This window comes from Effusibacillus sp. SKA8, from assembly GCF_058273125.1.
Genome location: NZ_JBZCSF010000008.1, coordinates 57,672 through 112,679, shown reverse-complemented (window position 1 = coordinate 112,679; position 55,008 = coordinate 57,672). Strand labels below are relative to the sequence as shown.

Sequence of the window (55,008 nt, the reverse complement as noted above, 5' to 3'; positions counted from 1 at the left end):
CCAATTCCGGCGTCCGCTCCCGATCCCGACAAACGATCAAAATCGTGTCATCCCCGCTGATGGTTCCGAGAATAGCGTCCCAATCGAGAGCGTCGATCAGCGCGGCAACCGCATTCGCATTGCCAGGTAACGTTTTCATGACGATCAAATTTTCCGCCCGGTCAATCGAGACAAAACTGTCCGCCAGGAATCTCCGCAGTTTGGCTTCCGGGTTGTAAGACGGTTCGGCAGGCAGCGAATACTTGTACCGTCCATCCGGAGTGGGGATCTTCACAAGCTGCAGTTCTTTGATGTCTCTCGAGACGGTCGCCTGGGTCACCTGATAGCCGAGAGCCCTCAGACTCTCCACCAATTCCTCCTGCGTCTCAATATCGCGGGTGGAGATCAATTCCCGAATCTTTAACAATCGTTGACCTTTCATGTTCACTTCATCCCTCTCTGCAGCCCGTCAGTCCGGATCATGCAGTTTCTGGCGCAATACGTCAAAGAATCCCCGCTCTTTCCATTTGATCAAAGTGGTGTAATGCGGGGATTTACGGATCAGGATGGTGTCGTTCACCTCGACTTTGTATCCCACCTGACCGTCAATCGTAACACCGATGTCATTGTGGGTTGCCGACACTTCGACTCGTACCGCTTGGTCTTTCTGGACGATAAACGGGCGCGAATTTAACGTATGAGGGCAAATCGGAGTCACGACAATCACGTTGATGTGCGGACTGACAATCGGCCCGCCGCAGGACAACGAGTAAGCCGTTGAGCCTGTCGGGGTTGAAACGATCAAGCCGTCTCCCGAATATTTGTCGACATACATGTCGTCCACATAGACCGCCAGGGTAACCATTCTTCCAAAAGAACCTTTTGCAATGCCGACGTCGTTTAACGCGATATTTCTATGTATGACTTCCCCGTTTCGGAGAATGGAAGCTTCGATCATCATCCGCTTTTCCAAATGATAGTCGCCGCGCAAAACACGGTCCACGGCGCTCGGAAGATCTTCCGGTTCCGCCTCCGACAAAAATCCCAGATGGCCCAAATTAATCCCCAGAATCGGCAGATCATAAACGGCTAACTGCCGGGCGACTCCCAATAGGGTTCCGTCCCCGCCAAGGACAAAAACCAAATCGACCTTACCGGGAAACTGACTCACATCCGCAGCGATGTCGGTGCGGCCGATTTGTCTGGCGACGCCGCTGTCGACCAGAACGGTTGCCGCTTTCGCCTCGAGCAGATCGATCAATTGCCCGGTCACTTGTACGGCACTTGGTTTGCTCCGGTTGACGGCTATCCCGATCCGTTTCATCAACCCCCGTCCCTCCTGCTTCTTGCGTCATTGAAATGTATTCGCGAAACTGCGGGAAATTCCTCCAATCAAGTGGGCGCACTTGACTTAAGCGATTGATGTGCGGCTTGAACGGTGAGATCGATGGTTTCAACGAGCGGCTCCTCTTGCGGCGGATTCCCAGCCCGCTCCGGTTGGTCCCCTGCGGTCAAATGGACCAAAAATTCGATATTTCCATCGCCGCCGGTGATGGGGGAAAAGGTCAAGCCGCGTACCCGGAATCCTTCCGCCATGGCAGACTTGAGCGTCTGCAGCAGGACTTCCCGGTGAGCTTCCGGATCCCTTACGATCCCGTTTTTTCCCACTTTGTCCCGCCCCGCCTCAAATTGCGGCTTGATCAAGGCGATCAGGGTACCGCCCGGCGCCAGCACATTTTTGATCACGGGAAAGAGCAGCCGGACCGATATGAAAGAAACGTCCATCACTGCAGTATCGGGTCGGCCGGCTGTCAGGTCTTCCGGTTTCAACCGGCGAAAATTCGTCCGTTCCATCACGACAACCCTGGGATCCTGGCGCAGTTGCCAGGCGAGTTGTCCGTATCCCACATCAACCGCATAAACGAGTCTCGCGCCGTACTGCAGTGCGCAATCGGTAAACCCGCCGGTCGAAGCGCCGATGTCGATGACCACCTTTCCTGCAAGCGACACGTTAAAAGTATGCAACGCCTTCTCAAGCTTTAGTCCACCCCTTGATACGTAAGGGTGCGGGTCCCCCTTCACCTCAATGCGGGCGGTTGTTTTGATCTTGGTTCCGGCTTTGTCGACACGCTCCCCGTCCACAAACACCAGCCCGGCCATAATCGCCGCTTTCGCTTTTTCCCTTGACGGATAAAACCCTTTCTCCGTCAGCAAAACGTCCAGTCGCTCTTTTTCGCTCATAACCGCTCCTTCAAACAGAAAGTTTTCTCCCGCCACAATGTTGAACCTCGCCACAAAAATAGAGACCAACAAAAAATCCGGAAAAGCTTGCAACAACCGTCCAAAGCCGGGTTGCCAGCCGATTTCCGGTCGATGAATCTTTACGTTACGCACGCTGACGTTTCTTGGGAGCCAGACGTTTCGCCTGCTCCACAATCCGTTCCGCCGTTATTCCCACCGAATCAAGCAGTTGCTTGACAGTCCCGTGTTCGATAAAACGATCCGGCAATCCGATCGGAAACACTTCAACGCCGGAAATCATGTTCGCGGCATAAAATTCGAGGATCGCCGACCCCATACCGCCGGCAACCGCCGCTTCTTCCACGGTAATCAGCCTGTACCCGCGCAGCGCGAGATCCATCAGGAGTTCGCTGTCAAGCGGTTTGACAAACCGCATGTTGACCACCATCGGATACATGCCTTCCTGTTCAAGCAGGTCGGCCGCTTTATTCGCGAGATCCACCATCGGACCGAGCGCCAGAATTGCCACTTGCGAAGAACCTTCCCGCAGGATCTCCGATTTTCCGATCGGGATTTCGCGAAACCGCTCTTCAAGTTTGACTCCCCGGGCTTCGCCGCGCGGGTAACGGACGGCAACCGGTCCATTTTGCCGGACGGCTGTATATAACATATGCTGCAATTCGTTTTCGTCCTTTGGCATCATGATCGTGATGTTGGGAATCGCCCGCAGGAAAGAAAGATCGAAGGCTCCCTGGTGCGTTTCGCCGTCCGCCCCGACAAGGCCCGCCCGATCGATCGCGATCGTCACGGGCAAATTCTGCAAGCAGATGTCATGAATAACCTGGTCGTACGCACGCTGCAGAAACGTCGAATAAATCGCGAGAACCGGCTTCATGCCGCCGCAAGCGAGGCCCGCCGCCAGCGTCGCCGCATGCTGCTCCGCAATTCCGACATCAAAGAACCGGTTCGGAAATTTTTGTGCAAACTCGAGCAATCCCGAACCCGACGGCATCGCAGGCGTTATCGCCAGAATCTTTTCGTCCTGATCGGCAAGTTTGATCATCGTGTTCCCAAATACCGAACTGTACGTGGGAATGTTCTTGACGACCTTCGGTTCCCCCGTTTCGATCTTGATCGGATTCAGGAAATGTCCGCTGTCGTATGAGCTTTCCGCCGCCGCGTAGCCCTTTCCTTTTTTGGTCACCACATGCACCAGTACGGGGCCTTTGGTCTGCTTCGCCTGCTCGAGAATCTCCAACAGGAGATGGATGCTGTGCCCGTCCACCGGCCCCATATACGTAAAGCCGAATTCCTCAAACAGCATACCGGGAACCATCAGATACTTCAAAGAATCTTTGATCCGTTCCAGCCCTTTGGCGACTTTGCTGCCGAGTGAGGGGATTTTGGACAGGATATGCTGGATTTCCGCCTTCGCGTTTTGGTAATGCGAATCGGTGCGAATCTTGGCCAAGTAATTGGACATCGCTCCGACGTTCGGATCGATCGACATCTCGTTGTCGTTCAGCACGACAATCACGTCGGTTCCCATATGGCCGACGTGATTCATCGCCTCAAACGCCATCCCGCCCGTCATGGCACCGTCGCCGATAATGGCGACCACATGGTGGTTTTCTTTTTTCAGATCCCGGGCGACCGCATACCCTACAGCGGCTGAGATCGACGTCGACGAGTGGCCTACGTCAAACATGTCGTGTTCGCTTTCGGCTCTTTTCGGAAATCCCGACATCCCTTTAAATTTGCGCAACGTCGGAAAAAGAGGCCGCCTGCCGGTAAGGATCTTGTGGACGTACGCCTGATGCCCGACATCCCAGATCAGTTTGTCGCGCGGGCTGTCAAACACTTTGTGCAACGCCAGCGTCAGTTCGACAACGCCGAGATTCGCACCGAAATGGCCGCCGGTGACCGATAAACTTTCAATCAAAAACTGCCGGATTTCCTCCGCGAGTTCTTCCAATTCTATCACATTCAGATTTTTGAGATCAGCGGGGCTGTTGACGTTTTCCAACCGCACGCTTACCGCCTCGCTTTCGCGATTTTTTCTTATCGTTTCCAGTAAACAATCGGATATGAAACCTCCGGTCCAGCCAACTGAAGAATTGCCCGACCCGAAAAATGATCCGGTTGGCGTTCCGGATGGCGTACGCTTTGCCCAACGCCTTGCCGCCGACAGTCAGAGCGGCGACAAGGGCCGTCGCCAGGATAATGATCGCCTCGGCACGAAATCCGGTGATATTGCCTGCCGCTATAATCTGGGAGGTAACGGCCGCCGTCGCGGCACCGCTGAGAACGCCCGCAATATCGCCGACCACGTCATTGCAAAAGTTTGAAAACTTCTCCGCATTGCGCACGATCTGAATCGCCTGTTTCGCGCCATAAACGCGTTCAGCCGCCATCGCGTGGTACGGAGTCTCCCGTGCGGCGGCTGCTGCCAGTCCCATTATATCAAAAACGATTCCGACAAAAACAATGCAGGCGACGACCAGCACGCCCACCCACCACGCCACGCGGTCAAGCACAATTGTGGAAGTGTTAAAAATGCCGGATAGAAAAAAAGTGACGCCAAAGATGAACGTCGCCCACCGAAGCGTGTCACTCCACGCGTTTTTCATTGTATATTCATGCACTCCGTTCGCAATACTACAGTATGTACGGGTGGCAACTTTCCGAGTAAACGCTGTGGCTTAGGTCGAGTAGGTTTTCCCAGACAGGCACCGCCACGTCGCCATGGCGGCGGTTTCCCTTTATGCCCGTCTCGGTGATGTTGCCATGCACCGGACTCGATTACCACTTAGACCACACTATAATCCCCGAAAAGCCACGCATGCTTGCGACAGTCTAGGAGTTTTCCTCAACAATCCCGCACATCTTCCTAGCCTCTTTTGCAACATGGATTTCATGCAGCACCGGCGGATCGTTTTTGGCCGAAACAATTCGCCTGAACCCTGCAATCCCTCCATATCACTCAAGGCAGGCTACGCTGCACACAAGTGTCGTGTTTTCCGGATTCCATTTCACTCGCCATGCAGGTTCATACCCCATGTTGTAATCCTTGCTTCAAAGGCCGAACCCCCAAAGCGTCAAACCACAAACATGGGCCTCCGCGGAAGCAGGGTCAACGCCCGCATGCCATTGCGGATCGCCCTACAACCTTAACTCCCAGTATCAACCCAAAGCTGGGCGCTTCAAGCCAACACCAGGAACTTCATCGATGTGCCCTTTGACGGATTTTTAGGCCCGCCTTCAGAAGAGGGGGATTGACTAGAATACTGCGCCACCCACCGATGTTGCATTTATTATACCACAACTTGCGGCGACAACCAAAGTTGGCGCAAGCGACGGAGAAGAAAAGCCGGATATAGGGCGGTCAAGAAACGGACCCTATCCCGTCCAGCCGATATTTTTAACGCTTTTTACCCGTTTTTTGTCAATTTTTTTGACGGCATTGCCCGGTCGGAAACCTGCACGTTAATGTTCCCGCTTTAGCAGATAATCCGCGATCGCCCGCAAAATCGTCGTATCGTGTGGAAGTCGCTCCAACGATTGCACCGCCTCTACCGTCAATTCCCGGAGCATTTGGCGGGATCCGTCGAGGCCATACACGCCGGGAAACGTCAGCTTGCCCAAATTTGCGTCGGCACCCACCGATTTTCCCAATTTGGATTCGTCTCCCACCACATCGAGTATATCATCCTGAATTTGGAAGGCCAATCCCAGCTTTTCTGCATAAATGGTCAACAGATCGAGTTCCACAGCGGACGCTCCCGCAAAAATCGCCCCGATTCTCACGGACGCGGCCAGCAAGTCACCGGTTTTGCGCTGGTGGATATGAAGCAAGGCGGCTTCGTCCGCAGGTTTTCCCTCCGACTGAATATCGGCGACCTGACCGCCGATCATGCCGCGCACTCCGCTGGCCCGCGCCAATTCCCGGATAATCGCCAACTGTTCTTTTTCCCTTCCCGGCATTTCGGCTTCCGACAGCACCTGAAACGCATAGGTCAAAAGCGCGTCTCCCGCCAGAATCGCGATGGCATCCCCGTAGACTTTATGATTGGTCGGTTTGCCGCGGCGAAAATCGTCATTGTCCATCGCAGGCAAATCGTCGTGAATCAAGGAGTACGTATGGATCATTTCCACCGCGCACGCAATCGGCAGTGCGGCTTCCCGGCTGCCGCCAAGCGTTTCGACCGTCGCCAGGGTCAAAACCGGCCGGATGCGCTTGCCGCCTGCAAACAAACTGTAGCGCATCGCTTCACAAATCGGGGGAGAACATTCGTTAGCCGGAGGAGTCAGACGGTCAAGCGCCGCCTCCACTTCCGCCGCGCAATTTTTCAAATATTGTTGGATTGAAAAAACCATGCGACTATTCCTCCGGTGTAAACGGCTTCTTGCTAAGCCCGGCCGCTTCCGCCACCAGGATTTCGATTTTCTGCTCCGCCTGGTCGAGTTTTTCCCGGCAGATTTTCGCCAGTCTCATGCCTTCCTGGAAACTTGCGATCGCCTGTTCCAGCGGGATTTCACCCGCCTCCAGCTCCCGCACGATCTTTTCCAGTTCGACAAGCGCCTCTTCAAAGGAAAGACCCTCGCCGGACTCCCGCTTTGGTTCCGTATTTAACGCGTTCTTTTTATTCGTCAAGATTCGTTTCCTCCTCCATGCCCCACACCTGGCAGTCCAGCCATCCGTCCTGCAGCCTGACATGCACCCGGTCCCCCGGCTGCACCTGCCTGATGCTCCGGAGCAACCGCTTTCCTTTTTCCAGCGAGTAAGTTAGGGAATACCCCCGTCTCATCACCTGCAGGGGGCTGTAAGCGTCAAGCTTGTCAAGCATCCTGTCCAAACGGTTGCCGTCGGCCGCCAATTTTTGCACCATCGCTGACCGCAGTTTTTGCAAGACAAAACCGAACCGTTCCTCCGTCCGCATGACGCGTTCGACGGGAGATTTTCGGGCAAGCCGCTGCATAAGATCGCCGACCTGTTTATTGCAAAATCCGAGCCGTCTGGTCACGACCAGTTCGAGTTCGCTTTCGACATGGTCAACCTGCTGGCGCAATTGTTGAATCCGACCGGTCGGGCGCAGAAAAAGGGGAGACTGCTCGACGCGCTCAAGGTGCCTCCGCAGATCCCGCACCCGGTTTGCAAGAGCGACCGTCAATCTTTGCTGTGTTGAATCGAGATGGCGGATCAGTTCGGCAAAATGGGGAACCGCCAATTCTGCCGCGGCAGTCGGCGTCGCCGCCCGCACATCCGCCACAAAATCGGCGATGGTAAAATCGGTTTCATGGCCGACGGCCGATATGACCGGAATCCGGGACGCAAAGATCGCCCGCGCCACAATTTCTTCGTTGAACGCCCAGAGTTCCTCCAGCGAACCGCCGCCCCGTCCGACAATTAAAACGTCGATTCCGAGTTCTGCCGACTCGTTCAACCGCTTGATAGCGTCCGCAATTGCTTGCGGAGCCTCGCTTCCCTGCACGAGCACGGGAAACAGGAGCACATCCGCAACCGGGTATCGCCTGCGGATCGTCGTAATGATATCCCTGACGGCCGCACCCGTCGGCGATGTGACAATCCCGATCACTTTCGGAAACTTCGGCAGCGGCTTTTTGCGCTCCTCGGCAAAAAGCCCTTCCTTCTCCAAACGTTCCTTGAGTTGCTGAAACGCGAGATACAGGGAGCCGAGCCCGTCAGGCTGCATTTCTTCCGCATACAACTGGTACTGGCCGTCCCGCTCGTAGACGGACACATACCCGCGCACCAGGACTTTCATTCCCTCTTTCGGGAAAAAATTCAACGTCCGGTTCCTGGAAGCGAACATCACCGTTTTGATCCGGCTGCCGGCGTCTTTCAGCGTAAAATACATATGACCGCTGGAGTGATGGGTAAAATTCGAGATTTCACCTCTCACCCAGCAATCGGACAACAAAGGGTCCCGTTCCAGCAAATATTTGATTGCGTTTGTCAATTCGGTTACGGAAAGAATGACATTTTCCGCTGCGTTTGCGATCGCCATACATCCCTCATGATTCAAAACGACGTTTTGCCGATTCCACTGTATTATACATCAACATGGTGATCGTCATCGGCCCCACGCCGCCGGGGACCGGGGTGATCATGCCGGCGACTTGGCTGACTTCCTCAAACTTGCAGTCTCCGACCAATTTGCCGTTCACGCGGTTGACGCCGACATCGATTACGACCGCGCCCGGTTTTACCATATCGGCGCTTACCGTGCCAGCGCGTCCGACAGCGGCGACCAAAATGTCAGCCTGCTTGGTAAACGCTGCAAGATCGCGGGTACGGGAATGGCAAACGGTCACGGTCGCATTCTCCGCAAGCAGCAGTTGGGCCATCGGCTTGCCCACAATATTGGAGCGGCCGATCACTACCGCATGTTTGCCGGCGATTTCGACATCCGAACGTTTCAGCATTTGAATGACCCCATGCGGCGTACAGGGCAGAAAAGCGGGAAGTCCGATCTGCATACCGCCGACGTTTTGCGGGTGGAACCCGTCGACGTCTTTGCCGGGATCGATGGCCTGGATCACCTTTTTTTCCGAAATATGCCCGGGAAGCGGCAGTTGCACCAAAATCCCGTGAATCTTCGGATCGCGGTTGCATCTGTCGATCAAGGCCAAAACCTGCTGCTCCGACACATTGGCGTCCAGACGGTGGACTTCGGAATAAAAGCCCAATTCGATCGAAGCTTTTTCTTTTCCTTTCACGTAACTGTGAGATGCCGGGTCATCCCCCACCAGGATGACGGCCAGTCCCGGTTGAATCCCTTTTGCGGCAAGTTTTTCAACCTCAGACTTTAATTCGGCGCGAATTTGAGCGGCGATTTCCTTCCCGCTTATTACTTTTGCCGACATGGATCAAATCCCTCCTGAAAATGCGGAAAGTCTACGCCCGCTTCGGACGCAGACTTTTACCCGTATTGGATTGGCGATATCTTAATGTTTCTTGCCGAAGCCGGACGAACTGTGGCCCGGATGCAGCTTGGATTCCGGATCGAGGTAAAGCTTGGCGTTGTTGACCGCTGTCGGCCCTTCCCCGAAGCCGGTGGCGATCAATTTGATCTTACCGGGGTAAGTCACGATGTCGCCTACGGCATACACGCCCGGAATATTGGTTTCTCCCTTGGTGTTGACGACGATTGCGTTGTCCTGAATCTCAAGGCCCCACTCGAGAATCGGTCCGAGCGAAGCGGAGAAACCGAGTGCGCCGATGATCGCGTCAACCTGGATTTCCTCTTCCGTCTTTTCTTTGGTGTTAATCAGGAGAGCCTTTTCGACCTTGTCGCTTCCTTCAACCGCTTTCATTTCGGTGAACACCTTCACCTCGACGGATGAGGCAAACAGTTTCCGGACACTGTCTTCATGAGCGCGGAATCCGTCCCGGCGGTGAATCAAAGTCACTTTGTTGGCAACCGTTTCGAGCATCAGCGCAAAATCGACCGCCGAATCCCCGCCACCGACAACCAAACAGTTCAATCCTTTGAATTTCGACAGATCGTCGATGAAATAATGGATGCCTTTACCCTCAAATTGTTCCGCATTCGCCGCAGGCAAACGGCGGGGGGTGAACGCCCCGATTCCGGCGGCGATCAAAACCGTCCGCGAATAGTGAATCGTGGTGTTGGACGTCAATTTGAAGATGCCGTCCGGCTGCTTTTCGAGACCGACGACGCGTTCGTTCAGGCAAACCGTCGGATTGTAGGGCGCCATTTGCTCCTTCAGGTTGTTGATCAGGTCTTTTGCGTACACCTTCGGAAAACCGGCAACGTCATATATGTACTTCTCCGGATACAACTCGGCCAGCTGCCCGCCCAACTGCGGAAGGCTGTCGATGAGCTTTACGGACATATCACGGATACCGGCATAAAAAGCGGAAAACAGCCCCGCGGGTCCCCCACCGATAATCGTGATGTCGTACACCTTTTCGTCCACTTTTAATCCTTGCGTCTCTGACATGCTTGAGTTCCCCCTCTTAGTTTCACTCTATAAAACACCGATTCACTGTACGCTACCATTATACTATATTTTGCGGAAACTACCAATCAGTTGATTTTGTGACAAATATGTGACAACAGTCCGATGCGTGCCACTCCGAAGGCGTTGTCGGTAGAATAGTGGGGATCGGCAAAAAACAACTTCGCTTTTATTGCCGGATGTTCCAAGCGATGCTGCAGACGATGGCGGATGTGCCGGTTTGCCGCCACTCCTCCGACAAGCAAAATCCGGCGAAGTTGCGTGGTTTCCATCGCTTGCAGCAATACCTTTTCCAACCCTTTCGCGATGCAGTTCTCCACCGCCCGTGCGACGGCAGCCGGGGTTGCGCCGGCTTCAATCAGTTTTCTTGCCGCCGTTTCGGGGCCTGAAAAGGACCAGTTCAGCCCGTTTACCGGAGACGGCAAGCGAATTTGCCGGTCGTTTCCCGTGCCGGAACGGGCCAATTGTTCTAGATGCGGGCCGGCTGGAAAGGGCAGTCCGAGGGCGACTCCCACCCTGTCTACAAATTGTCCGGCGTGCAAATCCCGGGAGCTGCCGAGTGTGTCTATTTTGTAGCCTGCCCCGCTGCGTTTCACATACAGCAGATCTGTCGTGCCTCCCGAGAGGTGAACCGCAAGGAATTCTTCGCCGGGCACCTGCCCGGTCGTGCCTTCCCCCGCCGCAATATGGCCTTCTTGATGGCTTGTCCGGTAGAGTGGAATCTGCAGCGAGGCGGCAAGGCTTCTCGCCAGACCCTCGCCCGCCAAAAAAACCGGCATGTAGGAATTATCGGCGGGACGCGGGCGGACAGACACACAAATCGCCCGCAAATCACGCAGATCCCCGATTTGTTCGACGAGTTCGGGCAAATTTTTGACATGTTGGAACATGGCCACCGATTGCTGCAACCCCCGTTCACCCGCTGCCACTTGCAACAATTTTCGCCGCTCCCGGACGATGTTCCCCTCCGAATCGATGACACACAAGGAAGTGGTGTAATTGCTCGTGTCGATCCCCAGAATCATTCGCTTACGGACCCTCTCAACCGATCCACGTCAAGAATCAGTTTTCCCAGAACACCGTTGACAAATTTGCCGGAGTCTTCAGTCGAAAACCCCTTGGCCAGCTCCACCGCTTCATTGATCACCACTTTTACCGGAATTTCCGGTTCAAACAGAAGTTCGTAAACAGCCATCCGCAAAATTGTGAGATCCACCGCCGGCATCCGGTCCAATTCCCACCCGACGGAATACTCCCTGATCAACCGGTCGATCTGCGGCAAATGATGGTATGTACCCTTTACCAGTTTTTCCAAATATGCTTTATTGGAAATTTCCCCGTTCTCTTCCAAAACGTGATCGATTGCCTGCGTTACCGAGACTTGTCCGACATGAATTTGAAAAAGGCTCTGCAAAGCGCTTTCCCGAGCCTGTCTGCGGCCCATGCAAGTTCCTCCTTTTCCGCGTCGTCAAAAACCAAACTTCGCACCGAAAGAAATAGGGCAACCGATGCTCTGCCCTAGTCACGTGATTTATTCGATAGCAAACGGTCGACAACATCCCGCCAGTCTTCCTGGCTGTCCAGCCAACGGCCCACCCAATATCCCGCCAAAATAAACCCGGCAAACACCAGAGATTTCCAAAATCCGACAAACAGGTACAGAAGCCCCAGCAAAACTCCCGCCAACATCCCCAGTATTCGCAAATTTGCGGTTTGCAGGAAAAATAAAATTTTGTTCCACATCGATCATTCAACCCTCGGCCGCGCGGAAACTTTTCCTGTCTGCACTTTGGCCACATCGTTCACGCAGACGACAACGTCCCGGACAGTGACACCGGCAGTGGCTTCCACGTAATCTTTGACTTTTTGCTGGACGGAAGAAGTAATCTGCGGGATGTCCAAATCCGGGTCGACCGCGATGCGAATCGCGATGCGAACGCCAACTTCGGAGGGACGCACTTTCGTTTTCAGATCGCTTACCCCTCTGACCAAACGGGCAGCCCGGTCCGTAAGGCTCTCCAGCGTCTGCAAAGAGATGCGCACATCACCGTATTCGGTCTTATGAATGATCGCCTGCGGTTCTTTGGAAGCGCTGCTCCGAATCAGAAGAAAACGCAATGAAACCAGCAGCAATACGGCAGCACCGACCAACAGCTGGGACGGATACGCATCAAACAGCCGGGCCATCCAATTCATGCCGAGAACCTCGCCACCGATCAGGACCGCCAAGCATAGAACCGCCAGGCTGAACAAGAAGAGAAGAATTCGATCGAAAACGCTCAACAGCTTGTCCCTCCCCTTTCTGTATAAAACCCCCCTGGAATCTAGGCCTAGCTTCAGGGGGGAGCATTTTAGCGGACGCGGGAAGTTTGCACCGCAGTCTCTTCTTCTTTCTCGTCGTGTTTAAATGTCACACCCAGCACATGGACGTTTACTTCCACCACTTCAAGACCCGTCATGTTCTCAATCGCACGCTTCACGTTCGTTTGAACTTCCGCCGCCACTTCCTGGATTTTGAAACCGAACTCCGCGACGACAGACAGATCGACGGCGCACTGTTTTTCGCCAACCTCGACTTTAACGCCTTTTCCAAGGTTTTTTCTGCCGAGCAGTTCGGCAATTCCGCCAACGACACCGCCGCTCATCCCTGCGATTCCCCGCACTTCCGTCGCGGCAAGTCCCGCAATAATTTCAATCACTTCCGGTGCTATGCGAATTTGACCCATTTCCGTCGCGTCAAATTCCAAGTTGTCAATTGCCACTCGAATCCCCCCCTTGTTTGTCCGATTAGTACAAATAGTATACCAAAGGGAGCAAAATATGACAATTTTAGCGAAATCCCCCGCAAAAACCGGTCGGCGCCGCGGCAGGAAGGCGTTTTGCAATCCGGCTGCTGGCTGCAGATGCGTTTTTTACAGCGGATACGTTTCAAGGAACTTGGTGTTGACATCCCCTTCGATGAATTTGGGATGGCGCAACACTTTCAAATGGAAAGGAATCGTGGTCTTGATCCCTTCAATCTGAAACTCCTGCAACGCCCTTTCCATGCGGGCGATCGCTTCCAAACGGGTCGGCGCCCATACGATCAGTTTGGCGATCATCGAATCGTAAAAGGGAGTCACTTTATACCCGGTATATGCGGCCGAGTCGACACGAACACCAAACCCGCCGGGCGGCAGGTACTTCGTGATGGTTCCCGGGCACGGCATAAAGTTCTTGTCCGGATCTTCCGCGTTGATCCGGCACTCGATGGCCCATCCTTTAAGCTCGAGATCTTCCTGCCGGAACGACAGTTTTTCGCCGGCGGCCACCCGGATCTGTTCCTTGATCAGGTCGATGCCGAAGATCATCTCGGTGACCGGATGCTCCACCTGAATGCGGGTGTTCATCTCCATGAAATAGTAGTTCCCGTGTTTATCGAGAAGAAATTCGACGGTCCCCGCACCCGAATAATTGACGGCACGCGCGGCCGCCACGGCCGATTCGCCCATCCGCTTTCTCAATTCAGGCGATAAGGCGGGAGACGGAGCTTCTTCGATCAATTTTTGATGCCTGCGTTGAATCGAACAATCCCGTTCTCCCACATAGACGGCGTTGCCGTGCTTGTCCGCCATCACCTGGATTTCGACGTGACGCGGCTCTTCCACGAATTTCTCAAGATAGACGCCGGCATTGCCGAATGCGGTTTCCGCTTCCACCTGCGCCATCTGAATCGCTTTTTCCAGTTCTTCGGCGTTGGTGGCAACCCGCATTCCTTTTCCGCCGCCGCCGGCAGTCGCCTTCACGATCACCGGATATCCGATTTCCGCGGCAACTTTCAACGCTTCTTTCACATCGCCGATCAGCCCGTCCGTACCGGGAACACACGGTACGTTCGCTTTCTTCATCGTATCCTTGGCAACCGCTTTATCGCCCATTTTCTCAATCGCTTCCACACTCGGTCCGATAAAGGTAATGCCGCACGCCTCGCAAATTTCGGCAAAATCGGCATTTTCCGCCAAAAACCCGTATCCGGGATGGATCGCTTCCACTCCGGTCGAGGTTGCGGCCGCCATAATGTTAGGAATATTAAGATAGCTCTGTTTGCTTGCCGTTGGCCCCACACAGTAGGCTTCGTCCGCCAGTTTGACGTGCAGCGACTCCCGGTCCGGTTCCGAGTAAATCGCCACCGTCCGAATCCCCAGTTCTTTGCAGGCTCGAATGACGCGAACCGCAATTTCTCCCCGATTTGCGATCAATATTTTTTTGAACACGTCGGCTGCCCCCCATATTACTCGACTTTTACGAGGAACAGCGGCTGTCCGTACTCTACCAGTTGTCCGTTTTCGACAAGGACGGCGACAATTTCACCGCGTACGTCCGCTTCGATTTCGTTCATCAGCTTCATCGCTTCCACAATGCAGACCACCGTTTTTTCGGTCACCTTTGACCCGACGCGAACGTACGGTTCGGCATCGGGAGCCGGCGCCTGGTAGAACGTACCCACCATCGGAGACACGATCTTGTGAAGCGTCGGATCGTCTTCGGTTGCAACCGCTTTCTTCGGCGTATCTTCAACGACTGGAGCCGCTTGCACCGGTGCAGCAGGCGCGGTAACTGTTTGCGCTGCGGCAGGAGCTTGTACAGGCGCTGGTTGGGCGACAACCGGTGCCGCAACCCCCGGTTCTTTCTTGATAACAAGTTTGGTGCCAGCCGCTTCGACATTCAGTTCGGTCACTGTCGTCTCGTCAATCAGCCGAACAAGTTCACGGATTTCATTCAGTTTAAACATGTCTGGTCCTCCCTTAACCCTGTATGTATCTTTTTTGTAGGCACTATTGGAAAGTATACCATATTTTCGTGCAATCTTTCTATAGCACGCATTGGCATTTGTTGTTGTTCTGTGATATTGTCACGCATTGGCATCATGTGTCAGGGGAAATGCCGTGTGCCGGAGGACAAAAAAAGAAGACGCTCCCGCAAAGGGCGTCCCAAGCGTTTTATTCAACCGTGTCATTGTTTGTAAGACACTACAATCTGGCTGGCGGGGATGTTCAATTCTTTGCTGACGATCATATAGATTTTTGCCGCCTGTTCCTTGGAAAGTTCGTTTGCCTGCACCGTTACGGTGATGCGGCCGTCGTCTTTCGTAATCAGAGCTTCCCCGTATCCTTCCGCCATCACTTTGTTTTCGGCTTTTTCCGCTTTGTCGTAAAACTCGGACAACGCCTTCAATTCTTGTTCCGCTTTCGCTTTTTGGTCGGTAGACGTTTTGCTGTCAGCGATCACTTGTTGCAATTGCTCCACCTTTCTGTGATAGTCGGTCTCATTTTTGATGTATTGTTCCGCAAACCAATCGTCGCCCGGCGTTGCCGCGTGTTTCTGGTCGCTCGTTTTCCCCTGGTCTTTTGTGCCGTTGTCTTTTAAACCGTCCTTCGCCTGGTTGTCTTTGGCTGGGTTGTTGTCCTTGGGCTGTTCCGTTTTCCTGCCGCCATCCGTGGCGGTCGGAACCGGTTTCAGTGTGTCGTCGACCGTATAATAGCCGATCACCATCAGGGACAGGATCATCATTGTCGAAAGCCATACTGTTTGACGTCTTGCCATTGCGGATACCTCCTCAATTTTTTTTGGGTTGGATCGAGATTCTGTGCGGCGGAACCTCCAGCACGCGCTGGACGGATTCCATGATCAACGCCTGGATTCGCGGCTGTTCGGCGCCCCTGGCGACCACCAGAACGCCGCGCACATGCGGTTTGATGGTCCGCAGGACGACGGGTTTGTCGGGAGAACCCTTGGTCATGACCAGTTGTTTGTTTTCGTTAAAAGTGGTGATGGTGCGGTTCCCGCCCTGTTTGTCGTTTTCTGTGGTCGTCTGCCGCTGGTTTTGCACATTTTCGGCAAGGACGATTTCCTCCGTGGACTCCAAATTGACCATGACCGTAACATCGGAGACCCCCTGGATCTGATTCAGGACCTGGGCGAGCTTTTCTTCGTACAAACGTTCGTAACCGCTGATCGTCATGCGCTCGATGTTTGGTTCCTTCGTTTCGACCGCCGGTTCCGGCCGTTTCGTTTCCTGTTTTGAACCGAAAGATCCAAACAGGATCAGCACCAATCCCAACGCACCCATCACATAGGTCCACTTGGGTATGCGGGAGAGAAAACTGAAATCGGCATTCACTGCATCTCACCCCCTTATTCGGCAGCCAGCCGGATCGAGACGGCGGAATCGGGAATTTGAAGAGTGTTGGCCAATTCCTGCCTGACCTGCCGCAACTTGTCCATTTCCGCTAGGGGCGGGTTCTCGTTGCCCGGTTCCTTTTCCCGTTCCCCCCGGATGACAATCGGCTGTACGGGCTGAATTCCGTCTCCCCCGTCTCCTCCTCGCTTCGGACGGACAGTTACGATTAATTCCTCGATGTTTGCAAAACGGACCGGTTCTGTTCCGGGTTGCGGCAAACGAACCTGCACTCCGGTCACTTCCAAAGGATGCCGGCTTTCCACCTGCGTTTTGATCAGCTTTTGCAATTGGTCGCCCGTTTGCCGTTCCGCCAGCCGGTGCTGTTCGGTCCGCAAATCGGCCGCTTTTGCCTTGATCGCGTCAAGGCTTTCAAACTTCGATTCGCTTTCCGGCCAACCTATGCGGCTAATGTCGAACTTGTTGTCATACAAGACGGAAATCGGCTTCAACATCGTCACCATAATGGCAAACCCCATGACCACCTTGACGTAGTTCCGCATGGAGGACGCGGGTACGATCAAGTCCATTACGACTGCAAACAACAGGATCATCACAAGCTGTAACAGCCAGGAGGATAAAAATCCCATCTTTCCTCACCTCACCATCAGCTGAATGTTGCCCGCCAGCAGAATCATGGCGATGGAGAGAAAAAACATGAACCCGACCGTTGCCATTGCGGAAAATAGAATAAACAGCGTTTTGCCGATGGTCGACAGGCACGAGATGACCGGAGACGTGCCTAACGGCTGCATTAGCGCTCCCGACAGGCTGTAGACAATCGCCAGGCTGATGATCTTCAGGGCGGGGAATGTGCAAATCAGGACGATCAGCAAAAGACCGGCGATTCCGACGGAATTTTTCACCAGCATTGAGGCTCCGACCACGGTGTCAATGGAATCGGAAAACATTTTCCCGACAACCGGAATCAAGGTGGCGGTGGCAAATTTGGCGGTTCGCAGCGCGATCCCGTCCGCCACTCCGCCCATCGAGCCTTGCACGGCCATTACGCCGAGAAACACGACGAAAAAAGCTCCCAAAAGCCAATTCCCCGCCGTTCGGAGAAACCCGCCGAGCTGCGACAGTTTGTACCGGCCGGAAAACTCCGACACCAGCAGCAAAACAGCCGAGAAAAAGATCAACGGGAACACCACATGAGTCACAATTTCGGCAAACGTGTTGACTGCGAACACGACTGTCGGATACAACAGGGCGGTCGACGTGACAGCGCCCGAGGAAGCCATCAGCGTCAGCAGGAGTGGAATGCTTCCCACCATAAAACTGCTCATGTTTTCGATGGCTTCTTTCGCATATCCGGTCGCCGCCAGAAAGGAGTTGACCGCAAGAACGACCAACCCGATGTAAATCACCGCAAATCCGACCTGGGAGACGGTGTTCCGCTCAAAAGCGTTTTGCAGGTTTTCCAGGAGCGACGCCAGCACCGCCAGGATCATAATGCTTCCCAATAATCTGGAATTCTGCATGATCTCGTACAACAAAAACTTGACCATTCCAAGCAGGATGCCCTTTAACGAGAACCCTTCGTCCTGCAGAATGTCCCACACGCGGGGCGAAGGCGAAGCCGGCAGGAAATCGCCGTATTGTTCCGCCAACTCCCGCCAGAAACGGTCGATTTCGCTTGTGTCGACCGAAGATTCGACCGCCTTTTCCCGGGCGGCCGGTTGACCTTCTTGCGCCATCGCTTTGGCAGCGGGGCCGATGGTACAAAGGACCAGGGACAGCAGCAGGAGGATCAGCCATTTTTTCACCCGGCCCCACCCCGGATCATCACCTGCATGATCGTGTCGATCACGATCCGGATCACGGGGATCGCCAGCACCAAAATCAGAATCTTGCCGGCGAATTCGATCTTTGCAGCAAGTCCCGACTCCCCGGAATCCCTGACCAGTTGCGCCCCAAACTCGGCAATGTAGGCGATGGCGATAATTTTTAAAATCGTCCCCATCAGTTTGAGGTCGACATTCGCCTGCAGCGCCAGTCTTTGAATTTCGTCAAAAATCATGCGAATGGGCGGGACCAGGATCGCAAACAAAAACACGCCCGTCAACAGCGAGATCAGCAGGGCGGCGGCCGGCGACTGCCACTTGACTGTCATCGCCAAAAAAGCGGCGATCAGGCCAAGACCCACGATTTGGAGTATGTCCATAACCGATTCCTTCCTCCGGTTCGCTCATTGGAACCGGAATACGCTGGTGATTTCCGATAGCAAGATTTCAAGTTTGCTGAGGACCAGCAGTAGCGCGATTGCGATTCCGGTCAAGGTCGTCCAGTTGGCAAACTCTTCTTTTCCGGCCGATTTGAGCACCGTATGCAAAACGGCGACCAGAAACCCGATCCCGGCAATCTGCAAGATTGTACTGACCGCTGCTGAAAACATTCTCCCCATCCCCCCGCTTTAGTACATGATGATGACGGCGGCCAACCCGGCTAAGGCCCCGAGATATCTCCACATTTTGCCCAATCGTTCCCGCTCGTCCCGGGCGGCTGCCTCCTCCGCCGCAAGCCTGGCGGAGGCGAGGCGAATATGTTTGATTTGGTCGGAGCGATCCGAATGCCCAAGGGTATGCGCAAACGCGAACAGGATCTCCCGGTCTTGCGGCCGCAAACGGAGCTGCGGGCTCCAGCACCGGATTTGCTCTTGAAAAATTTGGCCCGCCGTCCGGCCGTCCCCCTGCGACAACCCGAGTCCGGTGTCGTAAAGCAAGGACCCGATTTTTCCGGGGATCCGTTTTCCGAGCCGGCAGAACGCCTCCGGCAACGGCGTGGCGCCGTAGGAAATCTCCGTTTCCAGCATTTGCAACGCCGTCATCAATTGCTGAAGTTCTCTCGCCCGTTCCGCATAAGAACTCGCTTTCCACAGTCCCAATCCGGTTGCCGCCGTGATCACCATCGCCGCTCCCATCAACTTGACCATTCGGACCGACCCTCTCTTTGGTAAAGACGCTGTCCGTTTTTGTCATAAACGCCTTCGAGCGTAACAGGCCCCTTCCGGCGCGACAAGACCAGGTAGCGGGTAAACGCCTTCGCTTCAAACAGGGCACGGAGGGCCGGACGGTTCTTGACTTCGGTCAGACTGAAACCGTGTGCCGACGCGATCACGTGCACCCCCGCATGGACCGCTTCGAGAATCGCGTCACGGTCTTCTTCCCGTCCGATTTCATCGGTGATCAACACCTGCGGCGACATCGAACGGATCAGCATCAGCATCCCTTCCGCTTTCGGACACGCATCCAGCACATCCGTGCGGGCACCGACCGCATGCTGCGGAACGCCGTTTACGCATCCCGCCAGTTCCGATCGCTCGTCGACAATCCCCACTTTCATCCCTCGCAGTTTCGGATGGAGCAGCCCGTCGCTGATCTGGCGCGCCAGATCCCGCAACAAGGTTGTTTTTCCGCACTGTGGGGGCGAAATGATCAAGGCGTTGTGCAGCTTGTATCCCGCCGGGTCCACCAGGCGCTGTTTGATCGGGTCAGCTACGCCGGGCATCTCGCGGGCGATGCGGATGTTCAGATGGGTGATGTGTTTCAGGGTCTGAACCGCTCCCTCCTTGGAGAGAACCGTCCGCCCGGCCAGCCCCACCCGGTGCCCGCCGGCGATGGTCAAATATCCGCGCCGCAATTCTTCCTCCAAAGTGTAGAGGGAAGAGCGGGTAAGCAGCTCGATCGTTTGCGCTATATCCTCTTCGGTAACCGTATAAGCCTTCTGGCCATGGCGGACAGGTTGACCTTGCTCGTTCAAGTAATGATCCCCCTGGTGGGTGTAGACCTGCAGCGGCTTCCTCTGCCGGACCCGAATCTCTTCCAGCAGAGACACATGCGGAAACTGACTGATCATGCCGCGAATCCGGGGAGCCAGAACAGGCAAGATTTGTTGACGGACAATCGTTTCGGCGCGTTCATGGGAAACCGTCGGAAGCAACAGACTCCCTCCTCGTCCACAAGTAGTTATTCCATACATATGGAGGGGCTTGTGGGTTTATACCAGCTTGGACCAAAAAATGCGAGATTCGAAGTAAGCGTCAAATCCTGCACACCTAGGAAACCGAAATTTCCCATGAGAGAATCTTCCTCAGAATGATGTGGGGAGGATCTCAAACAGAGCTTCGAGAATTATGGTCCGCCCGGATCAAAGACTATCGGGCCAGTGGAGAGCGTGTGGCGACTTGGTGTGAACGTCAAGGGGTTACGCCACGCCAGCTCTGGTATTGGATGCGAAAATTGAAAAAGACGGAACAACATCTGGAAACCGCCCAACCGCAGGTATGGAGAAAACAATGGAACAGACACCCCTTACAATCGAAGATTTACAGGAGCGCTGCCTTAAACTGGAGCAGCAAAACGCCGAACTATCCGCCAAATTGAAATGGTACGAAGAGCAGTTTCGCCTTAGCCAACAGAAGAATTTCGGCGCCTCCAGCGAGCGAACGAATTCGGATCAATTGCAGTTGTTTAACGAAGCGGAAGTAGAGGCCAACCCTGGAGACCGTGACCATCCGGCGCAAGAAACAGCGCGGACAGCGGGAAGCCCTGATCGAAGAACTCCCCGTGGAGACGATTGAATATCATCTGCCGGAAGAAGAGCGGGTCTGTCCGTGCTGCAACGGCGCTTTGCATGTGATGAGCACGGAGGTTCGGCAGGAACTAAAGATTATCCCGGCCGAAGTCAAAGTGGTCAAGCATGTCCGCCATGTCTACAGTTGCCGCCAGTGTGAGCGGGAAGCAACCGAAACACCGGTCATCACGGCCCCGATGCCCAAACCGGCCGCTCCGGGAAGTCTGGCTTCTCCATCCATGCTTGCCCACATCATGATTCAGAAGTATGTAGACGCTTTGCCGCTGTATCGCAAGGAGCAGCAGTTTGCGCGTCTTGGAATTATGTTATCCCGGCAGACGCTGGCCAATTGGATGATTCAAAGCGCGAACCGGTGGCTTCAGCCCCTTTACCACCGGATGCATGACCATCTGCGGAGCCAGGATCTTTTGCATGCCGATGAAACCACCTTGCAGGTGCTGAAGGAGCCGGGTCGTTCGGCAGAGACGACCTCGTACCTGTGGTTGTATCGCACAGGGTGGGAAGGTCCGGCAATCGTGCTCTACGATTACCAGGAAACCCGGGGCGGGCATCACCCGCGCAACTTTTTATCCGGTTTCTGCGGCTACCTGCATGTCGATGGGTACTCGGGTTATCATAAGGTAGCCGGTGTCACGCTCGTCGGATGCTGGGCGCACGCCCGGCGCAAGTTCAATGAGGCACTGAAGGCATTGCCGGAAGGACGGCCGGCTGGAATTGGAGAATAACCGGAGTGAACGCTCCATCAAGCCGTTTGTGATCGGCAGAAAGAACTGGCTGTTTAGTAACACACCGCGAGGAGCGAAAGCGAGTGCGACCATCTACAGCATCATCGAAACGGCGAAGGAAAACGGCCTCAACCCGTTTCAATATCTCACCTGATTGTTTGAAGAGTTCCCACAGCTAAACGATTTGAAAGATCCCGAGGCGCTAGACAGGCTACTCCCGTGGTCGAATTCACTGCTGTCAACCTGTCGAATGGTTCAATCCTAGATTAACAAAGTTCCCATCGAATACCAGGTGGGGACTTTTTTACGCTTACGGTGCTATACCATGCTGATTTATCTCAACTCTTTTCCCTTTGTATGACCAGTTTCGGGATAAAAAACAACGGGTAGACCAGCAGGAAGGCGTTCGGAATCCACCAAGCAGAGGCGAAGTCGAGGCGAATCGTCCAAAAAGCAAGCGCCTGCAATCCGGAGCAAAAGGTCAATACAAGGGAAACAAGAGCTGTCGAACGCCATGAAGGATTATTTTTACCGTACTGATACAGACTGATCAGTCCCGTTGCGGAAATAAACAAATCCAACGGCAGAAACGACCAGTTCCAGGCAACCAAGATCGGATTCTCGTAATCTTTAAAGAGCCATTCATGCGGAATCAGATGCAAGGCGGTGATCATCCAATACAGGATAAAAGCAATGTCGACTGCGAGAAAATACCATTTCCAAGTCTTCATGACGGTATGCATCGCTACCCCTCGGTTTTCGTCAAATTCAGGATCACGGTGCCGACCAGAATCAACGCAATCCCGATGACCCGATAAAGGTCCATCTTCTCTCGCCAAACGAAAAGACCGATCATAACCGCTCCCACCGTCCCCAGTCCCGACCAGATCGCGTAGGCGACGCCGAGGGGGATATGTTTCAGACTCAGAGAGAGCAAATAAAAAGCGGCTCCGTAACCGATGACAACCAATAGGCTCGGCCAAAAACGGCTGAAGCCATGCGAAGCTTTCAACGAAGCAGTCGCGACCACTTCGCTGACGATGGCCAAAAGCAAATACAGGAACGGTTTCATTGCTGTCCACCCCCGGCCCATCGCTGAAGCAGCGCAAGCACTCGGGTGCGTTGCTCTCCTTGTGGCGGCGCCAGGCCGAACAGGTCGGCGAACCACAACCCGTCCGCAGCGAGGCGCAGCGCAGTCGCCAGGGCAGGATCCAGTCCGTCGTCTTCGATCCTGCGCTGCCATTCCTGTTGGCGTTCGCGTAGTGGATTCAGCAGTTGCGGGTGGATGACGACCGCTGCCAGCAGAGCGGCACTGATCTCTCCCATCCGTTCCGCGTCCGCAAAGGTGGTGCGAATATACGACCGGACAAACCGTCCTTTCGAGTCCGCATTTCCAGGCTTGTCCGGCATGCCGCCGGATTCCTTCCGCAATTCCTGTTCCAGCCCGGCGTCGAACCGGTCCGCCAGGTATTGGACCATGCCGGCAATCAAGTCCTCTTTCGAGGGGAAATGATAGAGCAGCCCCCCTTTGCTCACACCGGAAGTGCGAGCCACCGCTTCAAGCGTCAAACTGCCAACGCCTTCCTCGCGGGCAAGACGGCAGGCTGTTAGTAATAGTCTTTCGCGTGTTGTTCTCCGCCCGGATTTCTTGTCGTTCATGATAATCCACCCCTTCCCCAATCACTTTACCGTCTGGATGGTAAAGTTGTCAACTGAGTCAGTACCGCTCCTCATATTTGCAAAGGTGGATAACTCCTAACATTCGAATGTGTCGATTTCGTGCACGAAAAACGTATACAATAAAAGCGGATGTTCGTCTTTTATTCCGCCGTAGAAAAAAAGAACCCTCCGCAAGAGAAGGGTATGGATTGGACTTCGTCCGTCACGCTTCAACCGGAACATCGTCGTTTACCAAAATTGTCTCGTGACATTCGGGACACAACACTTCCACCGTTTCATCGCCGTCAAACACGTCCGAGTCGACAAATACCGTCTCCCGGCATTTCGGGCATTCGACTTCCAGGCACTCGATCTCTCCGTCATCCTCCAGGTCGTCTAGAGCGCCGTCCGCGTCCAAATCTTCGTCATCGCTCAACAAATCGAGCATTTCCGCCAAAACCCGCCCCTCGACGGTGGTTTGGGTGACATTCACGCCTGCCGACAAGCCTTTTATATACGCGATGCGCTCTTTTAAATCGTGCATGCTGATCCCCCTTCACTCCGATTCTCGACACTAGTGTGCTCAATACAAATGGGCACTTATTACGAGCGCACTCCAAACAGGATCAGCCCCACGCCGCACATGACGATCAACATTTTGGCAAAGTCCATTTTCTCGGCAAGCCCGATCAGTCCGATCGTCGTCACCAAAATCAGCACGGTCGGACCGACCAGCGAAAGGAAGGCGTTGACCAGAACCGCGCGTTCGATCGTACCGTAATAAAGCATCAGGAGGGCTGCCAAAACTTCAATGCTGCCTGACAGGAAGCGAAGTCCCGCCATCCCCCACACCAATTTGTCCTGCACGTCAAACATTCGCACACCCCGCTTCGGAACAAACTTGTTCAACAGCCGTGAGGAAACCGGATGTTGCCTGCGGCAAACGGCATCCGCCCCGGTTGGCGAATCTCTCTAGGAATGTATGCAACAAAAAGACAAGCCAGAACAGAAAAACCGTACCCTCCAAACGAGAGTACGGTTTCAGACGAGCCTCGCCAAAACGCCTGCCTCCACGGCCGGAATCTGTGCGGTCGCCGCAGCGGTTGGCTCTGCGGAAGCGGCGGATCAAATGTAGCGTATGCCGGGCGCGTTTGGCAGTTATCCGATTTTAAGCACGGGAAACGTATTCGCCGGAACGGGTGTCAATGATCAGCTTGTCTCCGACATTGACGAAAAACGGAACTTGTACGACATACCCGGTTTCCAGTTTGGCCGGTTTGGAACCGCCGGTAGCGGTGTTCCCCCGGATTCCCGGTTCGGTTTCCACGACCTCGAGCTCGACGGTATTCGGAAGTTCCACGCCGATTGCAGCCCCTTCGTGCATGACGACATAACAATTCATGTTCTCTTTCAGGAACTGAATTTCATATTCCAACTGGCTGGCCGGAATCTGAATCTGTTCAAAGGTTTCGGTGTCCATGAACGTATAGGTTTCCCCGTCGTTATAGAGATATTGCATCTCGCGGTTCTCGATGCGGGCCCGCGGCACTTTTTCACCGGCGTTAAAAGTCATCTCTTTTACGGCACCGGTCTTTACGTTTTTTAACTTCGTGCGCACAAATGCCGCACCTTTTCCCGGCTTTACATGGAGAAATTCGAGCACGCGCCAAATCTCACCGTCATACTCGATGGTAACGCCAGGACGAAAATCGTTGCTTGAGATCATTTCGATTGTTCCCTCCTAAAAATTGCAGAAATGCTATGCAAGGACCAACAAATCCTTGGGAGAACGGGTTAAAACCTCAACGCCGGATTCGTTGATCACCACATCGTCCTCAATCCGCACCCCGCCGAAACCCGGAAGGTAAATCCCCGGTTCGACGGTGACCACCATTCCGGGCTGCAGCACAGTGTTGGAAAGCGGGGACAACCGGGGCTCCTCGTGAATGTAAAGTCCCAGCCCGTGGCCCAAACCGTGTCCGAAGTTGTCGCCGTAGCCCTTCGCTTTGATAATGTCCCTGGCTAACGCATCGGCTTCTTTTCCGGTCATCCCGGGTTTGATATTGTCCAGCGCAAAAAGTTGGGCTTCCAGGACGATCCCGTAGATTTCCCGCTGCTTTTCACCGGGCTCCCCGAGCACCACGGTGCGGGTGATATCCGAGCAGTACCCTTTGTAGAAAGCGCCAAAATCCAGTTTCACGAAATCCCCTTTTTCCAACACCTTGTCGGAAGCGACGCCATGCGGCAAACTGGATCGGACTCCGGACGCCACGATAATGTCGAACGACGAACGTTCGGCTCCTTGGCGGCGCATGAAAAACTCCAGCTCGATCGCGACGTCCCGCTCGCTGATCCCTGGCCTGATAAAGCCGAGGATATGGGAAAAAGCGTCATCCGCAATCTTGGCGGCCTGGCGGATCGTCTCGATTTCCTGTTGATCCTTGACAGCCCGGAGCTTTTCGACAATTCCTTCAGCCGGCGCCAGTTCCACCGGTGCGAACGTTTCGCTGAAAGCCGCATACTGTCCGTATGTAACGTAATCTTCTTCAAACCCCAATCGTTTGATGCCGAGAGTGTGCAACTCGGAACGGATGGCATCCGCCGCGGACGAACCGTGTTTCACGATCCGGAACCAGGGGGCTTGCTCCCTGGCTTGTTCCGTGTAACGAAAATCGGTGATCAGCACCGCGTCTTTTTCCGTTACGAGCAAATAACCGGCCGATCCCGTAAACCCGCTCAGATACCGGCGGTTTTCCGGCTTCAGCACCAACATCCCGTCAAACGGCTGCTCCGCCAATTTTTCCCTAAGCTTTTGCAAACGATCGCGCATTGCAAACCCTCTTTTCCAAGAGTCAAGTTCTTGCTTAAGAGTCACGTTCCTGCCGCTTCAAATACTCAACGAGCGCCAGCAATCCCAGTATGTAGCTGTGCGTCCCAAAACCGCTGATCTGGCCTATGGCGACAGGTGCCACCACCGAATGTTTGCGAAATTCTTCGCGGGCGTGAATGTTTGACAGATGAACTTCGACGGCCGGAATCCTGACGGCGCTCAACGCATCCCGGATCGCAAGACTGTAATGGGTAAAAGCTCCGGGATTGATCAGGATCCCCTGCACCGACCCAAAGGCGGCGTGGATGCGGTCGATGATTTCCCCTTCGTGGTTGGATTGGAAAAAGTCCAATTCAACGGAATGCTGTTTGCCAAGCTCCGTCAGTTGGCGATTGATGTCCGCCAGGGTGGTGGTACCGTAAACCTCCGGTTCCCGTCGACCCAGCAGATTCAGGTTCGGACCATGAATCACAAGAATTTGTGCCACGGCAATCCCTCCCAGAATTACTTTGTCATTGTAGCACAATTTTTATTGAATGAGTAGTAAGGGAATAGGCACATGTCGTGCGGCTGTTTGTTATAATGGTAAGGTACTTATCGTGAGAGGTGACCCGATGATAATGACCGAGATCTGCCTGGTACGGCATGGAGAAACACTCTGGAACCGGGAAGCGAGGTTGCAGGGTTCGCAGGACATCCCCTTGTCGGATTTGGGAATCGTGCAGGCCCGGATCGCCGCTGAACACCTGTCAAAAGAACCCTGGGATCTCCTTTATTCCAGCGACCTGTCGCGGGCGAAACGAACGGCTGAATATCTGAACGAGCGGATCAAGGTGCCGCACCATCTGGAACCCGGCCTGAGAGAACGCAACTACGGACTGTTGGAAGGAATGACCCGAGCCGAAATTGAAGCCCGGTACCCGGGAGTCCTCTCACGCCCGCACGAACATAATATCCCCGGGCTCGAAACGTACGAAGCGTTGCGGCAGCGCGTGAAAGAGACCATCGAATCGATCGCCCTGCGGCATCCGGGAAAGCGGATTTTGATCGTTACGCATGGAGGCACGATCAACGCCTTTTTGCATTCCATCACCGGGCAACGTGCGGAGAAGATTGAAAATACGGCGATTACGCGCGTCCGTTACAAACGCCCAGACTGGTACGTAGACTGTATTAATAACTGCTCACACTTGACCCATGCGAACCATTGACTGATGAAGGCATCCCTTTGGCGGGTATGCCGTTTTTTATTTTGGTGATAGTAAATACGGCGATCCATTTTCAAAATTAGGGAGGGATTCTCGTGAGAATTCAACACAAATTATGCGTTTTGACGGCGGCTCTGCTGGCAACGGTCATGGCGGCCGGCTGCATGCCGAACGCCGCCCAGCCCCGGACGCGCCAAGCGCCCGCTCCGGCAGCGCCGACGCAACCGATCCCTGACAACCGGATGGGAGCCCGCGACTCCGCCATCCCGCAGCCTGCTCCAGACGGCCGTGTGCAAGCGCCGAACGCAGCCACTCCGATGCGGGAAGCGCAAAATATCGCCAACGCGCTGGTCGGAAAACAAAACATCAGCCGCGCCAACGTGTTTGTGACAGACCGTACCGCTTATGTGGCCGTTAACATTCCGAACGTCGCGCAAAGCGGGCTGACGGAGCAGATCAAAACCGAAGTGGCAAATGAAGTGCGCCGCCTGGATCCAAGCATCGAACGGGTGTATGTGTCGGCCGACCCCGACGTTCTCGACCGTTTTCAGGGGTTTAGCAACGACATCCAGGCCGGGCGTCCGATTCAGGGGATTTACGAAAGATTCTCCGAAATGGTTCAACGCGTGTTCCCCCAACAGCGCTGATGCAACACTCACAACTTGTTTGAAAAAGCGAAGAGGTCCCGATAAGGAACCTCTTCGCTTTTGTTCGTTTTTGTTCTTTAGGAACGTTTTGGTTGGTTCATTTGCTGACCGCCTTGCTGCATAGCCTGCTGGCCGGCCTGCTGATTCACCTTGTACTGCGGTTCCTGCTGCTCCATCTGGTTCACCCGCGTGCGAAGCGGGGCGAGAATTTGCTGTTCCATGGTATTGGCAAGCTGTTGATACATTTGCTTCGCCTGCTGGTTTTCCGTGTCCAGGGCAAACGTCTTGAAATTGGCAAGCGCGGATTCACAGGATGCCAGCGTTTGGTGGATTTTCGATCCGACTGTCATGCGATCTCCCCCTTATGTGTAATGTGAGTTTGCACCCCCGCTTACTATGGTCCGAATCGGGCCATCTTATAAGGGAAAAATGTTGAAATGATTTTCCAGTGGAATACGGATATTTGTCAAACCCGAACGAACTGGCGAACCTGTTGAACGAGACCGGTTTGGGTCGGAACCTATTTTTGGTAACGCAGAACCGGATTCCGGGCGGCAGTGGTTTCATCCAACCGGTTGACCACCGTGGTGTGCGGCGCGCTCCTAACCGCTTCCGGATTCTCATCCGCTTCTTTCGCGATTTGGATCATCGTATCGACAAATCTGTTAAGCGTATCGATATTTTCCGTCTCTGTCGGCTCGATCATAATCGCTTCTTCCACATTCAACGGGAAATAAATCGTCGGCGGATGGAAGCCGAAATCGAGAATCCGCTTTGCGATGTCGAGGGTTTTGACTCCTTTCGCTTTTTGCCGCTTGCCCGACAGCACGAACTCATGCTTGCAGACCCGGTCGTACGGCAAATCGTAATACAGCTGCAGTTTGCGCATCATGTAGTTGGCGTTCAAAACGGCATCCTCCGTCACCCGCTTCAATCCGTCCGGTCCCATCGTCCGGATATAAGCGTAAGCGCGAACCAAGACACCGAAGTTTCCGTAAAACCCTTTTACCTTTCCGATCGATTGCGGACGATCGTAATCCAGTACATACTTCCCGTCCTTACAGTCGACGACCGGCACCGGCAGGAAAGGAATCAAATCTTTCTTGACGCCGACGGGGCCGGCTCCCGGACCGCCTCCGCCGTGCGGGGTCGAAAACGTCTTGTGCAGGTTCAGATGCACCACGTCAAATCCCATATCTCCCGGGCGAGCATAGCCGAGAATCGCGTTGGCGTTGGCGCCGTCGTAATAAAGCAAACCGCCGGCTCCGTGAACGATCTTGGCGATTTCGACGATCTGCTCTTCAAACAAGCCCAAAGTTGAAGGATTGGTCAGCATCAGTGCGGCTGTATCGGGACCTACCGCCTGCCGCAGCGACTCCAGGTCGACATTTCCCCGTTCATCCGACTTGATGGTGATCGTCTGATAACCGGCTACAGTAGCCGACGCGGGGTTCGTTCCGTGCGCCGTATCCGGCACGATCACTTTCGTCCGCTTTTCGCCGCGCGATTCGTGATAGGCGCGGATCAACATCAATCCGGTCCATTCCCCCTGCGCTCCGGCCGCAGGTTGGAGGGAGACCTTGTCCATACCCGTAATCTCTTCCAGTTCCGTTTGCAGTTTGTACATCAATTCCAGCGCACCTTGCACCGTTTCTTCCGCCTGGTACGGGTGAATCGACGCAAATCCGGTCAAGCGAGCCATATGCTCGTTTCGTTTCGGGTTATATTTCATCGTGCAGGAGCCAAGCGGGTAAAATCCGTTGTCCACGCCGTAATTCCGGCGGGAAAGCGCCGTAAAATGGCGGATCAGATCGACTTCGCTGACTTCCGGCAATTCGGCAGGCGCTTTTCGGACATACCCGGCCGGAATCAGTTCCTCGACCGCCTGCTCCGGTACGTCGCAGGCCGGGAGGCTGTATGCGACCCGCCCGGGACGCGACAGCTCAAAAATCAGCGGCTGATCTTTCGCTTGTCTCATACAATCGCCTCCAATCGCTCAGCCAGCAAATCAATCTCTTCTCTTGTGCGCAATTCCGTAACCGCCAGCAACATGCCGTCCCGATATTCCGGATACGCGCGCCCCAGATCGTAACCGCCGATAATCTTGGAATCCAGCAGCTTCCGATTGATCTCTGCCGGATTGCCACTCAGTTTTACGGCGAATTCGTTGAAGAACGGCGCTTGGAAAAGCGGCTCCACTCCCTTGATGGCGGTCAGCTTCCGATGGGCATAGTGTGCTTTTTGCAAATTCAATTTCGCTACCTCCCGCAGACCCTGTTTCCCCATGCACGTCAGGTAGACAGTGGCCGCCAGAGCGTTCAGCGCCTGGTTCGAGCAAATGTTGGAACTCGCTTTTTCGCGGCGAATGTGCTGTTCGCGGGCTTGCAGAGTCAGCACGTACGCCCGGCGGCCGTCAAGATCTTTCGTCTGGCCGACTACACGGCCCGGTACGCGGCGAATCAAATCCTTGGTCGTCGCCAGCATTCCCAGATACGGCCCGCCAAAAGCCACCGGGTTGCCGAGCGACTGCCCTTCCGCCACGACGATATCCGCACCGAATGTGCCGGGAGCTTCGAGAATCCCCAGCGCAATCGGATTCACCGCCACCACAAAAAGCGCCTTGTGCTTGTGCACAAGCTCGGAAATCGGTTTGATGTCCTCGATCGAACCGAAAAAGTTCGGGTACTGCACAAGCACACCCGCAATGTCAGCGCCGAGTTTCGCTTCCAGATCGGCAAGGCTGGTGAGTCCGTTGTCGACAGCCGCTTCTTCCACTTCGATGTTTTGCCCGTACGCGTAGGTTTGCAGCACTTGCCGGTATTCCGGATGTACCGCACGGGAGACCAGCAGCTTGGAACGGCGGGTGGCGGCGCAAGCCATGATGCCCGCTTCCGCCATGGCGCTCGGGCCATCGTACATCGAAGCGTTCGCCACATCCATCCCGGTCAGCTCGCAGACCATCGTTTGGTATTCAAAAATCGCCTGCAGCACACCTTGCGAGATTTCCGGTTGATACGGAGTATAGGCGGTGTAAAATTCGGACCGGCTGACGATGGCGTCTACGACGGACGGAATGAAATGCTGGTACGCGCCGGCGCCCAGGAAGGAAACATACTCTTCCAAATTTGCGTTTTTACCGGCCATTGCCGCGAAATTGCGGTTTAACTCCAGCTCCGACCAAGCCGACGGCAGGTTTAGATCGCGCTTTAACCTGACCGGTTCGGGGATGTCGGAAAACAACTCTTCCACATCGCGAATCCCCAGCGAATCCAGCATCGCTTTGCGGTCCGCTTCGGTGTTGGGAAGATAGCTGTGCTTTTTCAAATTCCCGCCTCCCTGTCTTTCACTTCTGTCTTTTGTAAAACGGGGTTTTGACGATCACGCCTTTGACCGGTTTGTTCCGGATGATCACGTCAAGCTCCTGGCCGATTTTGGCGTATTCGGATTCGATCAAAGCCAGTCCGATGTTTTTCTTGACCGTCGGTCCCATGGTTCCCGTTGTGACTTCGCCGATTTTGCGGCCCGCCACCTGCACCTCATAGCGGGATCTGGGAATGCCGCGTTCCATCATCTCAAAGCCAACCAGTTTGCGCTTGGGTCCTTCCGCTTTCTGCTTGGCCAATGCGTCTCGCCCGATAAAATCTCCCTTGTCGAATTTGACAAACATGCCCAGTCCCGCTTCGATCGGGGAGATCGACGGACCGATTTCCTGCCCGTACAGGGGCAGTCTCGCTTCAAACCGTAGCGTGTCGCGTGCTCCAAGCCCCGCCGGCACGACCCCGTCCTCTTTTCCGGCGTTGAGAATCTCGCGCCAGAGGCGGATTGCATGTTCCGCGTCGACATAGATCTCAAATCCGTCTTCCCCCGTATACCCGGTGCGGGAGACAAGGGTTTTGACGCCTGCAACTTCGACGTTTTGCGCAAACCGGTAGTACTTAATCGTGGAAAGGTTATAACCGGTCAGCTTTTGCAGGGTTTTCTCCGCAAGCGGACCCTGCAGGGCCAACTGTGCAATTCGCTGCGACACATTCGCGATCTCGACACTTCCCGCCGCGTTTTGCTTTACCCAATCATAGTCTTTCTCGGTATTTGCCGCGTTGACGACCAGCAGATACCGGTCTGTGTCGAGCCGGTACACCAACAGGTCGTCGACACACCCTCCGTCCGGGTAACACATCGGAGAATAAAGCGCTTGCCCGATCTCGATATTGGAAGCGTCGTTGGTAATCCAGCGCTGGATGTTGGAAAGCGCGTCCGGCCCCTCGACTTCGAGCTCCCCCATGTGGGAAACGTCAAACAGCCCCGCCCGGGTGCGAACCGCTTCGTGTTCTTCCAGAATGCTCGAAAATTGGACGGGGAGTTCCCACCCTCCGAAATCGATCGTTTTCCCGCCATATTCCGCATAAACGGGAAACAGCGGCGTCCGTTTCAATTCCGCCATTTACAGACCTCCCTTTAGTCACTCTTCGCACTTATAACAATAATGTTTTCGGGGTCCCCCAAAAGTAATCGGAAAAAAGCTGCGGGAAACAAAGAAATAAAAAAGAGACACAAGAGGAATACTATCCCTGTGTCTCTGTCCTCGCTACCTGAGAGTCCCCTTCCCCGGCGCATCGCGCGGGAAGTTGCCCCTTGGGTGGCCGTTTGGCTCTCTCCAGAGTCGCGTCCTGTTTACGGTACTTCTGCCTGAGAGATTCATGGACATTCGGGCAATCTCCACTTGCTCCTTCGGCGACGCCGCAGCGTTCTCTCCCGTACCAGTCATCCGCAAGTATAAAATCCCATTTTTCACACAATCTATTCTAACATCCTGATTCCGATTATACCATAAGGGGTGAACCCATGAAACCGGATTCTCTGGAGAACCTTTCCTTGCATGGGACACCGGAGTGCACCTTTGACGACACGCTGTTCAAACAGTTTTTGGAGCGGGTGGAAACGGGGGTCTGGGACAACTGGACCTTGTTCCAATTAATCAGAGAAGCGGAAGAGACAAAAGTCGCCCCCACGTTTGACCAGTTGCTCTGTTTGCAGCATATCCCCGCGGTGATCCCTTATCCGCATCAAGTGGCCGCCGCGAAAAGAGTATTGAACGAACTGCAGGGCCGGGCGATTCTCGCCGACGAGGTGGGGCTCGGAAAAACCATCGAGGCCGGCATCATCATGAAAGAATATGTCATGCGGGGACTGGTCAAAAAAGCTCTGGTGCTGGTTCCGGCTTCTCTGGTTTTGCAGTGGACGCGGGAACTCAACGAAAAATTCAACATCAAGGCGTTTGCACAGCGCAACGCTTGGTCGTGGACGGCCTATGACATTGTGGTGTCGTCGATCGACACGACAAAACGGGAGCCGCACCGCACCATCGTACTGGAACAGGACTGGGATCTAGTGATTGTGGACGAAGCGCACAAATTGAAAAACCGCAAAACGAAAAACTGGGAACTGATCAACCGTCTCCGGAAAAAATATTTGCTGTTGCTCACCGCGACCCCGATTCAAAACGACCTGAAAGAATTGTACAACCTGATCACGCTCCTGAAACCGGGGCAACTCGGAAGTGCCCAACAGTTCAGCACCGCCTTCGTTGAAGAAAAACGCAAACCGAAAAATCCGGCGGAACTGAAAGACGCACTGTCGCAAGTGATGATTCGCAACAAACGAAGCGAAGGTGCCGTGTTTTTTACAAAACGCCACGTGACTTCCATTCCGCTTGAACTTTCCCCGCAGGAGCGGGAACTGTACGAGGCGGTGTCGTCTTTCGTAAAAGAAGAGTACTTGAAACGTCGGGCGGCAAAAGCCAACGTGCTGCCCCTCATCACCCTCCAGCGGGAGATTTGTTCCTGTCCTTACGCTGCGCTGCCGACGCTGGAAAAAATGTACAAAGATCCGAAAACGCCCGCTTCGCAAAAAACGCGGATCGAGCAACTGTACCAAATGTGCCAGGCGATTCCCCTGCACGAGTACACAAAAGGCAAAACCGTGATCGATCTGATACGATCCAGCGGCGAAAAATTCATTGTCTTTACGGAATACCGTTCGAGCCAGGAATATTTGATGTATATGCTCGAGCAATCCGGGATCCGCAACATCCCGTTCCGCGGCGGCTTCAAACGGGGAAAAAAGGACTGGATGACGGAGCTGTTTCAGAAACGCACGCAGGTGATGGTTGCGACGGAAGCCGGCGGCGAAGGGATCAATCTGCAGTTTTGCAATCAAGTGATCAATTTCGATCTGCCGTGGAATCCGATGCGCATCGAGCAGCGCATCGGCCGGGTGCACCGTCTCGGCCAGGAACGGGACGTATTTATCTACAACATGGCAACCCGCGGCACGATTGAGGAACACATCGTCAATTTGCTGCAGGAAAAGATTCGAATGTTTGAAATGGTGATCGGGGAACTGGACATCATCATCGGAAAGATGAACAAAAACATCGAAAACGACATTATGGACCTGCTGGTCGAATCCGCATCGGCGGAAGAACTCAGTTCCCGTTTTGACCAACTGGGACAAAAGATTGAAAAAGCCAAACGGGAAATGTTGAAAGACACGTTCCAAGACTTGTCCCCGACGAAGTGATGCGAAGGGAGGTGCAAAAGAAAAGCAAATATGGACAAAGCGCTGATTCAAGACTATTGCAGGCGGTACTTCCAAGCGACCGGAAGCCGGATCTTGCGGGATGAACCGGATTTTTTGCAAGTGGAATTGCCGGTCGAAATCGATAAAGAACTGACGGAACGCCCTTACTACTGGATGTGGGTGGAAGCGACCGGACAAGAAGTGGAGCCTACCGTTCTCAATCTGACATTCGATGCGGCGGCCGAGGTGGACGGTGTAGAAAGAACCGAACTGGTGGCGCTGGGCAGTTTTCGCCTGGAAAAAATTTTTCAATCCGCCGCACGCCGCGGTCAATTCGTCTGCCAATACCAGGACGGCCCGCCGACGGCAAGAGTCCCTTTTTTGACAACCAGCCTGAAAATCTCGTATATCGCGGATAGGCGGAGGGACGAACTGCGTTCTTACGGAGTCAATTTGAAAAGCAACCAGGTGGTTCCCGAGCTTTATGAGCACATTCGCCATCTGCCCATGTCGTCGGAGTTCCCCGATCATTACAAAGATCATTTTGCACAGCCGCAATTCCTTGCCGCATCGCTTGCAACCGGTTGGCAGAAGATAAAAGACACCGTTTTGGAAGAGATCCGCGCAGGCGATCACTCCTGGGCAGTGTCCGCAAGCGAACAGTTGAACCTGGAAATTGAGCAGTTGGAAACCTACTACCAGTCGCTGATGCTTGAAAACCCGGAACAGGCGGCGATGTATGCAGCGGAAAAAGAGCTGCGCGTAGCGGAATTGAAGTGGCGTTGCCAGCCCCGCGTGCAGGTGCAGCCGCTGCATTTTGCGCTGCTTTATCTGGATCCGACCCAATTGACCTGCAGATCATCCCGGATGTAGATCGGATTGCCGGTTCTTGCAAAAACGTCCTGTACCCGCAAGAAGGTGAGGCCGTCTTTCACCGTTTGTTCTCCGGTGATCGCCAATACGGAGTAATAATCCTTGTCAAGGGCTGTGAACACGAGGTAGCCGGCAGATCCCCCATTTTGGGGCAGCAGTTTTTTATCGTACGGCACCGATTTGCCGAGGCCGTGCAGGATCATGACATCCACGCCGCAGTCGGCGCTCGTGTCGGTGGCAAACGTTTGGGTTCGGGGAGTGTCCGTCTCGCTGTTCGCCACAGATGGATCGCCCGTGCCGCTGGCGGAAGCGACCGTTCCGCGCCGGACCGGTTGACCGGGTGGAAGGGTTTCCCCGTTGCCGAGATTGATCCAGTAATCCGGCTTCGCTTCCTCCAGGCGGAAAAGGTGCATGCCGGGTCCCGCGTACATATAGATGCCGGTTCTTTTGCCGGCAAATATCCCCGTTGGAGCGACAGGGCCGAATTCGAGCAGGGTTTGTCCGTCTCCGGTGGTCACGAGATATCCGAGGCTCCGGTTGTCCTTTTCGACATGCCACAAGACCGCTTCGCGGCCGTTCGCCGCAGGTTCCGCCAACACCTGCGACACCGTCGATTCTTTCCAGTCCCGAAACAGCGGATCCGAATCCGCTATGGAATGTTTCCAATCCTCGATTTTCAAGGCTTGTCCGCCGTCCGCCGCCGTGGCGAATCGCATCGGGAAAAGCGCCAAAACAACAAAAGCCAACAGCCACTTCCGCTTCAATGTGCATCCCCCCGGAATTCATTTTACAGACGCGGGAATGCAATTGTTGGCGGAACCTGTCGCCCGTTCGCCAGAATTTTCCTACCAAAATCGACTCGTTTCGCAAATCGGCCGCGTTCGGCGGCAAAACAAATCCCCTGTGCCTGGTTTCGGCGCAGGGAAAAAACGTTGAAGACCGGCAAAGCTTTGAAGATTTTTAAAGATTACGGAAGATTTTTCAGTTTTTGAATTTCGGCGGTCAAAAGCGCATCCGCTTCCTTCATGATCGCCAGCTTATGCTGCATGTGCGCGATTAACGCCGCCGTGATTTTCCTCTCTTTCGCTTCGTCTTGCGCTTGTCCGGCCACTTTTAACTGATCGGCCAACTTTTTGTTGGCCTCCTTCAATTCCCGTTCTTTTTTCCGCAGTTCATGGTATTTGGCAAGATCGAGTTTCACGTGTTTCTGCTCGATAAGGGAACGCAATTCTTCCTGCTTTTGCTTGAGCGTTTCCTCGGCGTGCTCCAGTTCCCGTTTCAGTTCTTGCAGTTCCCGTGGTTCTTTCGGCATCTCTTGCCGCTGGAAGGGCGCGGATTCGAACTGTTCCGCCAAGCATAGCGCGGGAATCGACAGTGCCGCAACCGCCGCTGCCAGACATAAAATCGCTTTTTGCTTGCCTTTCATACGGTTCACCTCTTTGCCGCACCCTTACAAAACCTTTTTTAGGATGCACAAAAGAGGAAAAATTATTTAGGAAATGGAGGTTAAAACCGCAACCCCCTGCTCGGCGGGAGACAGCAGCATGATGCCGGAAGCGATTCCTTCCGACTGGAACCCCGCTCGCAGAGCAGCGCCGATCTCTTCCGCTCCCTGGTTGCAAAACGCGATCAACGCTGGACCGGAACCGGAAAGAACCGCTCCCAACGCCCCCGCTTGCTTGGCGCGTGCGATCGCTTCTTTCATGCCGGGAACCAACGGCATGCGGTAGGGTTCATGCAACCGGTCCTCCATCAGTTCGCAAAACATCTGCAGGTTTCCTTCCACCAACGCCGCCACCATCAGGCTTGCCCGGTTCACGTTGTTGACGGCATCCGCATAGGGAACGGCGGGCGGCAGCGCTTTGCGGCTTGTGCGGGTCGCCAGTTGGAAATCCGGCACCGCAACGACGCATTGCATGCCAGCCGGAGGCGAAAACCGCTTGGCATAGACTTTGTTGTTCAACATGCCGGAGACGACGATGCCACCGAAAATCGCCGGTGTCACATTGTCGGGATGCCCTTCCAGCTCAACGGCCATCTCAATCAGTTCTTGTTCGCAAAGGGGGTGGCCCAACATTTCGTTCGCCGCCCACAGCCCGCCTACGATGGCGGTCGCGGAACTGCCCATTCCGCGCGTGACTGGGACCTCATTGTGAATGCGGATGCGGACCCCTTTCTTTTGCAGGAGGGGCGTTTGGCCCGCTCTTTCAAACACTCGTTCCATCGCCCGGTAAACCGTATTGGTTTCATTCAGAGGGACAAGATGCGCACCGTCACCTGTCACTTCAATTTGCAAATTGCCTGCCGACCATTCCGCTTCGATCGTGTTGTACAGTGACAATGCCATTCCAAACGTGTCGAATCCGGGCCCCAAATTGGCGGTTGTCGCCGGGACTCGTACGCATATTCCCATCTCGCTTCCCTCCTACTTGAAGATCGCTTTTGCAACCGCTTCTTCCGTTGCGGGAACGACCTTCGATTCCATAGTGATGCCGTGTTTCATGGCCGTATCCGGATCTTTCAAGCCGTTGCCGGTCAGCACGCAAACCACGCGGTCGTTGCCGGCAAAATATCCGTTCTTGGCAAGCTTTAATACACCTGCGACGGACGCCGCCGACGCCGGCTCGCAAAATACTCCTTCCGAGGCGACAAGCCGATACGCATGTAAAATTTCCTCGTCTTCGACAAAGTCAATTTTCCCTTTTGAAGCGTTTGCGGCTTCCACCGCCTGCTGCCAGCTCGCCGGATTGCCGATCCGGATCGCGGTGGCGATCGTCTCCGGATTCGCAATCGGTTCCCCTTTTACAATCGCGGCGGCACCCGCGGCTTCAAATCCGAGCATCTTCGGAAGCTTCCCGGAACGCCGGCGCTGGCGGTACTCGTAAAATCCCTTCCAATAAGCCGTGATGTTCCCCGCGTTTCCGACGGGAATCGCCAAATGGGTCGGGGCTTCTCCCAATGCGTCGCAAACTTCGAACGCTCCCGTTTTCTGTCCTTCTATCCGGTACGGGTTCACGGAATTGACCAGTTTCACCGGATGCGTTTCGGCAATCCGGCGCACAATGGCCAACGCTTTGTCAAAATTGCCCTCGATCTCGATGATCTCCGCCCCGTACATAATCGTCTGGGCGAGTTTTCCCAAGGCCACTTTGCCGTGAGGGATCACAACGACCGCTTTCATGCCGGCCCGGGCGGCATATGCCGCGGCGGCTGCGGAAGTGTTCCCCGTCGAAGCGCAGATCAAGACTTCCGCGCCTTCCTCTTTCGCTTTCGTTACCGCCATTGTCATCCCGCGGTCTTTGAAAGAACCGGTCGGATTCAACCCTTCATATTTCAGCCAGACTTCAACCCCCGCCGCGTCCGAAATCTTGGGAGCTTTGTACAACGGGGTATCTCCTTCGTACAGCGTGACGATCGGGGTATTCTCCGTCACCGGCAGAAATTCCCTGTACTCTTCAACGATCCCTCTCCACATCTGGTGTCTCTCCTTTTGATCTGGCACTAGCTGTAGCCCACAATTTCCACTTTTCGCACGCCCTGCAGACTTTGTAAACTCCCTGTCAATTCATCGACTGACACGTTCAACAGCCGAATATCGACAGTGGCGGTCACATGCGCCGCCTGGCTGAGCGGAATGCCCTGCGTAATCGTGATAATGTTGCCGCCGGTTTGCGCTATCGTGTTGAGAACCGTCGACAAAATTCCCGAACGATGCTCCAGAATCAAGGACAACGTGATCAAACGCTCCCGTTTTTCGTCATCAAACAAAAAAACCAGGTCTCTATATTTGTAAAAAGCGGAACGGGACAACCCCACAACGCTGACCGCATCGTTTACGGTGTCAAATTCCCCCCGCGCCAGCATGCCCTTGACCTCAACCGTCTTGACCATCGCTTCCGGCATGATCTCTTCGGCAACCAAATAAAATCTTCTCCGCGATTTCAATGGACTCTCCCTCTCATGCGTTCACATAGCTGGGATCTGTACCTTACAGGGCGTATTGTATTTGTTGTCGAATGTCATTTGGCAGCTTATGCTTCGGCTCATACTTCCTCCCATGCAAGGCTGCGACAGCAAACGCCAAACTCGCCTGCAGGCTCTCTCCCGGCAAGCGGCTGCGTTTGGACAGCATCCGTTTGTTCACTGCGGGAGGAATGAAGTCTTTATATAGTAGACAGTATAACACTCTGTCCCTGGCCGTCTCAATCATTTTTTCGGCATTTTAGCATTTATCGGTTTTGGTTTTGTCGGCGCGGAAGACATTCTAAGGCGTTTGACGCGAAAAAAGAGGTCGCCCCACATCCCATCGCGTTGCGCCTCTCTTTTGTATCGGGTGAATCAATTTTCATCCGGTTCATGCAGAAAAACCGGGCCATAGGATGGAAACAGGTCTGCTGACGGCAGACACTTTATTCGGTTGCACCGACAAACCGCCCGTTCCGCGTTCTTCTCAACCGCACATTGGGGCTCACTTCGCTTGCAATCCGGACCGATTGTTCGACATACACCTGATGCCACAGCATGAAAATCAGAACGGTCCATACCTTGCGGGAGTTGTCCCGGATATTGTTTTTATGGTCGTCGAGCAACTGCGCGACAAACCGCTTGTCGATCAAATGTCCGACGGAACTTGCGTCGATCAGTTCACGGGCCCAGCCGTAGAATTCGTCTTTCAGCCATTTCCGCGTAGGAACCGGGAACCCGAGTTTCGGGCGCTCCGCCACTTCCCGCGGCAGGATGTCCTTCACCGCTTCCCGCAGGACATACTTGGTGGTGCCGTTCATCATCCGGTACCGCATTGGAATCTTGGACGCAAACTCGAACACTTCCTTGTCCAAAAACGGAACGCGCAATTCCAGCGAGTTGGCCATCGTCATCTTGTCGGCTTTCATCAGAATGTCGCCCGTCAGCCAGGTATGGAAATCGACAAACTGCATTTTGGTTACATCATCGTAATCTTTCGCGCGGTCATAGTAGATGCCGGTAATGTCCTGCGGCCGCCGCAGTCCCAGTTCGTCCGGATTGAATTTGACAAATTGCGCCTTCATTTCCTCGTCAAAAATGAACGCGTTCCCGACAAAACGCTCCTGTACGGTCTTGGAACCGCGCAGCAGGAAAGACCGCCCTTTTATTCCCTCCGGCAAATTCTTCGCCATATCCCCCAGCGAGCGGCGCATGGAAGGCGGAAGGTATTCAAACAGGCGAAGCGACAACGGTTCCCGGTAAATCGTATATCCGCCGAACACTTCATCGGCTCCTTCTCCGGAGAGAACCACCGTAATGTAACGGGAAGCGAGCTCGGCGACGAAGTACAGCGCGATGGCGGCCGGATCCGCCACCGGTTCGTCCTGGTAATGCATCAGTTTGGGCAGGACGTCCAGATACTCTTTGGCGCTGATGATCGTGTCCCGATGCTCGGTTCCCAGGATTCTCGCCGTCTCCCGCGCATACGCAATCTCGCTCTGGCCGCCCGCGCCTGCAAAGCCGACCGTAAACGTCTTGACTTGTTCAAGTTCCTTTAGAAGCGCCACAATGGTGCTGGAATCGACACCGCTTGACAAAAACGCGCCCCGCGGCACGTCCGAATTCATGTGCGCCTTCACCGAATTGCGGAGGATTTCGCGCGTTCCTTCCACGTAATAGGAAAGAGGCTGGTCCCCCTCCGCAAACCGCACCTCCCAGTACCGGTGCAAAGACGCTTTTCCGTCCTTGATGATCATATAGTGGGCGGCCGGCAGTTTGTAAATTCCCTCAAACATGGTGAGCGGATCGGGTGCGTATTGGAACGTCAGGTAGTTCCAAAACGATTCCAAATTCACTTCCCGCCGCACGCCGGGCACCGCCAGCAGGCTCTTGATTTCGGAACCGAAAGCGAACGTATCCGCCGTCTCCGTATAGTAAACCGGCTTGATACCGAAATGGTCGCGGGCAACCATCACCTGATTTTGCTTCGAATCCCAAATGGCAAACCCGAACATGCCGCGAAGCTCCTTGACGCAATCCGGGCCTTTTTCCTCATAGAGATGGACGATCACTTCCGTGTCCGATTCCGTCGCGAATTTGTGGCCACGGTCGATCAGCCAGCGGCGAATCTCTTTGTAATTGTAAATTTCGCCATTAAACACGATCCAAATCGAACCGTCCTCGTTCGACAGCGGTTGATGACCTCTCTCCAGGTCAATGATGGACAACCGCCGGAACCCCAATCCCACATTGCTGTCAAAATGGACCCCCGCATCGTCCGGTCCGCGGTGCACAATCAGATCGGTCATCCGTTCCAGAACCGCTTGATCCGCAGGGCGACCGTCTTTGGTCACCATGCCACAAATTCCGCACATGTATGAAAGCCTCTCTTTCTGTCGTACAAACTATTTTCAGTGTATCGGGTTTGTCAAACCGCGTCAACGCGCCGGAAAAGAAGGACAACGGACGATTTCGTCCACAATGGCGGTCACATCCCGGCGGGAAGTGTCGATCCGGATATCCGCCTCGTCGTACAAACCCGTTCGTTCCTCCAAAAGCCGGTCAATGCGCCGGTCCAATTCTCCTTCCGCCAAAAGCGGGCGCCCGGCTTGCCGGGAGACCCTTTCCCTGATCACGTCCCTGTCGGCAAAAAGCGCAATCACATACCCGGTCTTTTTCATCAGTTCCCGGTTGGACGAGCGAAGTACGATTCCGCCGCCGGTCGTGATCAAAAGGCGGTTTTGACGGGAAAGTTCCCGCAAAAGTTCCGTTTCCAGTTCGCGAAAATAAGATTCGCCATCCTCGGCGAAAATCTGCGGGATGGAACGTCCTTCCCGCTTCCCGATCTCCTCGTCCGTATCGAGCCACGGCCAACCGATCCGCTCCGCCAAAGCTTTACCGACGGTAGACTTGCCTGTTCCCATAAAACCGATCAGGTAAATGTTCATTGCCGACACCCCTTTGTCACATCCTATCATACAACGAAAGGATCGGCTATGGACTTTTGGGCGACGGTCAAAGTTCTTCCCAACTTACAATCGCCTTCTCCTTGGTATCCCAGACCGCCTTTACCGTGCTCTTTGCGTGCGGCAACATCCTGCCCTCGGAAAGCAGGAGGACAAACCCACTCTTATTCTCCGGAACGGCTCCCCCGCGTTTGGACTGTCCTTTGGCAGGCTGTGAAGCGACAAAAGCGCCCGCACTGTTCATTTCCGCCGTTTCAACCTTGACCGTATAGTCGCCTCCTGAAAACGGAACCGCCTGAAATCCTTCCCGCCACTCCGGGTTCTCGTGCAACTTGGCGATCGCCCGGTAAATCCCCGCCTCCGCGATGTATCGCACCTGCGTGGATTGCACGCCGGCCAAGGCCGCGCGATAATCGGAAACGGCCAAAGCGAAGATTCCGCCAAGAACGCTGATGCCGATCCACAGCAGCATACAGGTGTAAAACAGGGTGCTGCCGCGTTCACTCATATTTCCACCTTCTTAACGCCAAAAAGGTTTCTCTCTCCCATTTGGAACCCGATTTTTCAACCGCGAGGCAAACCCGTATGCCGCGTTCCCCGACACGTTCCGCATTCCAGTTGGTCACTCCTGATGCGACAACGGATGCTCCGCTGTTGTTTAACGTACGGATCAGATTCCCTTGTCCCGATCTGTAATAACGGATTTGTCTGCCATTTATGTCTTGAAACACCAACTGATCCCCGACAGCCACAATCGCATTGGCGACCCGAAAATCTTCACGCAGAACGCGCAGTGCCGTGTCTCCTTGCATATTTAACTGAACGCCACTCTCCAAGCTCCGGGCGGATTGGTTCCAATGCGCCATCCAACCGACAGTCGTCAGAATGACAAGGGACAACACAAACGTTCCGACCGCCACTTCAAGCAAAGTTATTCCCCGCTCGTCGGTTATGGCGTCAAGGGACCAGCGCTTCGTACGATATCGCACGCTCCTGCCCCCTTTCCCAAAAGGACACGGCAATCCTGATCACAGTGCCGGCCGGGTCCGGACAACCGGTCGCTTCGATCTCATAACGCACACCCGTCTCCTCAACCGTCCGGCTGCCCGGTTGAAAAATGCCGGCGTTTGCTCGTTCCAACTCCTCAACGGCCAACTCGGAAGCGCGGGCGGTTTTGGCGGCAAGCCGATGCTCGCTTTGTACGGTTGACCAGACGGGAACGACAGCGGTAAACACAATCGACAAAACCAAAAGCGCAGTCACCGATTCCAACAGTGAAAACCCCTCCTCGAACCGCAGCGGCCTCGACAAATCCTTCATTTGGGCCCCTCCTTGAGTTGAATTTGCCCGGTGTGCAGATACACGGTCAGCCTGATTTCATGCCCCTGCTCATTCCGCAAAACAACAGTCCCTCCGCCGGATGGATGGCCTTTTTCGCCAAACTCCAGCACGTTTCGGTTAAACGCCAATTTTCGTTCGGAGACGCGAATTCCTTTCGGAAATACAACCGCTTCCCGTCTGCCCGCCGACGTCCAGATCTCATATCCGTTGTCTACCATAAATTTGACGGCAACCGGTTCACGGGATAAAACGGCCAGTGACTGGCACTCTTTCAGATCGGCATACAGTTGGTCGGCAGCCGAGCGGAGTTGCTGGTAGGCTGCAATTCGCCGGTATCCGGGAACCGTAACGCTCAGCAATACCGACAGGCAAAACACCACAATCAACAGTTCAAGCAAACTGAATCCGGATTCATTTGTCTGCAGCGTCCGATGGATGCTTCGAGCAAGTGACAACCGCTTCGCCATTTGAAACGGAAAGCGCATAACTGCCTCCTTTCGGGCAGACTGGCAAGGTTTGCAAGTAATTTTTGCTTTTCAGCACTTCCAGTCCGCTCGGCCATTCATGTTCCGCCAAATAATAGTTCTCCATCTGGGAACGGATCAGCTTCCGGTTTCCTTCACAAGCGGTCGCCTGAGCCTTCTCCCCCGCCGACTTCAGATGGGGGAGCGAAATCGCCATTATGACGGAAATCACAAACAGCGAGATCACCAATTCCACCAAAGTAAACCCTTTGTCATCACCCGGTTTGTCAAAATCCGGCCTGCGAGATAACACTTTCATCCACTCATCCCTTCGTTTTCAAAATTGAAACATTCAGTTTGGAAGAAAGGAATTTCGGACGTGTCCTGGGGGTTCCGTACGTTACGGGGCAAGGCGGGGTCAAAAAAGTGTTGACGGTAAAAGCACAACCAGCATCGATTTCTAGATCGACTGCACCATTTCCATCATCGGCAGAACGACCGCGAGTGCAATGAAACCGAGTATCAGGCCGAGCCCGACAATGACGGCAGGTTCCGCAACTTGCACAATCCGCTGCAACAAGCGTTGCAGGTCCGCCTCAAACTCTCGGGCCGCAAACCCGCAGACGTTCGCCAGATCGCCGCTCGCTTCCGCAGCGTGAACGGCATGCGTCAGCATCATGTCGATCCAGCGTTGGGCCCGCAGCGCCTCGGTCAGTGTCTCGCCTTGCAAAATTCGTTGTTTGATTTCGCCGATCACTTTTCGTTCCAATGAAAAACGGGCTATACGCTCGCATGTTTCCAGCGCGTGCAACAAAGGAAGCCCGCTTGCCGTCAATACGGCGATCGAATCGGCCAGACGATAGGACAGCCACATGCGCCAGACCCTTTTAATCCCGGGAATGGCAAAAATCATGGCGCCTGCTCCCGGGTAGCGCGACAATGTCATTCTCTTCAGCAATAGCGGCAGCAGTCCCGCCAATCCTACCTGCAAAACGATCCAGGGGAGCAAGGTACGAAGTTGAGAGGCAGCCGCAAACAAACTCTTCGTCTGCGCGGGAAGGGAAAAACCGAGATTGAGGTACATGACTTCAAAACGAGGGAGGATTCCATACAGCACAAAAGTCGTTACAAACGCCGTGACGACGGCAACCACCGCCGGATACACCAGTGCGCTGATCATTTTTTGTTTCCATTCGAACCGGTGTTGGAAATAGTCGCCCAAGCGGCTGAAAGTGCGGGCCAAATCGCCGCTTTCTTCGCCCACAAGCGTCATCGCCGGAACCAGCGGATGAAATTTTTCTTGCCCAAACAGCTTGGAAAGCGACTCTCCCGCCTCAATTCCCTTGAGTAAATTGCCGAGCGTCAAAGCATCCCGCTTCGATGCCTGTCCATATAAAAGCGTCAAACACGTGTGGAGCGTGAGCCCGCTTCGTAACAGTCCGGCCATTCGTGCACAAAATCGGGCGAGTTTGCGCTCGTTGCGCCAACGTCCCGCGATTCCAACCATGACAGATCGCCTCCGCATATTCTGACATATTCTTCTGCCGTCACCTCTCCTGTCAGGATCAAATGTCTTAGATACTCTTCCAGCCGGTTGCGCCGCGCGGCGTACGGACGCTGTTCCGGATGGGCACCCGCCAGCAACCAGTTCCGCACTTCTTCGGTAACCGCCATCAGATCGAAAATCGCCCTGCGCCCCCCTGCGACGCGCTTTACCAAACGCTGGGCCAGCACAGCTTTGACAGCCGACGCCACCAGATAAGGCTCCACTCCGATATCGACCAGCCTGATTAACGCTCCTTCCGCCGTGTCCGTATGCAGCGTCGTCAGAACGAGATGACCGGTTAGCGCCGCGCGAACCGCGATTTCCGCCGTTTCCCGGTCCCTGATTTCACCGACCAGAATCACATCCGGGTCTTGCCGCAAAATCGACCGCAGTCCTTTGGCAAACGTCAGCCCCGCCCGCTCGTTGATCTGAACCTGACTGATGCCGGCAATCCGGGTTTCCACCGGATCTTCCAACGTCACGATGTTGAGCTGTCGTTCGTGCAAGAAACGCAATGCGGCGAACAAAGTGGTGGATTTGCCAGACCCGGTCGGCCCCGCGGCAATCAACATGCCGTGCGTCCCTTTCAGCAGCGTTCGGAATTGCTCCAGCATGTCCCGCTCCATTTGCAACTGTTCGAGCTCTTGCAGTTCAGGAGTATGGCGCAGCAGGCGCATCACCAGTTTCTCTCCTTGTACCGTCGGCAGGGATGCAACCCGGATATCCAGCAGATCCCCGTTCTCCGTTTGCGTTTGAAAACTGCCGTCTTGCGGCAACCGGCGCTCCGCAATGTCCATCTCGGCCAGCACTTTAATCCTTTGCACCGAGCTAGCGTCACAAGGCGGCAAATCCGGCATTTGCCGCAAATCCCCGTCCTTGCGGATGCGGACCGCATAGCCGTCCGGCGACGGTTCGATATGAATGTCGCTTGCTCCCAACCGCACGGCGCTCTCCACCAGCCGTTCCACCCAGTCCGGGCTTGCCATCGGCCAATCGGCACCCCCTTTCCCAAAAATTCGAGCACACTTATCTTATTTGATGTTACAACAATATTTCCTTCTTATTTTTTGAAAAATATTTCGACAAACACCGGAAAATTGGCAGGTTGCGATAAAAAATATAGCAGATACAAGCCCGGATGTGGTAAGTTAGTAAATGACTTTTATGAGTTCCCTTCGGGAGAGATGACTCTGTGGAATTTTGGGACAGCTTGTGGCTTTTTTTGATTGGCGCGTTAGCCGGTTTTGCCGGATCGATCGTCGGACTTGGCGGCGGGTTTATCATGATCCCGTTCCTGATTTACCTGTACGATTTTCAACCGCAATTGATCATCGGCACTTCCATGGCGGTGCTGTTTGTCAACTCCATCTCCAGCACCATCGCCTATTCGCGTCAAAAGAAAATCGATTATCAAAGCGGCGCCTGGTTCGCCCTGTTGATGGTGCCCGGTTCGGTGATCGGCGCCGTATTGTCGGAAGCTTTCACCAGCAAAATTTTCTATGTCGTGTTCGGTTTGTTTCTGATGTCCGTATCGATTTTTTTGCTGGTGAAACCCAACCGGCCCGTAAAAAACTTTCTGCCGCCCACTGTCACCCGGGAGTTTACCGACGCGAAAGGGGAAAAGTTCACATACTCCTATAACCGCGCGTTTGGCATGACAGTCAGTTTCGCTACCGGCTTTGTGTCTTCGCTTCTGGGAATCGGCGGCGGTTCGATCCTCGTTCCGACAATGGTTCTGCTGCTGACGTTCCCGCCGCATATCGCAACGGCGACTTCGATGTTTGCGATCATGCTGTCCGCTCTCGTGGGAACGGTTTCCCACGTGGCGCTCGGCAACGTGTTGTGGATGAAAGCTCTGTTTTTGGCTCCCGGGGCGTTTTTGGGGGGACAACTCGGAGCAAGAGTTGCCGCCAAATTGCCCGCGAAGACCCTTTTGCGGATCTTGGCCGGCACATTGATTCTTGTCGCGATCCGTTTGATTTTTAAATAATCTGTACGATTTCGAAGGGACAGCGTTCGAAACGCTGGCCTTTTTTTACGTAGAGGCAAGCTTCCGGTTGATCGGGATTTTGCAAGGCCACAATCAGCATAAAGACGTCCGGATAATAGAAATTGTCCAAGTCTTTCTGCGAAGGAACGGGGGGAGCGGACGGATGGGAATGAACGATTGCCAGAATCCGTTCGCCGGACTTGTCGAGGGTGTGCAGAAGGGAGACCCATTCCTGCGGCAATACATGAAAATGGGCCTCATCTTGCGCGACATTCCGCAGCCGCCGGTAACGGATGGCGGCAGGGAATCCGATCAACGCGCCGCATCCTTCCCGCGGGAGTTCGCTCCTCAGATGCAGGAGGATTTGGTCCCAAACATGTTGCGGAATTCGCATCGAACCACCTCCGCTCTTATTCGACAAAGTCGAATTCGAGATCCCCGATCCGGATCACCGATCCGTCAACCGCCCCTCGCTCGCGAAGCGCATCGTCGACACCCATTTGTTTCATGATGCGTTGAAACCGCTTCACCGCGTCGTATTGGTTAAAATTCGTCATTTTGACGAGTTTTTCGATCTTGGCGGAATGGACGACAAACACTTCATTGTCCCGGGTGATCGTAAACGAATCGTCATCATCTTCCAGCCGGTACACTTTCCGTTCGGCGGTGTCCGCCACCTCGTCCAATGCTGTTTCCTCCACGACCGGCAGTTCGTCCAGAAGATCGGCGATTGCGTACAGAAGCTGCCGGACTCCCTCTTTCGTGGTTCCGGATACGGGATACAGCGGGATCGCGGGGTCCAGTTTTTCCCGAAACTTCTCCAGGTTCTCCCGCGCTCCCGGCAGGTCGATTTTGTTGGCGGCGACGATCATCGGACGTGCGCCCAATTGTTCGTTATACCGCTTCAACTCCTCGTTGATAACCAGAAAGTCTTCCCACGGATCGCGCCCCTCGGTGGCCGCGATATCGACCACGTGCACGATCACCCTGGTCCGCTCGACGTGGCGCAAAAACTGGTGCCCCAGTCCGTGGCCTGTATGCGCCCCCTCGATCAACCCCGGCAAATCGGCCATTACGAAACTGCGGCCGTCCCCGACGTCGACAACTCCAAGATTGGGGGACAGCGTAGTAAAATGGTAGGCACCGACCTTCGGTTTTGCGGCGGATACCACGGACAACAAGGTGGACTTGCCGACGCTCGGAAAACCGACCAACCCGACATCGGCAATGACTTTCAGTTCCAGTTGGATCCACCGCTCTTCGCCCGGCTCGCCTTTTTCCGCAATTTCCGGCGCCTTGTTGGCCGCCGTGGCAAACCGCGTGTTCCCGCGTCCGCCCCGTCCGCCGCGTGCCACGACCAATCGCTGCCCATGCCGGATGAGATCGCCGAGAAACTCTCCCGTTTCGGCGTCAGTCACGGTGGTACCCGGCGGAACTTTCACCAACAGGTCTTCCGCATTGGCTCCGTGCTGGTTTTTCGGCTTGCCGTACTCGCCTCTAGGCGCTTTGAAATGCCGCTGGTATTTGAAATCGAGCAAGGTCCTGAGTCCCGCATCGACAACGAGCACGACATCGCCGCCTTTCCCGCCGTCTCCGCCGGCAGGACCGCCCTCCGGCACATACTTCTCGCGCCGGAAAGACACGATTCCGTTCCCGCCGTCTCCGCCTTTCACATAGATCTTCGCAGTATCGACAAACACGATCAGTTCACCTGACCTTCACATGACAAAATATAGGTTTGCCTGTCGCGGACTTGTCCCTGCAGCGTCCAACCGTTTGCCGCGAACAGTCCGATTGTCTCGTCAACATATGTATCATTCACAGAATCCCCCAAAACCTCAAGGGTTATAGCGACTGTGCCCGCCCGTTCGCTGATCTGCAGGTTCCACTCCGCTTGAATTCCATGCCGCCGTGTCAAATGTTCCCCCCTGTCCGCCAATTGCGTCAGCCTGTCCAAAAGCTCCCGCTCGTACCGGGGATTCCGGGACCTCACCGAATCGGCGAATTCCACCTTGAATAACAGCACGGGAGTCGACAAATCCCTCGCCAGCAGGCGATAGGCGAAGTGAGTATCCGGCAGATTCGACAGCACGCTGTGCCTTCGGGCATCGGCAACCAGCTTTTCAATCGGTCCCTGCAGCTTTTCGAACTTTCGCAATTGGATGTATCCTTTTACCAGCTGTACCTGATTCATGACATCATGCCGGTAAAGGGACAGCAAACGGATTATTTCTTCACGGCCCGCTTGTTCCACTCTCTCGAGATTCTGTGTCACGCGGCGTGCCAAATATCCGCCCGTCCAAAGCGCTGTCCCCAACAACGCCGCGCATGCAACGGCGACCCACCAGGACCCGTCCCCCGTGAGTATTGCGGCAAGGGCGATTCCGCAAGCAACCGCCCCCTGGATTGCCGCAGCCCGCTTGATGACTGTGCCAGACCTGCAAGCCAATCCGGAACCCTTTTGCGTTTCCATGCTTCACCCGCCCCGTATCGAATTAAAAGCAAGAAAGCCCAGCCAAAGTGCAAAGGCTGGGCCTGATCCTGTTTGTCATCCGTTACGCCTGTGCCGCTTGGTCAAGCGGATAAACGGAAACTTTTTTCTTGTCGCGGCCCATGCGCTCAAAAGCGACACGGCCTTCAATCTTGGCGAACAAAGTGTCATCTCCTCCTCTGCCAACATTGAGACCCGGATAGATCTTGGTTCCGCGTTGGCGGACGAGGATGCTGCCAGCAGTCACAATTTGACCGTCTTGACGCTTGACGCCAAGACGCTTCGCGATAGAGTCGCGACCGTTCTTGGAGCTACCTACCCCTTTTTTCGACGCAAACTGTTGAAGATTCAGCTTCAGCATGGTGTGCACCTCCTTTTAGCTGTGAACTCTGCCCGCATCTGCGACGCTTACGTGCTTTGGATATTCCGCTGCAAGAGAACGCAAGCCGTACATCATGCTTTCCAACAACAACTGCACTTGTTCCGATACGTGTCCGTCCAAAGAAGGAACCTGACATTCCACCAATCCGTCGCGGCTGACGGCGGGAAGCGCAACGCCCAACAAAGCCTCGACGCTGTTGACGCCGTTCTGAACCAGAACGGATGCCGCAGCACACACGATGTCGTTGCCTTTGTCGGCAAACGCCGCATGGCCGTGCACCCGGAACAACTCGATTCGCCCCTGCGGATCACGCTGCACTTTGACTTGAATCATCAGGTGTTGATCTTTTCGATCTGCACCTTGGTGTACGGTTGACGATGGCCTTGCTTCTTACGGGAGTTCTTCTTCGCTTTGTATTTGAAGACAATGATCTTCTTCCCTTTACCGTGGCCGACAACCTTAGCGGAAACGGACGCGCCGGCAACGGTGGGAGCGCCGATCACAACCCCGTCTTCCTTCCCAACGAGCAGAACTTTGTCAAAGTTGACAGTTTCGCCTTCAGCAGCAGCCAATTTTTCAATGAAGAGGACGTCGCCCTCCTGCACTTTGTACTGTTTGCCGCCAGTTTCAACAATCGCGTACATGCCACAAGCACCTCCTTCACTCAGACTCGCTCGTAACAAGGTACCCAGCGCCGCCTGGCGGTGAGCCGGGATTTCGGAACCCGTACCATGCGGTTGCAGTGAGCGGCGAAGTACGCCCACTACTCACCAGATCATGGTACCACAATTGATTGCTCTGTGTCAATGACATGTGACACGCAATTGACATGTGACACGCAATCACACCGAGGGCTGCCAGTTTTCCGGATCTTTGCGCCATGCCGCCAGCATGGCGATTTCTTTTTCTTTGATATACCCTTTTGCCAGCGCAATCTCCAGCAAAGTGTCGTAATCGGTGAGCGTCCGCAGCGGAATTTCCGCTTCCGCAAAGGTTCGGGCCGCTTTTTCAAAGCCGTAGGTGAAAATCGCCGCGACGCCGACCACGACTCCGCCCGCGTCCTGCACCGCTTTCGCCGCCTTGATGGAAGAGCCCCCGGTCGAAATCAAATCCTCAATCACAACCACTCGCTGACCCGCCCGGATCCGCCCCTCAATCATGTTCTCCTTGCCGTGTCCTTTCGCGCTGGAACGGATGTAGGCCATTGGCAGTGACAATTTTTGCGCCACGAAAGCGGCATGCGGGATCCCGGCCGTTGCGGTGCCCGCCACCACATCCACATGCCCCCATTCCCGGTTGATCACACCCGCAAATCCTTCCGCTATGAAATCGCGCACCTGCGGAAACGCCATCGTCAGCCGGTTGTCGCAGTAAATCGGCGATTTGATGCCCGATGTCCAGGTAAACGGATGCTGCGGCCGAAGCGTCACCGCATCGATCTGCAGCAGCATGTGGGCGATCGTTTGCGCCAGAGTCTGTTCCGCATGAATCGTCATGGTACGGCTTCCCCTCCTCATTTTGCGATCAATTCGCTGCATGCAACCCGCTACATTTTTAAGACCTGCTGATCGCGTTCGCCATCTCATCCAGGATGCGGTTCGCCGCGTCCCGCGGATCCGCCGAATGGGTGATCGGCCGCCCGACCACAAGCCGGTGGGCGCCCGCCGCCAGGGCGTCCGCCGGAGTCAGGATTCGTTTCTGATCGTTTGCCGGCGCCCACGCGGGGCGAATTCCCGGAATGACGGTGACAAAGCGGTCGCCGCAGGCTTCCCGAATCGCGGGGAGCTCCCGTCCGGACGCCACGACCCCGTCGAGTCCGGCCTGCTGCGCCAATTTCGCATAATGCACCACTGTCGCTTCCACCGTACCGGGAATGCCGATCTGTTCGTTCATCATCTGCTGGTCGGTGCTCGTCAACTGGGTGACCGCAATGACCAGCGGGGTCGGCAGGCCCAGACTTTTCGCGGCGGCTGCCGCCGCTTCCCGCGCCTGCTTCATCATTTCGACACCGCCCGCGGCATGCACGTTCAGCATGGACACGCCGAGCGACGTTGCCGAGCTTGCCGCGCCCGCGACGGTGTTCGGGATATCATGAAACTTCAGATCGAGGAATACCCGGCATCCCTCCGCATGAAGGCGTTTCACGGCGGCAGGACCGGTCTTGTAAAAAAGCTGCATGCCCACTTTGTAGCTGCGGACCGCATCCCCCAGGCGGTCGACGAGCCGCAACGCTTCGTCCAAACTGTCGTAATCGAGCGCCACGTAAAGCCGTTCCGACAGATTGGCTGCCGGCTGATCAATCGGCGGCATAAGGCAGTTCCTCCTTCCAGGCGGCCCCGATGAGTTCTTCCACCCGCGTCACATGGTGCGCCTCGCACCATGCCGCAATTCCGTCGATAATCTCGGGACAAGCGTAGGGATTGACAAAATTGGCCGTTCCGACGGCGACGGCCGACGCTCCCGCCATCAGAAACTCAACCGCGTCCTCGCCGCTCATGATCCCGCCCATCCCGATGATCGGAATGCTGACCGCCTGGGCCGTCTGATAAATCATCCGCACCGCCACCGGCTTGATCGCCGGCCCGGACAATCCGCCCGTTCCGATCCCGATCAGCGGCCTTCGCTGCTCGATATCGATGGTCATTCCGACAAGCGTATTGATCATCGACAGCGCATCCGCACCCGCTTCTTCCACCGCTTTCGCCATCGCGACGATGTCGGTGACGTTTGGCGACAACTTGACGATCAGCGGCACCGTGGAGACGGCTTTGACCTCCCGCACAAGGTCGGCGGCCACCACCGGATCGACTCCGAACTGAATCCCGCCGCATTTCACGTTCGGGCAGGAGATGTTGAGCTCCAGCGCGTCCGCGTAGCCGCTCCCGCAAAGCCTTCTGGCCGTTTCCACATAGTCGTCCACCGCCGTTCCGGCGACATTGACGATGATCGGCAGGTCGTAGCGGCGAAGGTGCGGCAGTTCCTCGGCAATGACTTTGTCCACGCCGGGGTTTTGCAATCCGATCGCGTTCAACATCCCGCCCGGCGTTTCCGCCACCCTCGGGGTCGGATTGCCAAGGCGCGGTTCCAGGGTCGTCGCTTTCACGACGATCGCCCCCAGTTTCGAGAGGTCGTACCATTCGGCCATTTCCTTGCCAAACGCAAAACAACCGGATGCCGGCATGACCGGATTTTTCAGATGGAGATCCCCGATTCGCACCGACAGGTCGACTGCCTTAGCCAAAGAAAACCACCTCCTGCGCCGGGAACACCGGCCCTTCTTTGCATACTTTGCGGTAGCCGACGGAGCCGTCCGGCAGAACCGCCTTGTGCACGCACGCGGCGCAAAGGCCGATCCCGCAGCCCATCCGCTCTTCCAGGGACAGGTAGCCTGCCACGCAGTCCCGCATCACTCGCTGCACGGCGGCCAACATCGGGGAAGGGCCGCATGCGTAGAACCGATCCGCCGTTGCAAGTCTTTCCCCGGTCAGATAATCGGTGACAAATCCCCGCAACCCCAGCGATCCGTCGTTTGTCGCCGTCAGCACTTCGCCGTAAGCGGACAGATCGTCGATCAGGATCGCCTGTTTGGCGGACTGGAAGCCGACAATCGCCGTGACCTTGATCCCTCTGGCGGCCAGTTGCCTGGCCAGCTCAAGCAGCGGCGGAACCCCGATGCCGCCGCCGATCAAAAGAGCCTGCCGGTCCCCGTCGTGGATGGGGAACCCTTTTCCCAAAGGCCCCAGGACATCCAATCCGTCGCCGGGCCGTTTTTTGGAGAGAAGACTGGTTCCTTTTCCCGAGACGCGGTAGACGACCGTCATCTGTCCCTTGTCCGGCTCCGCCAGACAGAGCGAGATCGGCCGGCGCAAAAGGTGGTCATATCCTTCCGTTACGCGGATATGAAGAAACTGTCCGGGCAGATACGCCGGAAACCGCTCTTCCGCCGCAAGCGTCATTCGCATCATGTTTTGCGCTATCTCACGCTGTTCCACAACTTTCCAACGCGCCATGTCAAACCCCTTTCCGACTCCCAGCAAAGTGACAGGAAGCCTTGCAGTTTGTTCCGGTTACTCTTGTTCCGATTCCTTGATGGGATTTCAAAATCGCCCTGCCAAGTTCGAGCCAAGACAAATTTTTACCTGTCGGCACTGTGAAGAACCGGAACATCCGGCGTTTCACCCCGAACGGAAGCCTGTCCGCGCGTAGATTTTTTCGCCATTTGGCCCAACGGTTTGGTCGCGAACTTGATCGTGCGGAGCACCTCAAGCATCGCACGCGTCGTGTCCAGTGAAGTGAGACACGGA

68 protein-coding genes, 1 pseudogene and 1 riboswitch (2 of these 70 running past the window's edge) are annotated in these 55,008 nt (G+C 54.9%); of the genes and pseudogenes, 7 read left to right on the top strand and 62 right to left on the bottom strand.

The features are described from left to right. The 25 genes from ahrC to spoIIIAA all read right to left on the bottom strand — a co-directional run. Window positions 1–421, bottom strand: the 5' portion of a protein-coding gene (gene ahrC, locus AC4ED1_RS08675) for a transcriptional regulator AhrC/ArgR (protein WP_490937649.1). The gene continues 26 nt to the left of window position 1, outside the view; only the first 421 of its 447 coding nucleotides appear in the window; the start codon lies at window positions 419–421; the stop codon falls past the left edge of the window. A gap of 27 nt (window positions 422–448) precedes the next feature. Next, window positions 449–1,303, bottom strand: a complete 855-nt coding sequence (locus tag AC4ED1_RS08670; protein ID WP_490937647.1) for an NAD(+)/NADH kinase — start codon at window positions 1,301–1,303, stop codon at window positions 449–451. Window positions 1,304–1,371: 68 nt separating this feature from the next. Further along, entirely contained in the window at window positions 1,372–2,220 is an 849-nt protein-coding gene (locus AC4ED1_RS08665; protein ID WP_490937711.1) for a TlyA family RNA methyltransferase, read from the bottom strand. A 145-nt stretch (window positions 2,221–2,365) separates the two neighbouring features. Further along, the gene (gene dxs / locus AC4ED1_RS08660) at window positions 2,366–4,252 is read right to left on the bottom strand and encodes a 1-deoxy-D-xylulose-5-phosphate synthase (protein WP_490937646.1); all 1,887 of its coding nucleotides are present in this window, start codon (window positions 4,250–4,252) and stop codon (window positions 2,366–2,368) included. After that, complete coding sequence (locus AC4ED1_RS08655) at window positions 4,221–4,850, bottom strand: hypothetical protein (RefSeq protein ID WP_490937644.1); 630 nt, start codon at window positions 4,848–4,850, stop codon at window positions 4,221–4,223. The genes dxs and AC4ED1_RS08655 overlap by 32 nt, the downstream gene beginning before the upstream one ends. Before the next feature lie 856 nt (window positions 4,851–5,706). Continuing rightward, a complete protein-coding gene (locus AC4ED1_RS08650; protein WP_490937642.1) occupies window positions 5,707–6,597 on the bottom strand; it encodes a polyprenyl synthetase family protein in 891 nt (296 codons plus the stop codon). 4 nt (window positions 6,598–6,601) lie between these two features. Beyond that, window positions 6,602–6,874 carry an exodeoxyribonuclease VII small subunit gene (gene xseB, locus AC4ED1_RS08645; protein ID WP_490937641.1) on the bottom strand — a complete coding sequence of 91 codons (273 nt, stop codon included), beginning with the start codon at window positions 6,872–6,874 and terminating at the stop codon, window positions 6,602–6,604. Continuing rightward, window positions 6,864–8,249, bottom strand: coding sequence for an exodeoxyribonuclease VII large subunit (xseA, locus tag AC4ED1_RS08640; protein ID WP_490937639.1), 1,386 nt, complete (start codon window positions 8,247–8,249; stop codon window positions 6,864–6,866). The genes xseB and xseA overlap by 11 nt, the downstream gene beginning before the upstream one ends. 7 nt (window positions 8,250–8,256) lie before the next feature. After that, on the bottom strand, window positions 8,257–9,108 hold the full coding sequence (gene folD / locus AC4ED1_RS08635) for a bifunctional methylenetetrahydrofolate dehydrogenase/methenyltetrahydrofolate cyclohydrolase FolD (RefSeq protein ID WP_490937638.1): 852 nt from the start codon (window positions 9,106–9,108) through the stop codon (window positions 8,257–8,259). 81 nt (window positions 9,109–9,189) lie between these two features. Beyond that, window positions 9,190–10,209, bottom strand: coding sequence for an NAD(P)/FAD-dependent oxidoreductase (locus AC4ED1_RS08630; protein WP_490937636.1), 1,020 nt, complete (start codon window positions 10,207–10,209; stop codon window positions 9,190–9,192). Between the two features lie 86 nt (window positions 10,210–10,295). Then, on the bottom strand, window positions 10,296–11,252 hold the full coding sequence (locus AC4ED1_RS08625; protein WP_490937635.1) for a Kae1-like domain-containing protein: 957 nt from the start codon (window positions 11,250–11,252) through the stop codon (window positions 10,296–10,298). Next, window positions 11,249–11,671: a transcription antitermination factor NusB gene (gene nusB / locus AC4ED1_RS08620; protein WP_490937633.1), complete on the bottom strand. Its 423-nt coding sequence runs from the start codon at window positions 11,669–11,671 to the stop codon at window positions 11,249–11,251. Before nusB ends, AC4ED1_RS08625 begins: the two co-directional genes overlap by 4 nt. Window positions 11,672–11,745: 74 nt before the next feature. Further along, entirely contained in the window at window positions 11,746–11,970 is a 225-nt protein-coding gene (locus AC4ED1_RS08615; RefSeq protein ID WP_490937631.1) for a DUF2273 domain-containing protein, read from the bottom strand. 3 nt (window positions 11,971–11,973) lie between these two features. After that, the gene (gene amaP / locus AC4ED1_RS08610) at window positions 11,974–12,510 is read right to left on the bottom strand and encodes an alkaline shock response membrane anchor protein AmaP (protein WP_490937629.1); all 537 of its coding nucleotides are present in this window, start codon (window positions 12,508–12,510) and stop codon (window positions 11,974–11,976) included. A 68-nt stretch (window positions 12,511–12,578) separates the two neighbouring features. Then, window positions 12,579–12,953 carry an Asp23/Gls24 family envelope stress response protein gene (locus AC4ED1_RS08605; protein ID WP_490937710.1) on the bottom strand — a complete coding sequence of 125 codons (375 nt, stop codon included), beginning with the start codon at window positions 12,951–12,953 and terminating at the stop codon, window positions 12,579–12,581. Between the two features lie 186 nt (window positions 12,954–13,139). Further along, window positions 13,140–14,480 (bottom strand): acetyl-CoA carboxylase biotin carboxylase subunit, encoded by a 1,341-nt coding sequence (gene accC, locus AC4ED1_RS08600; protein WP_490937627.1) that lies wholly within the window; start codon window positions 14,478–14,480, stop codon window positions 13,140–13,142. A gap of 17 nt (window positions 14,481–14,497) precedes the next feature. Continuing rightward, entirely contained in the window at window positions 14,498–14,998 is a 501-nt protein-coding gene (gene accB / locus AC4ED1_RS08595) for an acetyl-CoA carboxylase biotin carboxyl carrier protein (RefSeq protein ID WP_490937625.1), read from the bottom strand. A 221-nt stretch (window positions 14,999–15,219) separates the two neighbouring features. Continuing rightward, a complete protein-coding gene (locus tag AC4ED1_RS08590) occupies window positions 15,220–15,810 on the bottom strand; it encodes a SpoIIIAH-like family protein (protein ID WP_490937623.1) in 591 nt (196 codons plus the stop codon). A 13-nt stretch (window positions 15,811–15,823) separates the two neighbouring features. After that, entirely contained in the window at window positions 15,824–16,387 is a 564-nt protein-coding gene (gene spoIIIAG / locus AC4ED1_RS08585; protein WP_490937621.1) for a stage III sporulation protein AG, read from the bottom strand. Between the two features lie 14 nt (window positions 16,388–16,401). Continuing rightward, complete coding sequence (spoIIIAF, locus tag AC4ED1_RS08580; protein WP_490937620.1) at window positions 16,402–17,034, bottom strand: stage III sporulation protein AF; 633 nt, start codon at window positions 17,032–17,034, stop codon at window positions 16,402–16,404. Window positions 17,035–17,040: 6 nt separating this feature from the next. Then, window positions 17,041–18,213, bottom strand: a complete 1,173-nt coding sequence (gene spoIIIAE, locus AC4ED1_RS08575; RefSeq protein WP_490937618.1) for a stage III sporulation protein AE — start codon at window positions 18,211–18,213, stop codon at window positions 17,041–17,043. Next, window positions 18,210–18,611 (bottom strand): stage III sporulation protein AD, encoded by a 402-nt coding sequence (gene spoIIIAD, locus AC4ED1_RS08570; RefSeq protein WP_490937616.1) that lies wholly within the window; start codon window positions 18,609–18,611, stop codon window positions 18,210–18,212. Before spoIIIAD ends, spoIIIAE begins: the two co-directional genes overlap by 4 nt. 24 nt (window positions 18,612–18,635) lie before the next feature. After that, on the bottom strand, window positions 18,636–18,842 hold the full coding sequence (gene spoIIIAC / locus AC4ED1_RS08565) for a stage III sporulation protein AC (RefSeq protein ID WP_490937614.1): 207 nt from the start codon (window positions 18,840–18,842) through the stop codon (window positions 18,636–18,638). Window positions 18,843–18,860: 18 nt separating this feature from the next. Beyond that, complete coding sequence (spoIIIAB, locus tag AC4ED1_RS08560; protein ID WP_490937612.1) at window positions 18,861–19,379, bottom strand: stage III sporulation protein SpoIIIAB; 519 nt, start codon at window positions 19,377–19,379, stop codon at window positions 18,861–18,863. Next, the gene (gene spoIIIAA / locus AC4ED1_RS08555; RefSeq protein ID WP_490937610.1) at window positions 19,367–20,386 is read right to left on the bottom strand and encodes a stage III sporulation protein AA; all 1,020 of its coding nucleotides are present in this window, start codon (window positions 20,384–20,386) and stop codon (window positions 19,367–19,369) included. The genes spoIIIAB and spoIIIAA overlap by 13 nt, the downstream gene beginning before the upstream one ends. 155 nt (window positions 20,387–20,541) lie before the next feature. Between spoIIIAA and tnpA the strand changes: the two genes are divergently transcribed. Together tnpA and tnpC are read left to right on the top strand one after the other, a co-directional pair. Further along, the gene (gene tnpA, locus AC4ED1_RS08550) at window positions 20,542–20,829 is read left to right on the top strand and encodes an IS66 family insertion sequence element accessory protein TnpA (protein WP_490937608.1); all 288 of its coding nucleotides are present in this window, start codon (window positions 20,542–20,544) and stop codon (window positions 20,827–20,829) included. Then, a pseudogene (gene tnpC, locus AC4ED1_RS08545) lies at window positions 20,730–22,030 on the top strand (IS66 family transposase). Before tnpA ends, tnpC begins: the two are co-directional and overlap by 100 nt. Before the next feature lie 73 nt (window positions 22,031–22,103). Here the strand turns inward: tnpC and AC4ED1_RS08540 are convergent. The 8 genes from AC4ED1_RS08540 to aroQ form a co-directional block, all read right to left on the bottom strand. Then, entirely contained in the window at window positions 22,104–22,496 is a 393-nt protein-coding gene (locus AC4ED1_RS08540) for a DUF5360 family protein (RefSeq protein WP_490937606.1), read from the bottom strand. Between the two features lie 14 nt (window positions 22,497–22,510). Beyond that, window positions 22,511–22,837, bottom strand: coding sequence for a DMT family transporter (locus tag AC4ED1_RS08535; RefSeq protein ID WP_490937604.1), 327 nt, complete (start codon window positions 22,835–22,837; stop codon window positions 22,511–22,513). Next, window positions 22,834–23,424 carry a TetR/AcrR family transcriptional regulator gene (locus AC4ED1_RS08530; RefSeq protein ID WP_490937602.1) on the bottom strand — a complete coding sequence of 197 codons (591 nt, stop codon included), beginning with the start codon at window positions 23,422–23,424 and terminating at the stop codon, window positions 22,834–22,836. Before AC4ED1_RS08530 ends, AC4ED1_RS08535 begins: the two co-directional genes overlap by 4 nt. Before the next feature lie 223 nt (window positions 23,425–23,647). Then, window positions 23,648–23,968 carry a CD1247 N-terminal domain-containing protein gene (locus AC4ED1_RS08525; RefSeq protein WP_490937600.1) on the bottom strand — a complete coding sequence of 107 codons (321 nt, stop codon included), beginning with the start codon at window positions 23,966–23,968 and terminating at the stop codon, window positions 23,648–23,650. A 59-nt stretch (window positions 23,969–24,027) separates the two neighbouring features. Continuing rightward, window positions 24,028–24,300: a YqhV family protein gene (locus AC4ED1_RS08520; protein ID WP_490937598.1), complete on the bottom strand. Its 273-nt coding sequence runs from the start codon at window positions 24,298–24,300 to the stop codon at window positions 24,028–24,030. A gap of 292 nt (window positions 24,301–24,592) precedes the next feature. Further along, a complete protein-coding gene (efp, locus tag AC4ED1_RS08515; protein WP_490937596.1) occupies window positions 24,593–25,150 on the bottom strand; it encodes an elongation factor P in 558 nt (185 codons plus the stop codon). A 33-nt stretch (window positions 25,151–25,183) separates the two neighbouring features. Then, complete coding sequence (locus AC4ED1_RS08510; RefSeq protein ID WP_490937594.1) at window positions 25,184–26,254, bottom strand: M24 family metallopeptidase; 1,071 nt, start codon at window positions 26,252–26,254, stop codon at window positions 25,184–25,186. A 34-nt stretch (window positions 26,255–26,288) separates the two neighbouring features. Continuing rightward, window positions 26,289–26,741, bottom strand: coding sequence for a type II 3-dehydroquinate dehydratase (gene aroQ / locus AC4ED1_RS08505; protein WP_490937592.1), 453 nt, complete (start codon window positions 26,739–26,741; stop codon window positions 26,289–26,291). Between the two features lie 127 nt (window positions 26,742–26,868). On the opposite strand from aroQ, the gene AC4ED1_RS08500 reads away from it, so the two are divergent. Next, on the top strand, window positions 26,869–27,465 hold the full coding sequence (locus AC4ED1_RS08500) for a histidine phosphatase family protein (protein WP_490937590.1): 597 nt from the start codon (window positions 26,869–26,871) through the stop codon (window positions 27,463–27,465). A gap of 92 nt (window positions 27,466–27,557) precedes the next feature. Beyond that, a complete protein-coding gene (locus tag AC4ED1_RS08495; protein WP_490937588.1) occupies window positions 27,558–28,109 on the top strand; it encodes a YhcN/YlaJ family sporulation lipoprotein in 552 nt (183 codons plus the stop codon). 77 nt (window positions 28,110–28,186) lie between these two features. Here the strand turns inward: AC4ED1_RS08495 and AC4ED1_RS08490 are convergent, their stop codons facing one another. From AC4ED1_RS08490 to gcvT, 4 genes are all read right to left on the bottom strand, one after another. Next, window positions 28,187–28,459, bottom strand: coding sequence for a DUF1657 domain-containing protein (locus AC4ED1_RS08490; protein ID WP_490937586.1), 273 nt, complete (start codon window positions 28,457–28,459; stop codon window positions 28,187–28,189). A gap of 170 nt (window positions 28,460–28,629) precedes the next feature. Further along, window positions 28,630–30,087 carry an aminomethyl-transferring glycine dehydrogenase subunit GcvPB gene (gene gcvPB, locus AC4ED1_RS08485; RefSeq protein ID WP_490937584.1) on the bottom strand — a complete coding sequence of 486 codons (1,458 nt, stop codon included), beginning with the start codon at window positions 30,085–30,087 and terminating at the stop codon, window positions 28,630–28,632. Then, window positions 30,084–31,385, bottom strand: a complete 1,302-nt coding sequence (gene gcvPA / locus AC4ED1_RS08480; RefSeq protein WP_490937709.1) for an aminomethyl-transferring glycine dehydrogenase subunit GcvPA — start codon at window positions 31,383–31,385, stop codon at window positions 30,084–30,086. Before gcvPA ends, gcvPB begins: the two co-directional genes overlap by 4 nt. 67 nt (window positions 31,386–31,452) lie before the next feature. After that, window positions 31,453–32,550 carry a glycine cleavage system aminomethyltransferase GcvT gene (gcvT, locus tag AC4ED1_RS08475; protein WP_490937582.1) on the bottom strand — a complete coding sequence of 366 codons (1,098 nt, stop codon included), beginning with the start codon at window positions 32,548–32,550 and terminating at the stop codon, window positions 31,453–31,455. A gap of 222 nt (window positions 32,551–32,772) precedes the next feature. Continuing rightward, a riboswitch (glycine riboswitch) is annotated at window positions 32,773–32,874 on the bottom strand. A gap of 77 nt (window positions 32,875–32,951) precedes the next feature. Between gcvT and AC4ED1_RS08470 the strand changes: the two genes are divergently transcribed. Both AC4ED1_RS08470 and AC4ED1_RS08465 read left to right on the top strand, forming a co-directional pair. After that, a complete protein-coding gene (locus AC4ED1_RS08470; RefSeq protein WP_490937580.1) occupies window positions 32,952–34,688 on the top strand; it encodes a DEAD/DEAH box helicase in 1,737 nt (578 codons plus the stop codon). Window positions 34,689–34,718: 30 nt separating this feature from the next. Next, on the top strand, window positions 34,719–35,561 hold the full coding sequence (locus tag AC4ED1_RS08465) for a YqhG family protein (protein ID WP_490937578.1): 843 nt from the start codon (window positions 34,719–34,721) through the stop codon (window positions 35,559–35,561). Here AC4ED1_RS08465 and AC4ED1_RS08460 read toward each other — a convergent pair. From AC4ED1_RS08460 to AC4ED1_RS08395, 14 genes are all read right to left on the bottom strand, one after another. Further along, on the bottom strand, window positions 35,516–36,325 hold the full coding sequence (locus AC4ED1_RS08460) for a hypothetical protein (protein ID WP_490937576.1): 810 nt from the start codon (window positions 36,323–36,325) through the stop codon (window positions 35,516–35,518). The genes AC4ED1_RS08465 and AC4ED1_RS08460 overlap by 46 nt on opposite strands. Window positions 36,326–36,528: 203 nt before the next feature. Continuing rightward, window positions 36,529–36,987 (bottom strand): hypothetical protein, encoded by a 459-nt coding sequence (locus AC4ED1_RS08455; protein WP_490937574.1) that lies wholly within the window; start codon window positions 36,985–36,987, stop codon window positions 36,529–36,531. Window positions 36,988–37,053: 66 nt separating this feature from the next. Continuing rightward, window positions 37,054–37,974 (bottom strand): homoserine kinase, encoded by a 921-nt coding sequence (gene thrB, locus AC4ED1_RS08450; protein ID WP_490937572.1) that lies wholly within the window; start codon window positions 37,972–37,974, stop codon window positions 37,054–37,056. Window positions 37,975–37,986: 12 nt separating this feature from the next. Then, window positions 37,987–39,036, bottom strand: coding sequence for a threonine synthase (gene thrC, locus AC4ED1_RS08445; protein WP_490937570.1), 1,050 nt, complete (start codon window positions 39,034–39,036; stop codon window positions 37,987–37,989). A gap of 26 nt (window positions 39,037–39,062) precedes the next feature. Beyond that, the gene (locus AC4ED1_RS08440) at window positions 39,063–39,506 is read right to left on the bottom strand and encodes an ACT domain-containing protein (protein WP_490937568.1); all 444 of its coding nucleotides are present in this window, start codon (window positions 39,504–39,506) and stop codon (window positions 39,063–39,065) included. A gap of 464 nt (window positions 39,507–39,970) precedes the next feature. Further along, entirely contained in the window at window positions 39,971–41,899 is a 1,929-nt protein-coding gene (gene asnB / locus AC4ED1_RS08435; RefSeq protein ID WP_490937566.1) for an asparagine synthase (glutamine-hydrolyzing), read from the bottom strand. Between the two features lie 63 nt (window positions 41,900–41,962). Next, window positions 41,963–42,472 carry a shikimate kinase gene (locus tag AC4ED1_RS08430; RefSeq protein WP_490937564.1) on the bottom strand — a complete coding sequence of 170 codons (510 nt, stop codon included), beginning with the start codon at window positions 42,470–42,472 and terminating at the stop codon, window positions 41,963–41,965. A 67-nt stretch (window positions 42,473–42,539) separates the two neighbouring features. Continuing rightward, window positions 42,540–42,998 (bottom strand): hypothetical protein, encoded by a 459-nt coding sequence (locus AC4ED1_RS08425; RefSeq protein ID WP_490937562.1) that lies wholly within the window; start codon window positions 42,996–42,998, stop codon window positions 42,540–42,542. Further along, complete coding sequence (locus AC4ED1_RS08420) at window positions 42,991–43,479, bottom strand: hypothetical protein (protein WP_490937560.1); 489 nt, start codon at window positions 43,477–43,479, stop codon at window positions 42,991–42,993. Before AC4ED1_RS08420 ends, AC4ED1_RS08425 begins: the two co-directional genes overlap by 8 nt. Then, window positions 43,448–43,810: a type IV pilus modification PilV family protein gene (locus tag AC4ED1_RS08415; RefSeq protein ID WP_490937558.1), complete on the bottom strand. Its 363-nt coding sequence runs from the start codon at window positions 43,808–43,810 to the stop codon at window positions 43,448–43,450. The genes AC4ED1_RS08420 and AC4ED1_RS08415 overlap by 32 nt, the downstream gene beginning before the upstream one ends. After that, window positions 43,807–44,316 (bottom strand): prepilin-type N-terminal cleavage/methylation domain-containing protein, encoded by a 510-nt coding sequence (locus tag AC4ED1_RS08410; RefSeq protein WP_490937556.1) that lies wholly within the window; start codon window positions 44,314–44,316, stop codon window positions 43,807–43,809. The genes AC4ED1_RS08415 and AC4ED1_RS08410 overlap by 4 nt, the downstream gene beginning before the upstream one ends. Beyond that, window positions 44,243–44,614: a competence type IV pilus major pilin ComGC gene (locus tag AC4ED1_RS08405; protein WP_490937554.1), complete on the bottom strand. Its 372-nt coding sequence runs from the start codon at window positions 44,612–44,614 to the stop codon at window positions 44,243–44,245. The genes AC4ED1_RS08410 and AC4ED1_RS08405 overlap by 74 nt, the downstream gene beginning before the upstream one ends. A gap of 141 nt (window positions 44,615–44,755) precedes the next feature. Then, window positions 44,756–45,742: a type II secretion system F family protein gene (locus AC4ED1_RS08400; RefSeq protein ID WP_490937708.1), complete on the bottom strand. Its 987-nt coding sequence runs from the start codon at window positions 45,740–45,742 to the stop codon at window positions 44,756–44,758. After that, window positions 45,697–46,827, bottom strand: coding sequence for a GspE/PulE family protein (locus tag AC4ED1_RS08395; RefSeq protein WP_490937552.1), 1,131 nt, complete (start codon window positions 46,825–46,827; stop codon window positions 45,697–45,699). The genes AC4ED1_RS08400 and AC4ED1_RS08395 overlap by 46 nt, the downstream gene beginning before the upstream one ends. 206 nt (window positions 46,828–47,033) lie before the next feature. On the opposite strand from AC4ED1_RS08395, the gene AC4ED1_RS08390 reads away from it, so the two are divergent. Further along, entirely contained in the window at window positions 47,034–47,831 is a 798-nt protein-coding gene (locus AC4ED1_RS08390) for a sulfite exporter TauE/SafE family protein (RefSeq protein ID WP_490937550.1), read from the top strand. Here the strand turns inward: AC4ED1_RS08390 and AC4ED1_RS08385 are convergent. The 11 genes from AC4ED1_RS08385 to carB form a co-directional block, all read right to left on the bottom strand. Further along, window positions 47,824–48,225, bottom strand: a complete 402-nt coding sequence (locus AC4ED1_RS08385; protein WP_490937548.1) for a M67 family metallopeptidase — start codon at window positions 48,223–48,225, stop codon at window positions 47,824–47,826. The two genes, AC4ED1_RS08390 and AC4ED1_RS08385, sit on opposite strands and share 8 nt — an antisense overlap. A gap of 16 nt (window positions 48,226–48,241) precedes the next feature. Next, a complete protein-coding gene (obgE, locus tag AC4ED1_RS08380) occupies window positions 48,242–49,531 on the bottom strand; it encodes a GTPase ObgE (RefSeq protein ID WP_490937546.1) in 1,290 nt (429 codons plus the stop codon). A gap of 2 nt (window positions 49,532–49,533) precedes the next feature. Then, window positions 49,534–50,304 (bottom strand): Spo0B domain-containing protein, encoded by a 771-nt coding sequence (locus AC4ED1_RS08375; RefSeq protein ID WP_490937544.1) that lies wholly within the window; start codon window positions 50,302–50,304, stop codon window positions 49,534–49,536. Between the two features lie 82 nt (window positions 50,305–50,386). Further along, the gene (gene rpmA, locus AC4ED1_RS08370; protein ID WP_490937542.1) at window positions 50,387–50,683 is read right to left on the bottom strand and encodes a 50S ribosomal protein L27; all 297 of its coding nucleotides are present in this window, start codon (window positions 50,681–50,683) and stop codon (window positions 50,387–50,389) included. 15 nt (window positions 50,684–50,698) lie between these two features. Continuing rightward, a complete protein-coding gene (locus AC4ED1_RS08365; protein ID WP_490937540.1) occupies window positions 50,699–51,037 on the bottom strand; it encodes a ribosomal-processing cysteine protease Prp in 339 nt (112 codons plus the stop codon). Next, window positions 51,037–51,348, bottom strand: coding sequence for a 50S ribosomal protein L21 (gene rplU / locus AC4ED1_RS08360; protein WP_490937538.1), 312 nt, complete (start codon window positions 51,346–51,348; stop codon window positions 51,037–51,039). The genes AC4ED1_RS08365 and rplU overlap by 1 nt, the downstream gene beginning before the upstream one ends. A 198-nt stretch (window positions 51,349–51,546) precedes the next feature. Further along, complete coding sequence (pyrE, locus tag AC4ED1_RS08355) at window positions 51,547–52,200, bottom strand: orotate phosphoribosyltransferase (RefSeq protein WP_490937536.1); 654 nt, start codon at window positions 52,198–52,200, stop codon at window positions 51,547–51,549. Window positions 52,201–52,258: 58 nt separating this feature from the next. Beyond that, entirely contained in the window at window positions 52,259–53,014 is a 756-nt protein-coding gene (pyrF, locus tag AC4ED1_RS08350) for an orotidine-5'-phosphate decarboxylase (protein WP_490937534.1), read from the bottom strand. Next, the gene (locus tag AC4ED1_RS08345; protein ID WP_490937706.1) at window positions 53,001–53,885 is read right to left on the bottom strand and encodes a dihydroorotate dehydrogenase; all 885 of its coding nucleotides are present in this window, start codon (window positions 53,883–53,885) and stop codon (window positions 53,001–53,003) included. Before AC4ED1_RS08345 ends, pyrF begins: the two co-directional genes overlap by 14 nt. A gap of 52 nt (window positions 53,886–53,937) precedes the next feature. Further along, entirely contained in the window at window positions 53,938–54,714 is a 777-nt protein-coding gene (locus tag AC4ED1_RS08340) for a dihydroorotate dehydrogenase electron transfer subunit (RefSeq protein WP_490937532.1), read from the bottom strand. A 125-nt stretch (window positions 54,715–54,839) separates the two neighbouring features. Continuing rightward, window positions 54,840–55,008 carry the 3' end of a carbamoyl-phosphate synthase large subunit gene (gene carB / locus AC4ED1_RS08335; protein ID WP_490937530.1) on the bottom strand. The gene runs 3,113 nt beyond the window's last position, so 169 of the gene's 3,282 nt are visible here — the last part of the coding sequence; the start codon falls outside the window, past its right edge; it ends in the stop codon at window positions 54,840–54,842.

Coding starts and splice junctions, on each gene's coding strand:
- AC4ED1_RS08375 (WP_490937544.1), bottom strand. CDS start 50,304: ATGGAAACGCAAAAGGGTTCCGGATTGGCTTGCAGGTCTGGCACAGTC.
- thrB (WP_490937572.1), bottom strand. CDS start 37,974: ATGGGAATATGCGTACGAGTCCCGGCGACAACCGCCAATTTGGGGCCC.
- AC4ED1_RS08410 (WP_490937556.1), bottom strand. CDS start 44,316: ATGCGCTTTCCGTTTCAAATGGCGAAGCGGTTGTCACTTGCTCGAAGC.
- AC4ED1_RS08535 (WP_490937604.1), bottom strand. CDS start 22,837: ATGAAACCGTTCCTGTATTTGCTTTTGGCCATCGTCAGCGAAGTGGTC.
- AC4ED1_RS08470 (WP_490937580.1), top strand. CDS start 32,952: ATGAAACCGGATTCTCTGGAGAACCTTTCCTTGCATGGGACACCGGAG.
- asnB (WP_490937566.1), bottom strand. CDS start 41,899: ATGTGCGGAATTTGTGGCATGGTGACCAAAGACGGTCGCCCTGCGGAT.
- AC4ED1_RS08490 (WP_490937586.1), bottom strand. CDS start 28,459: ATGACAGTCGGATCGAAAATCCACCAAACGCTGGCATCCTGTGAATCC.
- spoIIIAB (WP_490937612.1), bottom strand. CDS start 19,379: ATGGTCAAGTTGATGGGAGCGGCGATGGTGATCACGGCGGCAACCGGA.
- AC4ED1_RS08665 (WP_490937711.1), bottom strand. CDS start 2,220: ATGAGCGAAAAAGAGCGACTGGACGTTTTGCTGACGGAGAAAGGGTTT.
- AC4ED1_RS08500 (WP_490937590.1), top strand. CDS start 26,869: ATGATAATGACCGAGATCTGCCTGGTACGGCATGGAGAAACACTCTGG.
- AC4ED1_RS08345 (WP_490937706.1), bottom strand. CDS start 53,885: ATGCCGGCATCCGGTTGTTTTGCGTTTGGCAAGGAAATGGCCGAATGG.
- AC4ED1_RS08615 (WP_490937631.1), bottom strand. CDS start 11,970: ATGTGGAACAAAATTTTATTTTTCCTGCAAACCGCAAATTTGCGAATA.
- AC4ED1_RS08385 (WP_490937548.1), bottom strand. CDS start 48,225: ATGCGAATTCCGCAACATGTTTGGGACCAAATCCTCCTGCATCTGAGG.
- accB (WP_490937625.1), bottom strand. CDS start 14,998: ATGTTTAAACTGAATGAAATCCGTGAACTTGTTCGGCTGATTGACGAG.
- tnpA (WP_490937608.1), top strand. CDS start 20,542: ATGATGTGGGGAGGATCTCAAACAGAGCTTCGAGAATTATGGTCCGCC.
- AC4ED1_RS08650 (WP_490937642.1), bottom strand. CDS start 6,597: ATGGTTTTTTCAATCCAACAATATTTGAAAAATTGCGCGGCGGAAGTG.
- rplU (WP_490937538.1), bottom strand. CDS start 51,348: ATGTACGCGATTGTTGAAACTGGCGGCAAACAGTACAAAGTGCAGGAG.
- AC4ED1_RS08395 (WP_490937552.1), bottom strand. CDS start 46,827: ATGGCAAGCCCGGACTGGGTGGAACGGCTGGTGGAGAGCGCCGTGCGG.
- AC4ED1_RS08630 (WP_490937636.1), bottom strand. CDS start 10,209: ATGTCAGAGACGCAAGGATTAAAAGTGGACGAAAAGGTGTACGACATC.
- AC4ED1_RS08405 (WP_490937554.1), bottom strand. CDS start 44,614: ATGAAAGTGTTATCTCGCAGGCCGGATTTTGACAAACCGGGTGATGAC.
- AC4ED1_RS08430 (WP_490937564.1), bottom strand. CDS start 42,472: ATGAACATTTACCTGATCGGTTTTATGGGAACAGGCAAGTCTACCGTC.
- AC4ED1_RS08415 (WP_490937558.1), bottom strand. CDS start 43,810: ATGAAGGATTTGTCGAGGCCGCTGCGGTTCGAGGAGGGGTTTTCACTG.
- AC4ED1_RS08365 (WP_490937540.1), bottom strand. CDS start 51,037: ATGATTCAAGTCAAAGTGCAGCGTGATCCGCAGGGGCGAATCGAGTTG.
- AC4ED1_RS08455 (WP_490937574.1), bottom strand. CDS start 36,987: ATGAAAGGCAAGCAAAAAGCGATTTTATGTCTGGCAGCGGCGGTTGCG.
- gcvPB (WP_490937584.1), bottom strand. CDS start 30,087: ATGAGACAAGCGAAAGATCAGCCGCTGATTTTTGAGCTGTCGCGTCCC.
- AC4ED1_RS08465 (WP_490937578.1), top strand. CDS start 34,719: ATGGACAAAGCGCTGATTCAAGACTATTGCAGGCGGTACTTCCAAGCG.
- xseA (WP_490937639.1), bottom strand. CDS start 8,249: ATGGCGATCGCAAACGCAGCGGAAAATGTCATTCTTTCCGTAACCGAA.
- folD (WP_490937638.1), bottom strand. CDS start 9,108: ATGTCGGCAAAAGTAATAAGCGGGAAGGAAATCGCCGCTCAAATTCGC.
- spoIIIAD (WP_490937616.1), bottom strand. CDS start 18,611: ATGGACATACTCCAAATCGTGGGTCTTGGCCTGATCGCCGCTTTTTTG.
- thrC (WP_490937570.1), bottom strand. CDS start 39,036: ATGTGGAGAGGGATCGTTGAAGAGTACAGGGAATTTCTGCCGGTGACG.
- AC4ED1_RS08540 (WP_490937606.1), bottom strand. CDS start 22,496: ATGAAGACTTGGAAATGGTATTTTCTCGCAGTCGACATTGCTTTTATC.
- AC4ED1_RS08400 (WP_490937708.1), bottom strand. CDS start 45,742: ATGGCCGGACTGTTACGAAGCGGGCTCACGCTCCACACGTGTTTGACG.
- AC4ED1_RS08655 (WP_490937644.1), bottom strand. CDS start 4,850: ATGAAAAACGCGTGGAGTGACACGCTTCGGTGGGCGACGTTCATCTTT.
- rpmA (WP_490937542.1), bottom strand. CDS start 50,683: ATGCTGAAGCTGAATCTTCAACAGTTTGCGTCGAAAAAAGGGGTAGGT.
- AC4ED1_RS08590 (WP_490937623.1), bottom strand. CDS start 15,810: ATGGCAAGACGTCAAACAGTATGGCTTTCGACAATGATGATCCTGTCC.
- AC4ED1_RS08340 (WP_490937532.1), bottom strand. CDS start 54,714: ATGGCGCGTTGGAAAGTTGTGGAACAGCGTGAGATAGCGCAAAACATG.
- efp (WP_490937596.1), bottom strand. CDS start 25,150: ATGATCTCAAGCAACGATTTTCGTCCTGGCGTTACCATCGAGTATGAC.
- nusB (WP_490937633.1), bottom strand. CDS start 11,671: ATGGGCCGCAGACAGGCTCGGGAAAGCGCTTTGCAGAGCCTTTTTCAA.
- AC4ED1_RS08530 (WP_490937602.1), bottom strand. CDS start 23,424: ATGAACGACAAGAAATCCGGGCGGAGAACAACACGCGAAAGACTATTA.
- AC4ED1_RS08520 (WP_490937598.1), bottom strand. CDS start 24,300: ATGTTTGACGTGCAGGACAAATTGGTGTGGGGGATGGCGGGACTTCGC.
- gcvT (WP_490937582.1), bottom strand. CDS start 32,550: ATGGCGGAATTGAAACGGACGCCGCTGTTTCCCGTTTATGCGGAATAT.
- AC4ED1_RS08525 (WP_490937600.1), bottom strand. CDS start 23,968: ATGCACGATTTAAAAGAGCGCATCGCGTATATAAAAGGCTTGTCGGCA.
- spoIIIAF (WP_490937620.1), bottom strand. CDS start 17,034: ATGGGATTTTTATCCTCCTGGCTGTTACAGCTTGTGATGATCCTGTTG.
- gcvPA (WP_490937709.1), bottom strand. CDS start 31,385: ATGCTGGATTCGCTGGGGATTCGCGATGTGGAAGAGTTGTTTTCCGAC.
- pyrE (WP_490937536.1), bottom strand. CDS start 52,200: ATGACGATTCATGCGGAACAGACTCTGGCGCAAACGATCGCCCACATG.
- AC4ED1_RS08670 (WP_490937647.1), bottom strand. CDS start 1,303: ATGAAACGGATCGGGATAGCCGTCAACCGGAGCAAACCAAGTGCCGTA.
- AC4ED1_RS08605 (WP_490937710.1), bottom strand. CDS start 12,953: ATGGGTCAAATTCGCATAGCACCGGAAGTGATTGAAATTATTGCGGGA.
- AC4ED1_RS08425 (WP_490937562.1), bottom strand. CDS start 42,998: ATGAGTGAACGCGGCAGCACCCTGTTTTACACCTGTATGCTGCTGTGG.
- spoIIIAC (WP_490937614.1), bottom strand. CDS start 18,842: ATGTTTTCAGCAGCGGTCAGTACAATCTTGCAGATTGCCGGGATCGGG.
- AC4ED1_RS08625 (WP_490937635.1), bottom strand. CDS start 11,252: ATGATTCTGGGGATCGACACGAGCAATTACACCACTTCCTTGTGTGTC.
- AC4ED1_RS08510 (WP_490937594.1), bottom strand. CDS start 26,254: ATGCGCGATCGTTTGCAAAAGCTTAGGGAAAAATTGGCGGAGCAGCCG.
- pyrF (WP_490937534.1), bottom strand. CDS start 53,014: ATGCCGCCGATTGATCAGCCGGCAGCCAATCTGTCGGAACGGCTTTAC.